Origin of the sequence: Phormidium tenue FACHB-1050, assembly GCF_014696925.1 — a bacterium.
Classification (GTDB): domain Bacteria; phylum Cyanobacteriota; class Cyanobacteriia; order Pseudanabaenales; family Pseudanabaenaceae; genus Pseudanabaena.
Window position 1 is genome coordinate 57,672 of record NZ_JACJQY010000011.1, and the last position, 57,671, is coordinate 115,342.

A 57,671-nucleotide genomic window follows, 5' to 3' on the forward strand; every position below is an offset into this window, starting at 1 on the left:
TACAAAGTTTAGGTAGTCTTCGGATTGGAGAGAATATACCTGAATTACTAGGCAGTGACCTTACTCTATGTACTGAGATTTTGAATGGGTTGAAAGCGGCTGTCGTGACTTGTGAAACTCAGCAAGACTATGTAAGTCGGGATCTGCTAGCCAAACTGATAGAAGATACTGAAGAGCAGATTGATTGGCTAGAGTCTCAAGTTTGGTTAATTGAAAACTCAGGCTTACCCAACTTCTTACAGTCGATGGTTTAGTTTTTTGAGAATAGATAACAAATGTAATCTATTAGATCCGCTAGGTTCCTTTAAACAATATTAAGTGAGAAAATAATGAAAGGCAGTGATAAGGTTTTACAGCAGTTGTCAAAGTTGTTGAGTGGTGAGTTGGCTGCTCGGGATCAATATTTCACACACTCACGCATGTATGCTGATTGGGGATTGAATAAGTTGTATGAACGTATTAACCATGAAATGGCGGATGAAACCCAACATGCAACTTGGTTGATTGAGAGAATTCTATTTCTGGAAGGTACACCCGATCTGTCTCAGCAAGATGGGTTAAATATTGGCAAAACTGTTCCTGAAATGCTGAAGAATGATTTGGACTTTGAATATAAAGTAATTGTTGATCTCAAAGAGGCGATCGCGGTTTGTGAGGTTGAGCAAGATTACCAAAGCCGCGATATTTTACTCAAAATACTTGTAGATACAGAGCAGGATCATGCTTATTGGTTGGAAAAACAGCTTAAGCTCATTGATCAGATTGGCTTACCTAACTATTTACAATCACAAGTTTAGTACTTACTCCCTTATCCCTAATTAGTGGTGCGAAGCGCCGCACCACTAATTAGGGATAAGCTACAAAATTTTAAAAGCCAAAACAGTAAAAGCCTCGCTTCGCGAGGCTTTTACTGTTTTGGCTCCTAGAGAGGGTTCGCGCCGCCTCACACATCTCCTAACAAGAATGGCGATCGCCTAATACCAAAGCACAAAATGGCGTAGCCATTTTGTATTTTGGTATTAGGCGATCGCCATTTCAAAAGCTTGACAAACTGAAGGAATCGAAAACTTAGCTTGGGCTTGGATATAGGCTGTCTCGACTATTCTCTGAGTAGCTCCAAGATCGCTAAAAATTTCTTGCATAGCATCAGCGAGTAATTGCGGATCATTTGGTGGAATCAGTAAACCTGTGACTCCATTTTCGATAATTTCGCTAGTGCCACCGCCAATGGTAGCGATCGCAGGACGTTTTGATAATTGAGCCTCCACAATGACTCTGCCAAAGGGTTCGGGAGCCGTCGAGCAATGGGCGATCGCATCGCAAGCTTTCATTAAAGCGGGAATGTCTTGCCGAAATCCTAGCCAATGGACGCGACCTTTGAGGCTTTCCTGCGTTGCTATATTCTTGAGCTTTTCTGTATATTCGGCTTCTCCAAAGAGAGCTTCACCGACTAACAACACATGCACATCAGGGAGTTTACTAGCGGCTTCTAGCAAAATATGTTGTCCTTTCCAATAGGACAGACGGCTAAACATACCAATCAAAGGGCGATCGCAAGGAAGCCCTAGTTCTTCGCGCAAAGTTGCTTGATTATCATTAATTTGGTCAAATTTTTCACTATCAAATCCGTTATAAACCGTGCGTAGTAATTTGCGATTGCCTCCTGCGGCGAGAAAAGCTTCCCCTGTGGCTTGAGAGTTAACGATCACTCTGGTGGCAAACCAATTAGCTAATGTGACTGCGATCTTGCGATTTGTAGAGCTAAAAATATTTGCCGTCAAAATATCGTGCAAGTGCCACACGACGGGCGCACCACCAAATAATCGAGCGATCGCAGCTACCACAAATCCTTTTTGGTTATTGGCATGAATTAAATCAAAATCTTTGCTTTTTTTAGCAACTTGTTTCCCCAGTCTCCATAGATCCCCAATAGATTTGAGTGAAGCCAATCCACTTGATACTTTCACCTCAGCAAGCGATCGCGATGCTTGCAAAACCTCAACCTTTACGCCTAAATCTTCGAGTCGATTTTTTAAGATACCGTCAGTGAGCAATACTACTTGACTAGTCTCACGATAAGCATGGGCAAAGTCTAGTAAACAAAGCTCTCCCCCACCTAAGACTGCGGTATAGCTCACAAACAAAATTTTTTTTATATTCATGTCTGGTAGTGTAATCAACTTTGAGTAATTCTTTGCGGTGAGGTCTGTAATTTACTTGTCAGTAATTTGCTTGTTTTTGGTCACATCAGCATTTAAAAAACCAATAAAAGAATCAAAATCAAGGTTTTTATTAGTTACAAATCCTGATTTCAAAATTTCATTTCTGGCTGTTCTAGCTTTTAGATCTTCGGGTTTAAAGTTTAGCCAACGGGTATAGCCATCGATCGCCTCAAACCAATATCCTGCTTCAGCATAAATCTTGGCGCGATCGCGAAGAGTCAATGCTCGATTCAAAGACTTTTGAATCGTGTCATTAGGTGGGGTATAAACAATCCAGCCGCTTGCCGTAACTTCCTTGGCACGTTTATCCTTTACAGTGATTTGCCAACGATAGGTTTTAGATGGTTGCAAAGCAGCAGCGATCGGTAATTTGAAGCTAGATAAACCGCTAGACATTTTTAGATCAGTTTGAAAAATCGTAATCGATTTATCTCCCTCTGAGGTGGTGAGGCTAAACTTCCCTACAAAGGTATTTTTCGTGGTTACTTTAGACGGATTGTTTTCGAGATTATCAATTTCTGATGCAGAAGCTTGAGCATTTTGATCGCGTAAATGCCAATAAAGCGTAGGTTGTGAAATCGCTGTCCTTGCCCCATCTTCAGGCGTAATCAAGATCAGTAACGGTAGTTGCTGCGCTCTCAATAGTTGCTGTTGACTATCGATAGGGGCTGATGAAGCGCCACCTCTAAGCGTTGTGGGGGGAGTGATAGGGACAGATCTATCAATGTCTAAGTCGCGATTGACAAGTCTTGTACCTCCACCTGTGCTTGCAGTTTTGGGTAGACCTAAGCCATAATTAGTGCCGCTAAATTGGGCTACTAGCCAAGTTTGCGCGATCGCATCTAATCGCAGTAAGTCGCTAGGTACTGCCACACTCGACAAAGAACAGATCAGGGTTGTAAAGATACTACTGAGATAAGTACGAAAAGTTAGCTTGTTAGTTACAGCGGTCAAAGAATTTCTTTGAGGAACAGATACTTTACATCTCATAAATTTCAGAGCTATGCGCGTAAAATGGCTAGTAAGTATTTGCTAAGTAATAGCAGTCATAGCATATGAGCATCACTTTATCTAAATCAACTCATGATGAGTGAACATTCACATTCACATCCAAACACTCGACTATTTCATTCAACTCAGAGATCGCTCGAACTAGCCGATCGCGCAAAGCATCGTCAAGCTTGGGATTTTGCAAAGCTACCTCTTGGATGGCGGCTAACCATTGTGCGATCGGGACATGGCTAACGGCGGCGCGTAGTCCCATATTGGTGAGGATCGCAAGATAAAAACCTTTGAAATCATCTGGGTAGCCGTAGTCATAGAAGCCGTCCCATAGCTCTAGTTTTTCGGGTGTGTAGGCTTCGTATTGTTCTAGTGTGATTGGGGTGCGATCTCTTTGGGGTTGGGGGAGGGGAGGTTGTGGCATGGGTGGTTTTAGAGTTTAAGAATGTAAGTTCATTGACAAGGTGTAGGTGTAACGCTTACAAGTTTTGCTATTTTTAAGTTGCTTCCCTCCTTAGCTAATTTAAATGTACTCAGCCTACAGTAATCAGATTTACTCTCACTTTCAATAAGTTTTCTATTTTGATAAAAAAGGTATGTACCTTTAACAAAAACATCCAGATAAAATCCTTTATCCTCTTCAGATATAAATTGGCGAATTATTCGAGTTTTTTGAGTACCAAATCTAAAATATGCGTTTCTACTTTTCAACCACTTAATTGACTGCTTACATTCTTCTTTTTCACATCCTTCTGTCTGCTTATACCTTTCACCAGTTATATATTTTTTTGCTTCTTCTAAGTTGTATGTTTGTCCGTAAAGACTATTAAGAAAATTAATATCAAAATAATTCGATATCAGTTCATTTACTTCTGATTCTTTAGGGATCTCTTGAAATTCATAAACTATATCCTGCTTGAAGAATCTAGATGATGGATTGTCAATATATTTGCTTAGATTGCTAATATCAACATACCTAATTAATAGTATGCCTTCAATGATAATTAGCAAGAAACCAATTTGAAGAAAAAATATTCTTAGCCTTTTTGGAAATGAAATAATTTCTAAGCTAATAATCTCTCCACCTAGCTTTAGGTTACAAAAACTTAGCAATACAAAAACAATTCCAACAGTTAGAAAAGGATATATATTCCATAATGATGTAAAGACTCCTATAAGCCAACTAAAAAAATTACCCATAAATTTTAAAAACTATAAATTTAGTTAAATATTCGGCTTAAACCACTCATAACAAACTAGTTGCACATCCTCCTTTTTGATAAGTTATTTCATATTCAGCCACTCCTCAAGTCATCTAAAAACTCAGAAGCAGGATCGACACCTGTAACTAATAGGTAATCTCTCGCACGGGTACAAGCTACATAGAGCAAATGCCTTTCAGTGTTGTAAACCTCCTCTAAATCAGATTCATCGCTGATATTTTCGACTCGCTCCTGTAGTGGTAAAACCTCGTCATCGCAAGCCATGACAACTACAGCCCGAAACTCTAAGCCTTTGGCTAGGTGCATGGTGCTAACTGCAATACGTCCCTCGGCAAAAGACAATCGATCGCTTAATTCAACAGGTTTTACACCAGCTTCCATAACTGCGGCGATTGCTCTTTCTATTTGAGGTTTGTCGCGAACGAATACACCGATTTCTTCGGGTTGAATACCATTGGCTAGATGATTGGCAATCCACTGAGCAACGTATTCACCTTCAGCATCATCGTCATCCAGAATTTTGATTTCTGGGGCTTTACCATTGAACACAGAAATGGTGTCTTTCCGTAGTTCTTGGTTCCCGTCCACATCAGCGATAGAACTAGGCAATAGGCGATCGGCGGCGGTGCGAATTTGGAATGAAGTACGGTAATTAATCGTGAGAGTTTGCGATCGCCCTCGGATATCAACACCTAAAGACTTCCACGAAAAAGGCTGTTGAAATATGCGTTGTCCCAAGTCACCTGTAAAAAATAGGCTATCGGGTCTTTGTGTGCCGATTGCTGCCAAGAAGCGAAGCTCGGCAATACCCATGTCTTGACATTCATCAACGATCGCAAACTGGAATGGGTAAACATTAGTTTGGGTAATCGACTTGGTTACAGCACAGAAAACTCCTGACCATGTAATTAGATTTTGCGATCGCAACCAATTCTTGACCTCTTGAAACACTTCCCAGAGTATTTCCCGTTGTTTGCTTCCTAGCCTAGTCTTTCTGCCTAAACGGGTCACATCTCGATAGTCTTCCCATGTGTCCAGTTGCCAAGCATCAACGACATCGTTCCATTCATCCCATAGCAATGACTCGGAAAACTTGCGGTTAGGGTTTTGAGTAGCGATTGCCACTAACTTAGCCCGCACTTTTAACGGATCGGCAATTTTGAGATTACCTAAAGGCTTGTAAAGCTCCCATGCAATATCTTGAATGGAACTAACTCTAATGCGATTAATCACCTTTGTATCGTTGCCAATTAACCTGTCTAGCTTGATTTGCAAAGCATTGGCTAGGGCTGGAGAAAAGGTGGTTAGTAATAGTTGGGCATTGGGATATTTACGGGCTAAGAATACGGCGCGATGTAAAGCAACAATAGTTTTACCCGTTCCTGCGGAACCAGATACACGGGCTGCACCGCTATAGTCTCGTCCGACTAGCGATCGCTGACTGGGATGCAAGAATACTGTCCACTTTTCCCAAGGATAATCAAGAGCTTGTTGCAATTCTTCGGCATTGCTCATGATACGGAATCGGCGCTGTGCGTCAGGATGATCGAAAGGATTGACCGCAGTTGTCGGAATAGTTGGTTTAGGTTTGCCGCCTGTGGCAATTTCTAGCAATGCTTCGGCGGCTTCTTGAGGCAAGTGATCGACCATATCGAAAAGTCGATCTTCATTGGCGGATTTGACATCAGAAATCCATTCTAGAGGTATGCCATAACTAAGCAAATCATCATCAGAGATATGGGCAAATAGTAGTTTTTTAGCGGTTGGTTTAGTGGATAGTGGAAAGTTTTTAGTGGTTAGATCCGATTTCTGGCTATCCACTGCCCACTTTTCACTAACCACTTCTTCATCCGTCTCGCGAACTTTGACAAGTTGGGCGGCTCCTGTTCTAGGGTGGTTTTCAATTTTGCGGCGATTTGCCCATGCATACGCCTTGTCATGATGATCGACATAGCAAAGCAGCAAACTGTTTTCGGTGCGATGTACGATCAAACGTAGGTCAAGATTGACACTGATCGAGCAGAAGTTTGGGTCTTTAGTGCGCTCGAGTTTGTGATAGCGCAAACTGGGGCTACTTGGATTTAGCTGCAAGTCAAAAGCAGTCATTTTGGCGATTTTTTGTTCTTGTCCAGTAAGCTTGCTAAGGCTATCGATGAAGGTGTCGGAGATACGAAATTCCATAGGTTTTATTCCAATAGTTCCATTACTTCCTTTAGAACTTCAGCTATGTATGGTTTTTTGCAAGCGATTACGTTATCAGGAAGATGCTTGTGATGTGGGAAGCTAGGCAGTTTAGGAAAGTGTGGTGTACTGTCATAACGAAAAATTAAATTATTTTGTGCATCTTGAAAGTGATAACGATAATCGATGTATTCGATTTGGTTATCTACAACAACAATAATTTCACTAACTGCCAGTAAATATTTGAAAGCAAAACGAACTTTCAAACGTAGATTAGCTCTTTCAGATGTTAAAGAACTGACTTTAAATTCTTCAACGTATATATTGGCGGAGTTGCGTAGGAGTTGATCAATTTCATCGAAATAGTCTTGAAGGATTTTAGGCGACATTTTTGAGCCTGCTCTCTAAATCATGATGGATCGCTAAATAATGTTGGTAATTGCCTGACCATTCGATAAAATCTTCATCGTCTGAAGTTTCGCCTTGAGTATATTTAGCAAAAAATTCTTCTGAATCCATTTGATACTTGATTTCATAGATGTTTAACTGTTTTGCGATCGCCACTAAAGCATCTAAAGGTGATGTATATTCAACAATTTGTTTACGCATAATTTCGATACTCCTATATCAAATAGATGGGTTTTGTCTAAGTTTAACCAACACTAAACACTTTCATCACTTCATCGCCAAGATGGTTGATCACCTTAACCGCAATGCGTCCTGACTTTGGTTTAGCAAAGGGTCTAGATGTATCGCTGTAAAGACTTGACCATGCCTCTTCGTCAATCTCAGCTTTAAGCGTGGTCTTGAGTGACTTATACGGGTCACTAGCACCTAAGAAATAGGCATGACGGACAAAGAAGCTTTCTTCGTTGTAGTCGGTGTCGATGAACCAACAGGCGATTTCATCAGCGTTGCTAGACCTGACTTCACCAGACTGGGGATGAAAGACATCGACACCGTGAATCTTGACTTGTAACTTGCCATCGTCAAGGGAATTAATATCAATATCAGGCTCACCAAAGATGACAAATAGGTTGCCTGCACCTGTATTTTTGAGGTCATTTGCCATGTGCAGATCGGCGTTCATCCGCGCCTTCAATATAGGGATACGACCGAGCTTGTTAAATTCGGCTGAGTGAGCGTCATAGTTAAAGGCACAGGCAATTAGGACATCAAAGCCAATATCACCTGCTTCTCTAGCGGCGGCAACTAGATCGGGACGCGATACTGTGCCAAATTCAGAACCGATGAAAATACCTGCACGTTTTTCTTTGTCATTTTCGCCTTCGACATAACGACCTTCAGCACAGATATATTCACTGGGAAAGGGGACAAGAGATGTGAAATTGATTTTGTCTTCTTTGTGAGCTTGTTGGACACCAGAGGTTTTAAGGTTTTCCAGAATCACATTGACAAAATCAATTTCTTCATTGTCGCGATCGCGCTTTGCATCTGGATCGATGAGGTCATCATTTTCATCGACTGCTAATACTCTGTGAGGTGACAAACTTTCAACGGTGAATGGACCAGCTACCCGCACGGTGTTTTTATCTTCATAGGGTTTGTCATAGAGAAATTCTTGATCGGCTTTAGCCGCAATGGACGCATCAATTTCTTTTTGTCTGGCAATGCGATTTTTCCACCAGTCACCATGCAGTTGTTTGGCTTTGTCCGACCATTTTGCCTCAACCTCACGCGGTATTTCCCATTCTTCCCAAGATTTGCTTAGTTCTTGATTCAATGCTTCGCGCAATGGGTCGAGCTTAGTTTGGTGTGATTCCCAAATGGTATCGATTTCGGTATTGTTGGCAATGGATTTGAGCGTAATGTGGGGAACGCGATCGTATACAAAACCTAATCGGATATTGCCATGTGTAGGGCTGTCGGATGGCATGGTACGAGTAATTGCTGCTTCTTTTTGCTGACCTTCGGGACTGTCGGCTAAGAGGTAATAGGGGTAACGTGCGCCCATGATTCTTGCACGGGCTAGGGCTAGGGCTACGCGAGAGGTGTCAATAGTGATCCAGCGTCTTCCCCATTGTTCGGCAACATAGGCTGTAGTTCCTGAGCCACAGGTGGGATCTAGGACAAGATCGCCTGGGTCGGTGGTCATCATAATGCAACGCTGGATAAACTTTGTTGCCGTTTGAACTACATAGATTGACTCTGTAGCCGCAGGTTGATCTGTCCAAGTGTTATCAAATTGAGTAGTTGGCGCATCTCCAAAATATCTTTTGTAATATGGACTACCACTAAGAAGAAATAGCCTATCTGCTTTTTGAAGTCTTTCCATTCCATCTGTATTTGTCGCCCAACTTTTTCGCCCAAAAGGGGAACATTTATGTCCTTGCAAAGTAAATTGATAGGTACAACTAGGCGTAAATCCAGAAGAGGTAAGCTTTTGTCTTCGATAGATAAGTTTCTGATCTTGCCAAACTATAAATTCATCGTCAGATAGTCTCCGTCTGCCAATAGGAGATGGTATGTCCTCAACAAAGCGATATTCCTTATCACCTGATATATCTCTTTCTTTGAGTATCGATCTAAATTTTAAAGTTTCCTTTTGTTTTGAATACCATAAAATAAAGTCATACGCTTTCGGTAAAAGCTTTGCGCCAAGTGGGTTTGTTGATTTAAAATTTATATTTGAGATAAAGTTGTCGCTTCCGAAAATCTCATCTAATAGAGATCGCACTAGATGAACATTCTCATCCCCAATCTGAACAAAAATAGAACCACTTTCCGTTAATAAATCTCTCGCCACCGTCAAGCGATCGCGTAAATAAGTCAAATAAGAATGAATCCCATCGCGCCATGTATCCCGAAAAGCTTTTACTTGTTCAGGTTCGCGAGTAATCTGATCCAGCTTGCCATCCTTCACATCGCGGCTAGTCGTTGACCATTGAAAATTAGAATTGAACTTAATACCATAGGGCGGATCGAAATAGATACATTGAACCTTACCGCGCAAACCTTCACGCTCAGCTAGGCTTGCCATTACCTGTAGGCTATCCCCCAAAATCATGCGATTTGTCCAGTTCGCATCGTGCTTATAAAATTCCGTCGCTGTTGCATCCTTCGGCAAACCATTGAAATCAGCAAACAAATCTAACTGCGTATCTTGAGTTGCCTCCGATCGCTCCTGACTTTGGCGGCGCAAATCATCAACGATCGTCTTTGGATGCACCTTTTCTTGAATGTATAGCGGTGGAGCTGACACAACCAAATCTGACCAGTCCTGTTCATCCTTGCCGCGCCATACTAACTGCGGATCGAGATCGCGATTGCGGCGATCATAGGCAACACGGATCGGGCTTTTCTCATCCTCAGCCATTACTGACTGATGCTCGGCTGTGGGAATATTGCGGCGTTTCGATTCCTCATGTTTGATGGTTTCGACTTTTTTGGACTGGTTGCTGGGCTTGCGTGGAGGCATGGGGTTAATCTTTAAAAGTCAGAATAGATGGATATTGAGAAATTATGGAATCAACAGTAGCGATCACTAGATCATGCTGCATTGCTTGGCAGATGAGAATGCGATCAAACGGATCTCGGTGAATAGGTGGTAAGTCAATCAGCTTTGCTATGCTTCCTTCATCAATAGACAAACTCTCAATTTGATGGCGAATACGTTGATTGGGTAAATACTTTTCTGGAGATTCGGGTAAAGGTAGCTTGCCAAGCTGATATTTAACCGTTGCTTCCCAAATAGAGGCAACACTCAGATATACATCGTTATTAGGATCTCTAATGCGATCGCGTAAGCTTGGAGTTAGTTTGGCATCACCATTGATAAACCAAAGGAAAATATGAGTATCTAGCAATAACTTCATGATAATTACAATGGTTGCTCAAAATCTTGTAAAACATCATCTGGCAAAGGATCATCAAAGTTTTCAGGAACTCTGAACTCATCAGCGCATAGGGCATAGGGTCGAAGTTGTCTTTGACGAGGAATATCTTTTGCATCTGGCTCACTTCCAGCTAATTCCAGCAAGGTTTTTACCTCAACTTGAGCTTTGCTAAGTCCTTTTACAGACGATTTTGAGGTTAAGTCCTCAACTACAGTAATCAGAATTCGGGCAGATTTAAACTCAGGCTGTTCAGCTAACCACTTTACTTGTCCATCTTGAATTATGGCTTCATAGGTTTTGAGCATTGCTTTATCTCCTACATTAATTTGAGATTTTATTTGAGATTTAGTGAAAGCGATCACATGGCTTCGGTAGCGATCAAGCTGTTGGCTCGTCATGTCATTTTTCTTATGTGTTTATTCTCATATTTTTAAAGTATTAGAGTTTCAATCAGCTTATGAAAACCTGAGTCAATCTCAAAAACTTCGGTAAACTCCGCAAATTGCCAACGTCCAAACTTACCCAAATTATTTACCCCTGGAATCCAGTAAGTTTTCATTGTATTTGCCTTGTCCTTAGCATCTTCACCGCGAAACCCTTTAATCTCCACGATCAGATTTAATAAATCATCGCGCCCATCATCAATCTGCACAATGAAATCAGGGATATATTTGCGCTGTGTCGAGCCGTAGAGATAGGGAACCTCAAACCCCAAACCTTGATTTTTGACATAGCTGCGAACCCTAGGATGCGCCTCGACAACTCGACAAAACTCCGCTTCCCAGTTGCCATCGCACACGACCCAATTTACATGGCTTTTATTTGGGGCAGTCTTCCACAGGGTTTGCTTGGACGTATTAAAACGCACATGGGCAGTTGAGCCAATTGGATTATAAGCATCGAGAACTGCTTGAATTGGGCGATCGCCATTGTCTGGGACAGACTCGATCGCATCTTTAATCCGATTGCAAGCCATATCTGCAATTTCTAGATAAAGCACCTGTGCAGGAAAAGTGTTACCCGTACAGCGCAAATAGCCGCGATCGATCCACTGCTTGACAATGCGCTTGAGTTGACCAAATAAATGCAGTTTCGGTTCTTCATTAGCATCTCGATACTTGGTATAAAGTAAGCGTTTGGTGAGGTGAAACAAAATTGTTGATTGGCGCATCCCATCCAAATGTTTAAGGTTTAATTCCACACCTTCACCAATAATGCCTTGATTATTCGTAATCGAAGGACCGACCAAAATCGGATTGATTTCTAAGAGCGAATCTTCATTAAAAACAGCCGTTAGTTTTTCGTCGGGCAACTCCACACGATAGCCTTCGACACGGGGAAATTTAATTTCTAACTCATCGCGATCGGGTTTTACCGCTTCGACATGAACAGTATTTTTGGGTGGTTTAGACTTGGCAATCACAGGCTTTGCCGTAAAGTCAAAGGGTATCCCCAACACATCAGCATATTCCACATCAAATAAGCCCTCATCATTGAGTTCATAGGAATAGCGCCGCAAAGCCCGACCGATCACCTGCTCACAAAGTAACTGCGTACCAAAAGCACGCACCCCCAAAACATGGGTTACAGTGTTTGTATCCCATCCTTCCGTAAGCATCGAAACCGATACTACGCAACGAATTGACTCACCTAACTTGCCCTCTTTGCCGACAGTATTCATGACCTCTCGCAATAGGTCTTGATCGGTGACATTTTCCAACACAGCCGATCCCTCACGTTCCGCTAAATCACGACGAAAGCGATCAATTTCAGGGGCTGCCATTTCTCGAAAATTACCATCTAGGGCATCGCCAGACTCTAACTGCTCACTATCGATTAAGAGCGTGCGCGGTCTAGCTAAGCGATCGCAGTTGTCATCGTAATTACGGAATAGTTCAAAATGCCCATTGTATGGGGTGATGCTGCCATCTTCATTTTCACGCTCAAACCCCGAAATAAAGTCATAGACTAGCTTTGATGTCGATGTGTTATTACAAACCACGATAAAAACTGGCGGTACTCTTATTCCCGTTTCTTGCCATTGCTGATAAGTTTTTTCGTAATGCCCATAGAGTGCTTCGAGCGCCGTTTGCAACTCAGGCGGCAGTTTTTGCGGATCTAGCTTGCCAGCAGCGCCACGCCCTTTTTTTGGCATCTTTTTACGGATATGCTCCCATAGGTTACGGAGTTTGGGCATATCGTCAAGGGCATTGTCGGATATAGGCACACGCGGCAGTTTGACAATGCCACACTCGATCGCATCCATCAGCGAAAAGTCACTAACCGTCCAAGGGAATAACGTACCTTCGGCATAGCCAGATCCTCTTAGAAAGAATGGAGTAGCTGATAGGTCATAGACTTTATCGACACCGAGTTTGCGCTTGACTGTCTCTATACCAGAAATCCAAAGTCTCGCAGCCTCATTGTTTTTCTTGGCTTCATCCTTTTCATCACCTTTGAGATCGTCGATCTCATCGTTATCAGGTTTTTCACGATAGCAATGGTGAGCTTCATCATTGATAACTAAAACATTTTTCATACCCATCAAGTCGGGCATAACCCTTTGCAGCATCTGCCCTTCAGTTTCTAGGGTTTTCAGAGGTTCGCCATGCCCTTGCAACATCGCCTTACCCACCTTAGAAATCTCTAGTCTTTCTCGCAGTTTGAAGGCGTGGTAATTCGTAATTACGATCTTCGCCCGCGCAATATCCCCTAACATATCGCTAGGGACTAACTCACGGTTGCTGTAGTAGTTATCAGGATGGTTTGGTTGCAATATTTGCAAGCGATCTTTGATCGTAATACCAGGAGTAACGACTAGAAATCCGTGTGTAAATTTCTTACTTGAACGATGACGCGCAGCGTTGATCGTCTGCCATGCAATCAACATTGCCATTACTGTTGTTTTACCTGCCCCTGTCGCTAGTTTTAAAGCAACTCGCCATATTTCAGGATTTGCGTCTTTATTTGCAGTCGTAATTTGCTCAATGAAGTTTTGACCTTGCTTACTGAGGGGCGCAACTTCAGCTAACCAAATTGCAGTTTCTACTGCTTCTAGCTGACAAAAGAATGGTCTAACCCCATGAAAATCGTAATGTCGCCAATGTTGTAAAAGCCTTGCTGTTTCTGGGCTAACTTGCCATTTTTCAGGATTAACAATCTTGCGCCATTCACTGACTTTTTCGCGCACACTATTGATAAACAGAGATGTCGCATAGGTCTGGCTATTATTTGAAATATCCTGTTCAGCAAGTAGCTCGCCCTGATTGAACTTCCGTTTTCTTGGTTTAGGAATCGGACTAATGAACTCGGCAGGTCTTCGACTTTTAGTTAACTGGTTAGTTGGTTGCCCAGACTTATCCAGTTCCCAATGCTGTGCAGGAATCTCATACGGAGAATTGAGAATAGGTTTTTCAAAAAATTGATGCGACACTTAAAAACTCTCAACCAGAACTACTTTCTCTACCAAAACACATATCACTTGATAGACGATCGCCTTAAAAATACGCCCTTTGCAGAGCCTAAGATTTAGAAATACTGATATAAATCCTTGCCCCGATATCCTAAATCCTTGACAATTTGCCTTAACAAAGCGATCGCCATTGGCGACAAAATGACTATATCAGATATTTTTTAGCTTTTATATAACAAAAAAGCAATATTTACGAAGTTGTATCAAGGGATAGGTCACTGATTCTTGCAAAGAGCATAAGGCTTTGTCTCACAACCATTTTGATTTTTTCGCCTTCATTTACCCTTGTTCATAGGCAAAAGTCTTTAACAATAGACTGCAATCATCGATCGCCATACAAGAATGATGGAGATATTGCTATATTTATAGCGATCGCTTGATTAGAGAATAAATGTTTAAGTTTGCTCACAAACTTGCTGGCTTAGCAATTTATACAGGGCTATGTCTAGGAATCGCTAGTACCATAACGCCCATCACATCACCCGCTTTTGCTGAAGATAGCAGCCTTGGTATTGTCATGCGGCGCGGACATTTGCGGGTAGGCATCGATGCAGCGATCGGTGGTCCCTATATGTTTTGGAATGCCAAAACCCAATTTTATGATGGCTTTGAGCTAGAAATTATCCAAGAAATTGCCGCAAGACTAAATATTGAGCCACGTCCAATTAATATCCCTTGGGCAAACCAACCTGAAAATTTGGCTTCGCGGCAGGTCGATATTCTGCTCAGTGCAAGGGAAGAAGGAGCCTTAGAAACAGGCGACACCAAAGGCAAATTTATTGAAACTGTGCCTTATTATCGTAATACTCAACGTTTGCTGATCCGATCCGATGGGACACAAATCAAATCCTTGCGCGATATGATCGGCAAGCGCGTTGGGGTTGTCGCAAATAGTGGAGGCGCAGCGATCGCCGAAACCTATAATAAAAATAGAGGCAATGCCATTCGCCTGTTTTCATCACGGGATCTTGATCGTATGGTGATCCAACTACGCGATCGCCAACTTGATGCGATGATCCTTGATGAACCTGTGGCAGTATGGCAAGTACGCAACAATCCCAACTTTACAATTGTTGGGGAACCGTTAATTCCAATTCGTCTTGTCGCGATCGTCAACAAAGATGATGTCTCGCTCAAAAAAGCCATCGATAAGGCTTTAACAGAGATGCGTCAAGAGGGTAAACTCGAACAGATACTTAAGAGGTGGAACCTGTGGGAAAGCCAGAAAACTTTAAAATCAACAAAGGTCTTGCCAGTTACGGTATTAGCGATCATTACGCCATACTCGGTTTACCAATGACCACTGATGCCGCACAAATTCGCAAAAAATTTCTCAAACTAGCGAAGATTTTGCATCCTGATGTGTTTGGTAGAACTCCCGAAGAGAAAGACACTGCTACCAAATATTTCTCAAAGATGGTTAGCCCAGCATATCAACTGCTAAATAGCGATCGCGAACGTGGTGAATATTTAGCAACCTTGAGGATGTTTGCCCAAAACAAAAAACAAAAGGAAGAAGTACCAACCCTCAGTTCCGAACTTGCTCAAAAACTGTATCGGATTCCCCATGAAATCACCTACAAGCAATATGTAGAGCAAGTTTCACCTAAGCAATATGAAACTCTTGACTCGATCTTGGAATATACCGCTACGCTCAGCGAGTTAAATCTCGTATATTTATTTACCCAAACCAGTCTTACCTTCACTTCGGGAAGTAGTGCAGCATCGGCATCTGAGTTTCAGCCTACCAATGCAACTGCTAATGCTGAGGCAACTCCTGCGGCTAAACCTGCCCAGTCTCCTGCGTTGCGTAATCTAAATATGGCTGAGCTATTTATCAGTAAGAAACAATGGACTGATGCACTCAAGGAACTGATTAGCGCTGAAAAACTTGATCCTAATAACGCTAAGGTATATGCGCTCAAGGGCTTAGTGCAGATGAATCAAAATGCGGCAGCGATCGCTAAGGCAAGTTTTCAAAAAGCGCTCAAACTTGATCCCAAAGAACCAATGGCTCTCAAATACATTAATCAGGTGAATGCAGCTACAAAACCACCAGAAAAACCACCAGAGAAGAAAGGCGGGCTATTTGGCTGGGGCAAAAAATAGCTGACAAATTTCTCGCTAAAGGTAGTAGTTTTTATCATTTCAATTATAGCGAGGCAGCAAAGTTGGATTTCCGCAAATTAAAATACTACCGACACAATTCTCTGATTTTGGTTGTTAGCGGCGATCGCCAACTTTTAGAGGCGATCGCCGAATATCTAACCACTGAAAAATATAATTTCATCACAGAAACCAGTGGCGAGAAAGCATGGGAAATAATTCTAGAAAAGAAACCCGCATTTGTCATTGCTGATTGGACAATCCCAGATGTTTCAGGTTTAGCCCTTTGTCATCGCGTCAAGGCAAATCTTGAACATCCCGAATTGCAGACAATTTACTTTGTCTTGATCGTCGAAGCTGCCAATGCTCAACAACGTCAAATTGCTTTAGATACTGGTGTCGATGAATTTCTCAATAATCCTGTCGATCATTCTGAACTAAAGACAAGATTACGTACAGGACTCCGCCTTACAGCTTTGACCCAATCTTTAACTTGGACAAATCAAAGATTGCTAGCTCAAAATGACTTATTAGATGCTCTTAGTCTGTCTGATCCTTTAACCAAAGTCTTAAGCGAGAAAGCCTTTGCGGGGATCATACCCAAGATAATGTCTCAATTTAGGGGATTTGGTACTTACAAAAGTTATAGCTTTCTGAGCGTGTTGCTCATTGATATTGATCACTTTACTCCCATCGTCCATTCCTACGGAGAGAAAATTGGGGATGAGGCTATCAAAGCGATCGCAGGACGATTAAGTCATAGTTGCACGGCAAATAGTTTGATTTATCGGCATGGGTTAGATGAGTTTGCCTGTGTTACTCCTCACCATGATACAGAGAGTGCCATCCAGCTTTCTCTAAATCTTCTTTCGAGTATTCGTAGTCATCCGATCGCAGTTTCTTCGGGCTTATTATTTCCACTGACAATTAGTATTGGTGGGGTAGTAGCAGCCCTAGAAAATCAGAATCAACAGATAAACGATATCAATTTTGATGAACTAGTTGCCTTAGCCTCACGCTCATTACTTCAAGCCCAAAAATCTGGTGGCGATCGCAACTATATCGAAATATCTGGCTAATATTTTATGCGTAGAACCAAACTTCAGTTCTTGACGACAGCTCTACTCACATTCTCTATCGTGCAGACTATCAATTTTGGGTTTATCGATCGCCTATCAAATCTATTAATCCAAAATCAGCAACAGGCTCAGGCAAGAAGTAGTGCAGGACGAAGTGGCGGCGGATCTTTTAAGCGTTCATCACCATCACCTTCTAAATCGCCGAGTAGATCCAAATCATCACCTTCACCCAAGGCATCTCCTCAATCAACCCCAAGTCGTTCATCTAGCCCTTCGCATACACAACCATCATCTGTATCGCCAAATCAGGATAATGAACGTAATTCCTTTACAAATCAACCTTCTTCCTATAGTAATAATCGCTCTTCATCTTCCTACTATTACAATTCTAAAGATATTGCATTAATAGTTACATTGCTAGTTTGGCTAGTTGTCCTGATCGTTGTCTTTGTAACTATTTATTGGATTTTGTGGAAGTTGATGCTCCCTTCGCAAGCGCAATTAAAAAGTGAATTTCTAAATAAAAATCTGTTGACGATCACCAAATTGCAAGTGGCTCTCCTTGCTCAAGCCCGTGAGATTCAGTCTCGTTTAACTGAATTAAGTCTTGGTGTCGATACAAGTACCCCAGAGGGTTTGCTGTCACTTATGCAAGACTCGGCGATCGCCGTAATGCGTACTCCCGAAAACTGGACACATGTTGCGGTAACCTCTCAATCATTGCCGCGTGAGCAGGCTGAGACCTTATTTAATCAGCTTGTGGTGGAGGAACGTGCCAAATTTAGCCAAGAGACATTAGTAAATGTGAATGGACGTGTTGCGCTCCATCCAGAGGTTGTTGCATCTCCAGACAAAGACCCATCGGCATATATTGTGGTCACTCTTCTTATTGCTACAGAGCATGATCAGCCTCTGCTTGGTCAGAAGATCACAAGCGTGACAGAGTTACACAAGGCTCTCGATCAAATCACTGCGATCGCAGCTAGTCAGCTTTTAGTATTTGAGTTGATGTGGACTCCTCAAGCTGCGACAGATAGCCTTACCTATGATGAGCTACTGACGGAATATAGCAACATGATTCAGATTTAAATTTTTTAGATTTAAATTTTTTAGAATAGATGTATGCGGCGTTACGCGCCGCATACATCTATAGCAATTACCCATTAATCTAAGAGATTTTTTGAAAGTGTTATAGCTGTCGCCATTCTTGTTAGGACATAAAACCCAAATAGTGTGAGGCGGCGCGAAGCGCCGCCTCACACTATTTGGGTTTTAATACAGGTGGCTATAGCTATACAAAGTAGAGGCAATTCATGAATTGCCTCTACTTTAGTCTTTATGACGTGAAGCCTTGATTTGATCGATAAAAAATTCTTCGAGAGTTTGGCGGGCTAGCTCGATCGCGATCGCCTTTGCCCCAATACTCGCAATATAAGTCAAAAATTCTGGTAGATCCTTCGCTAATTGACCATGCCAAGTATCATTCTGAAAAATTAAATGCTCTAACCAAGGTTTCAGCTCTTCCTCGGAGCCACCGCGCCCACTGACCTGATAGGACTGCTCTGTACCCAGCAACTCATTTAAAGTTCCCATCGCCACTAGCTCACCCTTGTTGAGGATGCCAATGCGATCGCAGATTAACTCCACATCAGACAAAATATGGCTATTAAAAAATACAGTTTTACCCTGATTTTTGAGCATCAAAATAATTTCGCGAACCTGATAACGACCAACAGGGTCAAGCCCAGACATTGGCTCATCGAGAAACACAATTTCGGGATCATTGATCAGAGCTTGGGCGACCCCAATTCTCTGCACCATACCTTTAGAATATTGGCGCAATTGCTTTTTCCTTGCTACAGACTGTGATAGTCCTACGAGATCAAGTAAATCAGCAATACGTTGACGACGTAGAGACGGCTCAACCCCAAACAGGCTACCAATAAAATCAAGCAGCTCCCAGCCTGTCAAATAATCATAATAGTAAGCATTTTCAGGTAAATAGCCGATGGATTGCTTAGCGGCGCGATCGCCGAGGGGATATCCTAAAATTTCACCAGTCCCCGATGTGGGCTTGACAATCCCCAATAAAATCTTTAACAACGTGGTTTTACCTGCCCCATTAGGACCAAGTACACCAAAGGTTTCGCCTTGACGAATGGTTAATGAAAAATCCTGTAAAGAACTAATTTTTTGATTTAACCAAAAGCCAGTACGATAAGTTTTGCTCAAGCCGTCCGCGACAATAGCGTTGCTTTGAATAATCTGTTTCTGGGATTCATTAGTCAATACTTCTACCATAGCTACCGATCTAAAGCTGCAAAGTTCATGCTTTGAAACACTATTTTAACGTCAGTTCGGGCTAATTTAAAAATGGGGATAATCTTGATGTTTACGACTTAAATTCAGATTTGTAACCCTAAATGATTTACAGCAACTGCCGAGCAAACGGGCCGCAAGAAAAAATTTAAAAGCGTTGCTTCACAACGCTTTTAAATTTTTTCTTGGTTTGGGTTTAAGCGCAAAGCACTGTAGGATTACTAAATAAGTAGATGTGCATAATTAATTACCAACCCAAACCCATAAGGTTGCGGGTTGGTAATTAATTATGCACAGGGATTTAAGCTAAATTTGAGAATAAAGATAGAAATCGTTACTTGACTAATAGAGATGTATTAATCGATAACCTATACAATGTAATGAAACAAGGCTAGATAGCGCCCCGCTATGAGTAATATTTTTTTGCTGCCACCAAACCTAGACAAGAAAGAGCGTTTTGCTGCTTCTTGGGAATATTTGCTAGAAAATATTCAAGATTTAGGTCAGGATTTTGTTGACTTTTTAACACAGCGATCGGGCAAGCCAAGTTCAACCTTTGTTAAAGCTGTTAGCTATCCTTTTTTTATGTCAGATATCCAACCTGACATAATTTTAGAATGTCAAGATTTTGATATTCTCTGCGATCATCGGTTGGAAAGTGAGTTAAACAAGCTTTCTCTAGACTCATTATTTGCTTTGGCTAAGGCTCAGACTAAACAGACTTACATAGCAGTAATTAGTAATAGTTATTGTCTAATCGAGCCTGAAATTTTATCTAGTAATTCAGCAAAGCAGCATTATCTAAAGCCCCATGATGAAGTTAATTCATCCATGCCATATTTTTGTTGGCAAGATGTATATGCTTTGGTAGCTCAAAGGCACGATCGCCTTGCCCATGAGTTTTCAGAATATATGCATTTCATGGATATGCAACCTTGGCAGCATAGTCAATGGGGTGAGCTATTTATTAATCCTGATGTGGCAAAAACTTTTAGTCAGCAATGGGCGAAAACAATCAATTATTTCCGAGAAATGAAGGTTGAAGCGAAACCAAGCGGCTATAGCGCCTTAGAGGTTATTTATCCTTTGCCTTGGTTGCAACTGCTTTATATCTATGCAGCACGATCTGTAAGTCATAGCGATCTCCATTCGGTGAGTCCCTATCTGGTTGCGACAATTTGGATTAAGGGGGATGCAAAAACTCAGATTCAGGCTTTTCATGGCATTTCTGATCGCTTTACGCTACCAGACAATAATCATATTATGGTGGAGATTAGAGCGAGTCTTGCCGATGGTCTATGGATGATCAAAACTGGTAGTCGCCCCAAACTAGCTGCGACTTATTACACATCGCTTGATCGTCTTGTTGCTTCAGATTCTAAGCAAATGCAACAAAATCTGCTGGCTTTTACTAATGCAGTCTTTACTCATGCTCAGAGCATAGAAAGCTAAAGGCTTTCATGCTTTTGAGCAATTGCTCAAAACAAAAGTGGCGGCGCTTTGCGCCGCCACTTTTGTAAGTTATAGCTGTCACCATTCTTGTTAGGACATAAAACCCAGATAGTGTGAGGCGGCGCGAAGCGCCGCCTCACACTATCTGGGTTTTGATTTGTCCTGATACAGGTGGCTATAGCTATAAAAATCAAACCCAGTAAGGATTTTCAAAGCACAAAACGACATTGTCGTTTTGTGCTTTGGCATTATTTAGAGCCTTGTGTAACTTCTACGTAGATATTTTCAAGGCGAACAGGCTGGCGCATAATTGAGTCAATTGTGATGCCTTCAAAACATTCCAAAATTTCTTTTAGTTCCATGACCTTAGGTAGCCAAAAAGCTAAATCCCGACCATAGTAACGATAGGCAAAACCTAACTCGATCGCCCTAGCGATCGCCAAATCTTCAGTGGGTGTACAAATGATCGCAATTTCTTTAGCAGGAACATGTTGACGCAGTTCTTCGAGACTTCCTTCCGCCAGTAAACTTCCTTGTTTGATAATGCCAATTCGCTGACAAAGGCGTTCGGCTTCGTCGAGCATATGCGTAGTCAATAAAATGGCGGTATCTTGACTTTTAAGTTTGCGAATCAATTCCCAAACTTCATAACGAGCTTCAATATCTAGTCCTGTGGTCGGCTCATCAAGCACCACTAATTGCGGCTGATGCACAAGGGCGATCGCCATGCTCAGACGACGTTGCATTCCACCACTAAGAGTATCAGCAATACTTTTAGCGCGATCGCCTAGCCCCACTAGCTCTAAGCAGTACTGAGCTTGCTTCCGACAAGCTTCATTACTCAGTCCATAGAGCTGACCAAAAAACCGTAAATTTTCTTCGCAGGTTAAGCTCTTATAAAAAATATTTTCCTGTGGGGCTACGCCAATCAGCGATCGAGTTGCTCCTGAAGCATGTAGCCCGTTCATCGTCACAAGTCCGCGATCGGCTTGGATCAAACCACACAAAATACTAATCGTAGTGGTTTTGCCAGCCCCGTTTGGACCGAGTAACCCATAGACTTCGCCTGCTTGAATAGCAAAACTTAAGTCCTGTAAAACTTGCTTCTTTCCATAAGATTTACAGATTTTGCGAACTTCTAGCACAGAATATCTATCTCTTTAAAGTAATGCTTAAAGTATAGCAATGTAAATTTTGCTTAAGACATAAAATCTCAAAGAGTAATGGCGGCACAAAGGGCCGCCATTACTCTTTGAGGTTAGTACTGCAATATGCTGTATTCACCCTGAGGCAATAGCAAGGTAGACTCTATTTGACTCTTAACTAGGGGACTGACATATTCAGCATTATTTAAGCACTCGATCAAAAGCTTATTTGCATCGTGATATGTCCGCAATATTTTAAGCTGATTGTCGCTGAACTGCCATTCTTGCGAACTTTTACGGTGCTGAACAATTAAGTTTCGTAATTTTTTTGACCAATCTAAACCCTTAGCTTGCCACCACTTGGCAAAAGCTTCTCGATTTTTAGAAGGATCGGGAAATTTTTGACGTAAAAACTGTAAGCCTCTTTGGAGATCAGGCTCAAGTATGCAAGCCAGTTCTAAAACAGGGTGATTAGCAAAATACAAAGCCAAGTCCAGATTGAGGGCCAGATTAATGGTGTAATCGATATCTAACTCTGTTTCCATCGTATTGTCATTGCCCAAGGCTTTAGTGCGAGCGCGTTCTAAAGACCGAGAATGAGCGATATCTAAGGCGCGGGCGCGATCTAGCGATCGCGTATTTTCTAAATCAATATCTAAATATAAAGCCCGAATCGTCACGGCTTTGTAAGGGGTTTGGATCTGAATTGACTGTTGATTAACCCATGTCAGAAATGACTGCAATTGAGGATCTTGACTTACCAATTCATCAATTTTACGTTTCATCGTCTTCAACATGCTATCGGCTTGCTGTGAAATACTTACAGTCATCACGATGACACCATGCCAACGGTTGAGGTATATGCGTTCGAGCAAATATTTTTGAGCAGCACTAGGCGTACTATTGGCAATTCGATAGGCGGCAAGATAATCGTGCAATGTTGTGTGGGTGAGTGAGTAAATCCCTTTCGCACATTCAACCAATAGGCTATGTTGCCACTTGAAAATCTCAAAAAGCTGATCGTAATTAATCGCCAACTTGGATAAGTTGTGACTAGCGGTCATACAAGCCTGAAAGTCGTCCTCAAGTTGATTGTTTTGCCATACATAACCATGGCGATCAAGTGACACGATCGCCACGTAGGAAAGTAAATCTAGTTTTTGAGAAGTTGATAATGTTTGATTGGAGAAAATAGGAAAGCATTTAGTCTGTTCCCACTTGGTCAATAGTAGATTTAAGATTTCTTGATAAAAGTTGGGTTTAAGATATTCACAACTGCTAAAGACAGTACAAAGATGCGTTAGAAATAGAGGATTACTGGCTATTTCTGCTAATGGTTTATTTGTGTTGAGTAGTTGTTGGAACTTTTCATTTTTCTTCGGTTTATCAGCGCAAGTAGTTTGAAACCATTTATTAGCAAATGTAGTGATTTGGGATTCTTCAAAAGGTGCAACTCCTACTGTCGAAAAAGACTCTAAAATATGACCATAGATCGGATTGCGGGTGGCAACTACTAGGCGATTCTTGGGATAGTGATCGCTAAGCCTCAGGATTTTTTGAGCAATTTCTGCACGATGTATTTCAGGTAGAGCATCTAACTCATCCCAAATCAATAACAAGTTTCCTTGATTTAATAATTGTTCTACTTTGTGATCTAAAAATTCCTCTGACAGTCCATAGTTAAGAAGTTGTTTCTTTAACCATAGAATCGGATCACCAATATCATGCAACGCAATCAGCGATCGTAAAGGTAAAAATACAGGCAAATATTTAGGCAAAATATTACCTGAGATACATGCTATTGCCCAATATTTAAGGAGTGTTGTCTTGCCAGATCCTAAACCACCAACCAACAAAATTTGTTTGGATTCTTCCAGAGCCTGATTTGCTGGAATTGTAGGCGGAAGGAGTTTTTTTAAATAAAAGCGATCATACTGTTCAGGAGATACATTTGCAAAAGCTTCTTCTAGATCAAGATATTGACTGCTTGGTAAAGTTGCAAAAACATTAGTCTCTGTATATAAATTATGTAAATAAAGTGGAGCATTTACATCAATCACTCTAAGGCGATCGCATTGACGAATCAAAGCAGAAGAGATACTTTGGCGAATGGTTTGCAATGATTTATCAAGTCCAAATTCTGCACTTGTGGGTAAGCTATCACTCGAACTTTGAGAGGTGTTCTCTATATCTAGATTATTTTTTGAATTGGCGATCGGTTCAGCATCATTAACTGCAACATCATTAATTGTAACGCTGCTATTATTGGTCGATACCTGAGGGGGCTGTAGATTTGATATATCTTCGTTTTCTATAGACTTTTCTGTTGTCAGTTCTGAGACAGAGTTTATAGAAATATTTAGCTTTTCACAAACTAAGTCATAAGTATTGCGATCAACTATTTCTCCATTCAAGAAGTTCTCGACTAGTTGCACAGCCAAACTAAGCTCATTTGCCAAATCTAAAGTTGTGTATCCTCTAAGGGCGAATTCTTCTTGTGCTTTGCTAAGGATATCTGAAGATGCTCTTAGCATTAAGGCTGCAACCATATTTTTAAACCCTATTTTGCCAAATTCATCAAAAACTTGATTTAATCAATTCTATTAGTTGTGGGCGCTTTATGCTTACAACATCATTACCTAATTGTCTAACTTATAGCGTTTTTCAAGCAAGCGAGGTACAAAGGTTTGTTTCCCCGCCTTTGGCGGGGAAACAAACCCATACGTCACTAGACTGATAGACGCTATATTATCTAATACGAGAAGTATATTCCTGTGAGTTTTTTAACATTAGCGATTGATGTGGGTGGAAGTAGTATCAAAGCGATCATCTTGCAAGATGATGGCACTCCAATTTCAAAGCGATCGCTTATTCATACTCCCCATCCAGCTACTCCCGATGTCATCGTGGCGACATTAATCGACTTGATCACCCAACAGGGGGAATACGATCGTCTTTCCATTGGATTTCCGAGTGTAGTCGAGCATGGGGTGACAAGGGGGGCGATTAATTTACATGCTGATTGGGATGGATTTCCTTTGGAGGAAGTACTACACAGCCAGTTGGGGAAGCCGATCAGGATTGCTAATGATGCAGATGTACAGGGATGCGGAGCGATCGCGGGTAAGGGTATAGAATTAGTCATTACTCTAGGTACTGGGTTTGGTTCATCACTATTTCTCAATGGTAAGCTGTTGCCCAATCTGGAACTAGGTCAGCATGTTTTTGTTGATAATGAAACCTATGAAGATCGTTTAGGACAGGTGGCTTTGGAGCAAATTGGTGTGGAACAATGGAATATGCGATTGCTAGAGGCGATTGCCTCTCTTTATAAGTTATTTAATTATAACCATCTCTATATTGGCGGCGGCAATTCTCGCTTAATCTACGTTAATTTGCCTACAAATGTGATGATCGTCTCCAATGATTTAGGGCTTATCGGCGGACTTGCTCTATGGAAATCTGGTTATAGCAAAGCAAATTTTGCGTAGGACATAAAACCCAAGAATTGAGGGACGGCGCGAAGCGCCGTCCCTGTAATAGCTAACTCTTTTTTGGCTGTACAATTTTTAGATTTCAGCAGGATTGATTCCCATCGCCTTTAAATAATTTGCTAATTTTTCCTTTTGTTGACGCTCTTGATCAGCGATCACTTCCGCCTGTTGTTGAGCTAAAGTTGCTTGATTAGCGATTTCCCGTTGTTGATCAGCGATCGCCTCAGCCTGTAAAGCCCGTTCATCACCAGTCAGTAACAAATTTCCCGACTCATCCCACCAGCGCAGCCACGATACATCATTCTCTAATTTCAGCCCAAGTTCCACACCCATTGGCGTGATCGCAAAATGTTCGCGATCATTAGGATGCATTTTGACATAGCGCCCATCAACTAAGTGATAAACCTCAAGATTGTCTCTCCATGCATCAAAAATGGCATAAAAGGGAATACGAATTGCTTGCTCGTAAACCCAGAATTTTCCTGCCTTTTCCTTTTCGCTGGGCGGTGTTGCATCTCTCTCTTCGGTTCCATTACCTGACACAAATTCAATGGCAATTAAGGGAGCGACAAATTCTTTCCATAGCACATAGGAACGGCGATATTCTCCATCAACAAGTGGCGATACATTGGGGACATAAAACCAGTCGGGGGCTTCGGCTCCTTTTTCAGGCGGTTCTATTAGTCGCCAGTAAATGCCACTATCTTGACCAATGCAGTAGCGTCCATTGGGATGTAATTTTTCTAAGACTGGGGCGATCGAGCTAGTTATAGCTGTCGCCATTCTTGTTAGGATATAAAACCCAAGAATCGAGTGGCGGCGCTTCGCGCCGCCACTCGATTCTTGGGTTTTGATTTGTCCTAATACACTTGACTACAGCTATAAAACAATACTTTGTGGGTGTTCCTGAAAATTTTTCACAAAGGTTCCGTATGATTCTGGCAGTTGCTTATGATCGGGAAGACTGATTGGTGTGGAGGTAAGATTTGGCGGTTGGGAAGCGGTGTTTTTGTTCGGTGCTTGGGTGGTTTGCATAGTAACTCTGGGAGATACGTTAATTCGATAAAAAAGCGAGTCGCACCGCGACTCGCTTTTTGGTTAAGACTTTAGCCCCAGCCAAATATGCTACTAACATCTAAAACAAAATTAGGTAGTACTTCTTCCCCTAAGAGTATTTTGGGATTGTCCAAAATTTCAACGGGTTGTCCTTGACGATAGATAGCAACACGCTTGTGTTTCGGATCGATTAACCATCCTAAAAGGCAGCCATTGTCCATATATTCTTCCATCTTAGCTAGTCCTTGTTTCCATGAATCGCTAGGAGACAAAAGCTCAATCAGAAATTCAGGACAGAGGGGCAAAAAACCTTTGCGTTTCTCAGGAGTAAGCGATTCCCATTTTGCGAGAGATATCCATGCAGCATCAGGAGAGCGATCGCTACCCTTCGGCAAACTAAACCCCGTTGAAGAATCAAAGGTTTTGCCTTGTTTGAATGAGTGGTTCCATATATATAGTTCACCATTGAGATCAGAATTAAAACTACCAGTTTCACCACCCGTTGGGGACATAACGATCAATTCTCCTTTAGCTGTACGCTCAAGTTTCATTTCAGGGTTTGCTGCACAGAGCTTGATGAACTCTTCGCGAGTCAGAGAGATGACTGGACTAAGATCGATGGTTTGAAAGTTCATGATTTTTGCTCCTTCTCTAATACCAAAAGACAAAATAGCTACGCCATTTTGTCTTTTCAAAACTCTTATACCAATTCACAAAAGTGTGACAACACTTTTGTGAATTGATCTTATTCAGCAACAAGGCGCGAAACCGAAAGCGTGTCACATAGTTTGTTGATTTGACTGCAAACTCGATCAAATTGGTGGCGATCGCTAATATCAATACTTAAATCAATAATTGCTGCCTTACCTTTTTTGGTCTGTACATTTGCCCTTCGCACATTGATTTTGTTGTCGGAGAGGCGAGTCAAAATATCGCGCAATATCCCAACCCGATCAATCGCTTCTACCCGAATATCAATAGGATAGGTTTGAGTCTGATCATTTTCTTTCTGCTGATTCCAACCCACATGCAACAGGCGATCGCTAGGAATATTCGCTAAATTATGGCAATCATGGCGATGGATGGTAATACCACGATTGCTACCCAATGCAACAACTCCTGTAATTGGTTCTCCAGGCAGAGGCGCACAGCAACCTGCGATCGAGTAAACCATGCCCTCCAAACCTAAAATTGGTGATTTGGAGCTATTGCTATGGGTAGGTTCATGACGAGCTTCATACTTTTGAGGATTTAAGTCACGATCATGGTGCTGATGTTCACGCAGTTTATTAACTACGGTATTGACTGAAGTTTCACCATAGCCAATACCTGCCAGCAGATCCTCAACGTTGTGATAGTTACATCGTTCCGCAAGCTTCTGCATCTGATCGGATTTAAGCAATGTCTCTAAACCATTTTTACCAAGTTCACGTTCTAAGGCACTGCGTCCTAAGGCAAGATTTTCATCACGGCGCGATCGCTTAAACCATTGACGAATCCGACTTTTTGCCGAACTTGTCGCCACAAAATTAATCCAATCGGTACTGGGATGGGCATTGTTCTGGGTGAGAATTGTGACAATATCTCCATGCTTGAGTGGACGATGCAAAGAAACCATCACATTGTTTACCAATGCACCTGAGCAGTGATTACCGACTTCCGTATGCACACGATAAGCAAAATCTACAGGTGTTGCGCCACGAGGTAAACAGTACACATCTCCTTTGGGGCTAAATACATAAACTTCACTATCAAATAAATCTTCCTTGACGCTATCAAGATATTCTTGAGGATCTTTCAGTTCACGCTGCCATTCCACCAACTGACGCAACCAAGTGAATTTCTGATCATCGCCCTTGAGTGGCTTGCTAGTCGAATTACTTTCTTTGTATTTCCAATGGGCTGCAATCCCGTAATCAGCAATGTGATGCATCTCCCATGTGCGAATCTGGACTTCCACAGGTTGTCCTTTTGGCCCAATCACCGCCGTGTGCAACGATTGATAACGATTGGGCTTAGGTAAGCCAATGTAGTCTTTAAAGCGACCAGGAATCGGACAAAAATGATCGTGGACAACGGCAAGAACGCGGTAGCATTCCTCCTTAGTATTAACGATTACCCTTACAGCTTGAATGTCATAAATCTCGTTATATTGCTTCTTTTGGCGTTCCATCTTGCGATAAATGCCATACAGATGCTTAGGTCTACCACTAATATCAAAATCATCAATACCCATCAATTCCAGTCTTTCAGCTAATACCCGCGTCACTTCTACCAATTGTTCATGGCGACTCTCATGGGTATCAGCAACGAGAGACTCCATTATTTGATATTGTTCTGGCTCAATATACTTAAAAGCAATATCTTCGAGTTCCCATTTAATTTGACCTAAACCCAAACGGTTTGCTAAAGGTGCAAAAATCTCTCTCGTTTCTCTAGAGATCAGAACTTGCTTCTCAGGTCGCAGATGTTGCAGCGTTCGCATATTGTGCAGGCGATCGGCAAGCTTGACGATAATCACGCGAATATCTTGAGCCATCGCCAGAAACATGCGGCGAAAATTTTCGGCTTGACTTTCAGTCTTACTCTCAAAACTCAGTTTCGATAACTTGGTTACCCCTTCCACCAATTGACGAACTTCTTTACCAAACATTTCTTCGATCTGTTCGCAGGATACATCGGTATCCTCAACAACATCATGCAAAAATCCTGCGGCGATCATCACATCACTGCCCCCTAAATCCTTCAGGATGGCGGCAACTGCGATCGGATGCAATATGTATGGTTCCCCTGATGCGCGGCATTGCCCATCATGCAGTCGATAGGCAAAATCTAAAGCCCGACCAACAATATCTTCATCCTCTAAACTTTCACCTCTTTGCGATCTCTGCCAACTAATTCTCAGCCAGTCTGGAATCCATGCATCTACGATCTCATCACATTCTCGTAAGTTTTCACAATCTACTTCCCCATCTATCGGCTTACCTAGACGTTCTACTGGAGCTTCAGCTACTAATGTCATCGGAGTCATACGTTTAATTTCGCCTTAGCAAAGATAGTTGTTAAGATTCTCATAATCTTATTTTAAACTTATATGTCAAATATTCGGTTTTGTCTCTAGAAAAACAAATTTCGCCGTTTTTTTATGCATTATATAGCAAAGAAAGTTTTGCTTAGGACATAAAACCCAAGAATCGAGTGGCGGCACTTCGCGCCGCCACTCGATTCTTGGGTTTTGGTTTGTACTGGCTAACTCTTTTTTGCTATACAAATCAAAAGAGAGAAGGAGGCGCAAAGCGCCACCTTCTCTCTTTTGAGAAAGCCTAAAAAATCATGGGTTTACTAAAACGATCAATACGTTTGCACAAAGTCAAACGATGTGTGCCACCATCCCAATGCACATGCTCAAAAATTTTGCGTAATATATAAAAGCCCCGACCGCATTCTAAATCATGACAAGGTGTGGGATCATCTTTTGATCCACTAGAGGATTGCAAATCATTTCCCTGATCGGTGATCACCCACCAGTACATCTGCGAAACAATCGAAAATTTAACGGTGATTTGCTTGCACGGATCGAGAGAATTGCCGTGTTTGACGGCATTGACTAAAGCTTCTTGCAAACCTAATCGCAACTCTGGCTGCCATTCTGACGGTACTTCGTCAAGCAACAGGTCTAATACTGGGGCAAGATAGAGGGTTGAAGTAAAACTGAGATTACTCCACTTTCGTCCAACTGAACGCACAGGGGTCACAATCACGGACTTTTAACTCCTCTGAAAGACTGCTGTAGCTTGCTTTTGGGCTTTGTGAATAGCAAAAATATTCACTAAACATGCAATGGAATTAATTAAATTCACGATCGCCATACAATAGATCTATCTATTATTCTAGCGAAAAAATCTTTCTTAAAATCTTTCCTAAGCAGTATGACTTTTACGCAACGACAAAATTCCCCTTTTAATCCCACTGAAAACACCCGCACCATGGGGAAGGGGATGCGAGCCGCTATTTTATTTTTGTTAAGCGTATTGGTGCTAATCGGGATTTTAGGTGGGCGACTTTTTTATTTGCAACTGATTGAGGGCGATCGCAACCAACAACTTGCGGAAAACAATCGGATCAGATTAATTGCCAAGCCTCCAGAAAGAGGGCGGCTTTTTGATCGCAAAGGTAATATTCTTGCCTCCAGTCGATTGGCGCATGTGGTTTATCTCTGGCCGATCGCTCAACCCAAGGACAAATGGGAGCCAATTATTAATCGCTTAGCTGGGTTAATCGGGGTTTCGGCGCAAACGATTACCGACAAGCTGGAGCAGGAAGGCTACAACTCGCCCAATCTAGTCAGAGTCTCCACCTCAATTAGCCCCAAACTGGTAACCGTACTTTCTGAGCATAGCCTCGAATTACCAGGAGTCAAAGTGGAGCCTGAAGCGGTGCGCTATTACCCCAATGGTGATGTCGCGGCGCATGTACTGGGCTACACAGGCGAACTAAATGCTGAAGAATTACCCAAATTACGCGAAAAAGGTTACCGTCCTGGAGATGTAATCGGCAAAGCTGGCGTGGAATATGCCTTTGAGAACCAGCTACGGGGAGAGTGGGGCGGTCAGCAGGTAGAAGTCGATGCTTTTGGAAAGGTACTGCGAGTTTTAGGACAAAAGCCACCGAAGGCAGGCAACGCTGTCAAAATGACGATTGACCTAGATCTAGAAAAAGCCGTTGAAAAGATTTTAGGTGATCAGCAAGGCGGGATTATTGCCATGAATCCTAATAACGGCGAAATACTTGCTATGGTTAGCCATCCAGCCTTTGACCCTAACCTGTTTTCGGGCAAGATTTCCGAGGCAACATGGAAACGCTTGCAAGAAAAAGACCATCCTTTTGTCAATCGAGTCTTACAGGTATATCCGCCCGCTAGTACTTTTAAAGTCGTAACTATGACAGCAGGTTTGGAAACCAATAAATTTGGGATCAATGATGTGCTGGCGACCTACCCTTATCTTGATTTAGGCGGCTTTCAATTCTGGGATCACAACAAGGCAGGATTTGGCACGATTGGATTTTCTGAGGCGATGGCTTATAGCAGCAATACTTTCTTCGGACAAGTAGGTATGCGGGTGGGTGAAAAAGATCTTGCCCTATGGTCACATAAATATGGTTATGGCGAATATTCAGGAATCGAAATCAAGGAGGAAGAAACTAAAGGTACTGTGCCTGATGAAGAGTGGAAGAAGCGCGTCATCGGTGAACCTTGGTATGTTGGCAATACTCTAAATATGTCAATTGGACAGGGTGATGTCCAAGCTAATCTTGTCCAAGTCTCAATGATGACGGCTATTGTTGCTAATGGTGGGTTTAAGATTAGACCTCATTTGCTCTTAGAAGATAATGATGCAAGGGAGTGGCGGCAGTCCCTGAATATATCGCCTACAAATCTGGCGGCTTTGCAAAAGTCTTTGAGATCTGTATTTGAGTATGGTACAGCCGCGCCTCTAAATTCGGCGGAAATTGCCATGGCTGGTAAGTCTGGTACGGCTCAAGATCCACCCCGTCCAAACCATGCATGGTTTACAGCCTATGCACCCTATGAAAAGCCAGAAATTGTGGTGACCGTTTTTGGGGAAAATGCAGGTGGTGGTGGTGGTAGTGCGATCGCTGCTCCTTTAGCAGTACAGACGATTGAAGCTTATATGCAAATCAAAAATAAGCCCAACTCACCCAATAACCCACCAGTTCCAGTAATTAACAATTAAAAAAAGAAAGAATAACAACGTCGCAAGCCGACGTTGTTATTCTTTCTTTTTTATTGGAATATACTTTCATCGCGGAGCGACGGGGTATTTACCCTCTTGATTGAATCAAAAAAAGCGGTGCTAAGCACCGCTTTTTTTGATTAGATTTTCTTCAACCAGCTAAACATAGCTCGGAGATCTTTACCGACTGACTCGATTTGATGCTCGGCTTCTTGACGACGCATTGCGGTGAATCCAGGTTTGCCAGCTTGATTTTCAAGAACAAACTCACGGGCAAATTGACCAGATTGAATTTCCGAAAGAATTTTCTTCATTTCGATCTTAGTCTGCTCAGTAACAACACGAGGACCACGGGTGTAATCACCATATTCAGCCGTATTCGAGATGCTATAGCGCATATTCGACATACCACCTTCAACTACCAAGTCCACGATCAGCTTCACTTCATGCAAGCACTCGAAGTAAGCGAGTTCGGGTTGATAGCCAGCTTCAACAAGGGTTTCAAAGCCAGCCTTGATGAGAGCGCATAGACCACCGCAGAGTACCGCTTGTTCGCCGAATAGATCGGTTTCAGTTTCTTCTCGGAAAGTAGTTTCGAGAACGCCGCCGCGTGTGCCGCCAATACCTTTGGCATAAGCCATCGCGCGATCGCGTGCATGTCCAGTAGCATCTTGATAGACTGCGAATAAAGCAGGAACGCCTTGACCTTGAGTATAGGTGCGACGTACCAAGTGTCCAGGACCTTTAGGCGCGACCATGATCACATCAACATCCGCAGGAGGAACAACTTGCGCGAAGTGAATATTAAAACCATGGGCGAAAGCTAGAGTATCTCCAGCTTTAAGATTTGGAGCAATTTCGGTAGCATAAATTGCTTTTTGAGTTTCGTCAGGCAATAAAATCATAATTAGGTCAGCAGCAGCCGATGCGTCTGCAACAGTCTTGACGGTCAGCCCTTCAGATTCTGCTTTTTGCCATGAGGGACTGCCTTGATATAACCCCACGATGACATCCACGCCGCTTTCTTTTAGGTTAAGGGCATGGGCGTGACCCTGAGAACCGTAGCCGATAATTGCAACTGTCTTACCTGCTAGAAATTCAAGATTTGCGTCCGTGTCGTAGTACATCCGAGCCATAGTGTGGTTATCTCCGAGACAAAAGATGGGGTGATTAGTTTTTTAGATGTAGTTTGGAAGATTTATTGTCAATTGCCTTCAAACACTTTTTCTAGTCTAACAAAAATCGTGGCAACTCTTAAATATATTTACAGCATTTACAGAGCGATCAAATCACAAGAGATTTTTTGAAAGTGTTGCGAAGCAACACTTTCAAAAAATCTCTTGGTTTGGGCTTGAGAGCAAAGCGTCGTAAGCGCAGCAAATATATCGCAGCAAATATATTTAAGTGCGCCGCCGCGATCGCGGACGGTTGCGATCGGCTTTATCACGTTCGTAATTTATGAGTCGGCCGTAATATTCATGTTTGGCGAGATTTAGCGATAGAAAAACATGCTCTCTAGCATTACCAAAACCTTTGCGATTGAAGAAATTAATGGCGGGAGTATTAGCGGGATCGGTATCAACTAGCATCAGGCGCACATTATCTTCAATCATGCGCTCAATGATTTTATCGACTAGGCGATCGGCTACTCCACGCCTTTGGCAATTGGGATTGACTCCCAGCCAAGTAATATAGCCATATTTCCATGAAGCCTTATTGATGATCGTGCCGAGAATAAACCCTGCGAGTTGTTCATCAATTTCCGCCACTAAGCAATACTCTGAGTCGGTGTTATACATGCCAATTACTTCCCACTCATCCCATGTCCGATAGAGGTAAGGATAGAGATCACTAGTAAATAGCTGTTCGCCTAAGTGAAAAATTGGCGCAATATCATCGATATTCATCTCGCGAATATCCACACTATTTGGATCAAGGCGATCGCTATCTGTTTCAGTAGCTTTATCTGGAAAATCGTTCATACAGTTTATTGAGGATTTCAGTAGTATAGAAATATTTTTGAAAGCCTCACTTCGCGCCGCTTTCAAAAATATTTCTGGGTTTTAAGTCAGCGCTTTGTGCTGAAATTTAAATCTTGTTAGTTTTTTAAATTTTCCCACTGTAAATAAGTGGCTGGATTGTAAACATAATGAAAAGATTGCGCTGGTGCACAATGATTGATCTTAATAGCAATTCCTAACTCAAAATGTAAATGTCTGATATCACTCCGTCCTGAATTTCCCATTTTGCCAAGTTCTTGACCACGAGTAACTTTCTGCCCAACTTTCACTTGGGTACTGTCAGGATAAAGATGAGCATAGCGGGTGAACAGTCCATTCGGATGCTGAATCACAATATGGTTTCCCCAATCGCCGCCACAGTCTCGCTGCAAACGGTTGGGCGCAAATGCATCTGATTGTGGACAATCACGACGAATATATACAACTTTGCCATCGGCAGCCGATCGCACTGGTACTTGGGTGACTAACTGGTTACTATGAATAAAATCAAGCCCTTCATGCTCCGCAAGCTGATAGTCCTTACCTATAAATTGATGGGTTTCGGTAAATTCTGCGGGTAAAGCCCAAGCTAAGGTTAAGTCGCGATCGCTGCGAACTGTGGCAACACGCTGTGTCGGCGCATATTCTTCGTGATGCTTATCTGAGTTTGAATTTAAGCTTTGATAAGAATATTCATGGGCGCAAACTTGAGCAAATACGGGAGACACATCAACATAGAGAAAAGAAATTAAAAAAACTGCTAATCTGAAACGCAAATATATGTTCATGCTTAGTCATCAAACAAGTTGGACATTCTGCATTTTTTTACTTCCAGTCAAGAATTAGTGTTGCGGTGCTTTGGGCCACAACACTAATTCTTGACTAGGGGGAGTATCTTAAAAATGTCGTATAGTCATATATCTGAGATGGATTAAGGGCGATCGCTTAGTTTTGTTATCCGTATAAAGGTAGCAACGATTAAGAAAATTTACTATAAATCTAGTAAAACCTTTTAAAAGCCATCTTTAGGTTTGCCTACACATGATCATAAGTATTAAAATAAGTTACAGCTATCAAAAAATTGTTAACTAGTTCAGCAATCTTGGGTTTTTCAATTACATGAGTAAAGTTTACGATTGGTTTAATGATCGCCTTGAAGTCGGGGCGCTCGCTGAGGACGTTACTAGTAAGTACGTTCCCCCTCACGTTAATATCTTTTACTGCTTAGGCGGCATCACCCTCACCTGCTTCCTAATTCAGTTCGCGACAGGCTTCGCGATGACCTTTTATTACAAGCCATCAGTTACTGAAGCATTTGAATCAGTTCGCTACATCATGACCGACGTTAACTTCGGTTGGTTGATCCGCTCAGTTCACCGTTGGTCAGCTAGCATGATGGTCTTGATGATGATCTTGCATGTTTTCCGCGTGTATCTAACTGGCGGTTTCAAAAAGCCTCGCGAATTGACTTGGATCACTGGTGTCATCCTTGCTGTGATCACCGTTACCTTCGGTGTAACTGGATACTCCCTACCTTGGGATCAAGTTGGATACTGGGCAGTTAAGATTGTATCTGGTGTACCTGATGCAATTCCTGTTGTGGGTGGAACCTTGGTTGAGCTATTGCGTGGCGGACAAAGTGTTGGTCAAGCAACTCTTACCCGTTTCTACAGCTTGCATACCTTTGTATTGCCTTGGTTGATTGCAGTATTCATGCTCGCTCACTTCTTGATGATCCGTAAGCAAGGTATTTCTGGTCCTTTGTAAGGTTTCTTATCCTAGAAACTCGTATAGGATTTTCCTATTAGATAATTTTAGAAAACCATAACGCAATAAATAAAGCAATAACATGGCAAAGACTGAAAAGCTCCCTGATTTAAATGATCCAATTTTGCGTGCAAAGTTGGAAAAGAACATGGGTCACAACTACTATGGCGAACCAGCTTGGCCAAATGACCTGTTGTACATGTTCCCTGTTGTGATCACTGGCACGATCGCTTTGATTACTGGTTTGGCAGTGCTTGACCCCACGATGGTCGGCGAACCTGCTAATCCTTTCGCAACCCCTTTGGAAATTTTGCCAGAGTGGTTCTTGTATCCTGCATTCCAAATTTTGCGGATTGTTCCTAACAAGCTTTTGGGCGTACTGCTCCAAAGTTTGATTCCTGTTGGCTTGATTCTCATTCCTTTCATTGAGAATGTAAACAAGTTCCAAAATCCTTTCCGTCGTCCTGTAGCAATGGCTGTATTCCTATTTGGTACTGCTGTTACTCTTTGGTTGGGGATTGGTTCCACCATGCCTATCGATAAGTCTCTGACTTTAGGCTTGTTCTAAATACTTCAAAATAAAAAATGTTGCGAGTAATGCTTGCTCCATTTTTTATCAACCCAAAAAAGATAAAGGCAGTGCTTCGCACTGCCTTTATCTTTTTTGGGTTGATTTACGACTAGCCAATGCTGAGCGATCACCCATTTTATAGCTGTCGCCATTCTTGTTAGGACATAAAACCCCAATAGTGTGAGGCGGCGCGAAGCGCCGCCTCACACTATTGGGGTTTTGATTTGTCCTGATACAGGTGGCTATAGCTATAGAATCTCGTTGAGCATGAATTGAATTTTGGCACTACAAATATCTGACGCTCAAACTAAATATCGCCTAATGATTATTTCTATCTATTCTTGTCGCGCCATTACAGAAATAATGCTAGAGGCAGGCTGTTGAAAAACAAGAAGTAAAAGGTTTCACAGATCGTAAAACGAGTCATGTTTGATTGGTTTCTACTAATTATAGAGGCAAGTAAAGAACAATACCCTTCCATTCCATTTGTTTGCTACACTCTACTAGCAATAGCAACTCATCGATCGCCTGTCTAACCAGCATTCGGTCATTAACGATAAATATTCCTGCCATTGCCTTCCCGCTATGCAACCTCTCATAGGCAAAATCTGGCATAGTGGCGCGATCATGAGTCAAGAGAATGCGATTATTAATCGTTGCCCATTCTAAAATCACTGGATCATCTAATTTCTGCAACCCCACATCCTGAACTCTACACAAATCAAGTTGAGGTTGACGAAGAAACAATCCTCGTACTATGTCACCATTAAAGTTCTCATCGCTTAACAAGCTTAACATGGGGTTTATGTTGCTTGTTCAGACTGCTTTTTGCTCAACAAACGAGAACGAATGAAACTTAAATCAGGCTGAATATGAGACAAACGTTGCTGAACAGATTCTGCTAGTTTCTCTCTTTGATTTAAGTAATCTTCCACGGTATCTTGATGTCTTAGATAATAACCAATAGTGCTATAGACATCAGATAGAGATAGAGTTGAATATCTTTGGACAATAGACTCAGGCGAAGCCCCATCTTGGAAAGCCCGAATTACAATCTCTAACAATACTCTTGACTTGCCTACTCGAATCGCCCCCATTTCGTCACTAACGAGTGGAAGTGTGTCACGCTCTAAGACAATATTCATACTTAGCACTTTAACTTATTACCTAACGATAATACTTCATCTATAGCAATGTAAGTTTTGCTTAGGACATCAAACCCAAAAGATGAGTGGCGGCGCTTCGTGCCGCCACTCATCTTTTGGGTGCCGAAGCCTTAATGAGTTTGATTTGATTTTGCGGTAAGGGTATATGCGGCATAATATATATTTGGATCGGCAATTCAAGAACTTATTTCGCAATATCAAATCATTGCCTACAAACTAACTTGTGCCACTAGATATAAATCGTTTGCAACAAGCCTTAAGTATCGAGGCTGAAAAAGGCTTTTCCAATTTACAGGGAAAGCAATCTTTGTTTGCAGATTTTTTGAATGTGAGCTTAAAAGAAATCCCTGAAGACTGGGAAATGAGCGATCGCCTCCAAGCGCAAACCCTTGCTAAACAATATGCTCAATATAGTGATTTGTCCCTATCACGCAGACAACATCTAGTTGCCGAAACCCGTCGCTTGCTCTACGAAGTACGTCGCCGTGAAATCGCAGAAACTAACGCTGCACCCAAGATTAAGAAACCCAAGACTGAGGCGATCGCTGCTACAGAACCCAAAGCCACCAAAAAAATATTGCCTGATACCGAGTTGAAAAACCTTGAAGGTATTGGCTCATTTATGGCGACAAAGTTTAAGCTTCTCGATTTACATACGGTGCGCGATGTTCTCAGTTACTATCCTCGCGATCATATTGACTATGCTCGTCAGATTCCCATTCGTGAACTTAAAGATGGAGATACAGTTACCGTAATCGGCACAATTAAGAAATTCGGCTGTTTTACTAGTCCCAAAAATCCCAATCTCACGATTGTGGAAATTATTTTACGTGACCATACAGGGCAGATAAAGCTTAGCCGCTTCTGGACTGGCAAACGTTACTCCAATCGAGGTTGGCAAGAATCACAGAAAAAACTTTATCCTCAAGGCTGTACAGTTGCGGCTTCGGGGGTGGTCAAACAGAGCAAATATGGTTTGACGTTAGAGAATTATGAAGTGGAAGTTCTTGAACATACTCAAGATACAATCCAGTCTAAAACTGTCGGGCGCGTCGTGCCAGTTTATCCACTTACGGAAGGTATCACACCCGAAGCCATTCGCCGACTTGTGGCGCAATGCTTACCCGCCGTATCACAGATTGCCGATCCGATGCCCGATCGCTTTCTCAATGATTACAAAATGATGCCTCTGGCTCAGGCGATCGCCCAAGTGCATTATCCAGATACCAGCGAAACCTTAGAACAAGCCGTAATTCGACTCACCTTCGATAAATATTTCTACCGTCGCCTTGTTTCTCTCTATCGTCGTCATCAACAAAAAGCAATTCATTTTGTGCCTCAGAGCCAAGCGATCGCTCAACTGGAAAAGATTCTTCCCTTTGAGTTAACCAATGCTCAAAAGCGTGTGGTTGCTGAAATTCGCGCTGATCTGCAAGGTCAAACACCGATGAACCGTTTAGTGCAAGGCGATGTTGGCTCAGGGAAAACGATTGTGGCAGTATATGCATTGTTAACAGCGATCGAGGCTGGCTATCAAACTGCACTTATGGCTCCGACGGAAGTTCTCACCGAGCAGCATTACCGCAAGATTGTGGAATGGTTTATGCAGCTAAATCTACCAGTAGAAATTTTGACTGGTTCCACGAAAACTGCAAAACGTCGTGAAACTTTACGGCAATTGGAAACGGGTGAGTTGCCTTTAGTCATTGGAACCCATGCTCTAATTCAGGATGGTGTAAACTTTGCGCGGTTGGGGCTAGCGGTAATCGACGAACAACATCGTTTTGGTAGAGATCAGCGATCGCGGCTTTTGCAAAAAGGCAATGACCCCCATGTGTTGATCATGACTGCTACGCCAATTCCCCGAACTCTCTATCTCACTAATTCTGAAATTGAAGTTAGTATCATCGATGAGCTTCCCCCTGGGCGGAAACCGATTCAAACTGTCTTACTGAAACCCTCACAACGCAAAGATGCTTACGATTTAATCCGTCGTGAAATAGCTCAAGATCGTCAGGCTTATATTGTCTTTCCTCTAGTGGAAGAGTCTGAGAAAATGGAAGATATTAAGGCAGCAACCCAAGAACGTGAGCATCTCCAAAATGTAGTTTTTCCTAACTTCCAAATTGGCTTACTGCATGGTCAAATGTCTTCGGCAGAAAAAGATGAAGCGATAAATACTTTCCGTAGAGGTGAAACCCAAATTTTGGTAGCGACTACGGTGATTGAAGTCGGTGTAGATATTCCCAATGCTTCGGTGATGCTCATCGAACATGCTGATCGCTTTGGGCTTGCTCAACTTCACCAATTACGGGGCAGAGTCGGACGTGGCGCGGCGCAGTCCTATTGTTTATTACTAAGCGGCTCTAAGTCGCAGACATCGCAGGAGCGTTTACAAGTTCTTGAGCAGTCACAGGATGGATTTTTTATTGCTGAGCGTGATTTCCAGATGCGCGGTAAAGGTAAAGATGAGGGAACAGAACAATCTGGACATGCAGGTTTCTCGATTGAGGATCGGTTACCTGATGAGGCTGCGCGTCAAGAGATTTTCCAAATAGCCCGTGAAGCGGCGGAAAGAATTATCAAGAAAGATGCCACATTGGAGCATTTTCCTGCGTTGAAAGCAGAATTTGAAATGCATTATCAACGCTTGCAAGGCGGGGCAATTTTCACATAAAAGGTTTATGCTGTAGCGTCTTCCCAAAGTTGTGATACTGGGAATGTTTGTCCTGCTGCGGCAAGCCTTACAGATTCTTGTAAATCGGCTAATATTTGTTCTTTGGGTTCTTGTTCGTCAATTAAAGCTAATCCACTGACATTATCAGTGTTTAAGGAATGGAGAAGTTGTTGCCAAAGTTCTAATGGGACAAGCATATTGGTTGTTTTGCCTTCTGAATTGGTTTAGCTTTTTGAGCAGTTCTTCAGATGTGCTGTTTTCTTGGGCAATAATTTCTGCTAAGTAGGTTTCTATTTCTCGATCTAGGTTGATTGACAGCATTTTTTTTGATTATTAGCTTTAGTTAATTATAATCTGAAAATTACAGGCTGAAAATTTTTGATACACAATAATGCTAATTTAGGAACAAGTAGTTTCGTTATCTTTCCAAAGTAAAAAATCTATGGCTAAACACTTCCTATTTATTTTGGCTTTTTTCTACTTGTTTACGTCATCATTGGAAGCACAAAACATTCCAAAACCTCTGCTAAATGCTCTTAAAGAGTATGTTAAAGAAGATGTTATAAGGACTGGGGCTTATGGCGGTAGAGGTCGTAATTTCCCAGAATTTAGGTATGTATTGACTGACCTTAATAGCGATGGCAATTCTGACGCAATTGTCTTATTAAGAGATAAGTCTTGGTGTGGTATGGCTGGCTGTCCCATGCTCATCTATAAAGGTGAGAATGGTGGCTTTACTTTTATTTCCGAAAGTGGGATTACGCGAGCGCCAATACGAGTTTTGCCTGAAAAAAATTACGGTTGGAAAACATTGGTGGTTAATGTAAAACAGAAAGGTGATGTTTTATTACGGTTTGACGGAACTGAATATCCTTCAGATTCATACAATGGAATAAAAGCTACACAATCTCAGATTAATTCTACTCAAGTTTTACTTGATCGGAATTAAGTTGGCGAACTAAATAAGCATCTTTTCAAGAATAGAGCGAAATTAGCCAATTCAAAAACAAGCATAATTGTTTTTCCTGAATTATACATCAGGGTATATCTCGGAATTCAGTTCTGCCATTAAATTTTACTAATTCAGATAGAAGATTATAGTTCTTATCTGGATATTTAAGATAGAAAATGTTTGCAATTTGCCAACTATCACCGTTTTTTGCAATTACTATTTTGAGTGGGTTAGAAACCACTTGGGATCTAAGGTTAGTTCTAAGAGTAAGATACACTTCAGCAACTTCATTTTTGACTTTAACTGAATCGACTTTAAATGAGTTGCTACTGACTTGAGCAAAAGAAAACAGATCATAATTGAGAGTTACACTTCTACGTTGAACAGGTAAGTTACTGATGCGAATCGCTCTATCTAAATATCTATATAGATTTGAAGTGAAAGAATTTCTTTTCTGGTAAAGCAAATCACGATGAGAATATTGATTATTAATATACCAATTGTAAAAATCAGCGGCTACTACTTCAGCAGGATGTTTACCAGAAGATTTAGAGGTCAACCCAGTGCTGAAACTCTTCGCATCTCGTAGAGTTACAGTTGATTTCTGTCCTGATGCAGTCGCATTAAACAAATCAACTGCTCGTGCATAAGTGTTTACCCCACTGCCACCTACCCTGATTGCTTTAACATTAACAAGCTTACCAAGTCCCAAACCAAGATAATCAATTGCTATTTCAATTCCAATGTTACCCAAGTCAGTTCCAATATCGAAAATAGCTCCCACAAAAGGATTCTTTGAAGGATCGTTTTCAATAGTAACAGAATACTTCAGTATCTGTTGAAGGAATATAGCCAGCTTCTCTTTGTCAATAAAATCAAGACTAAAAAGAGCATTAGTAGTTGGTTCACTCTTAAATATATTAATAGCCGCTTTAGAGTCTCTTGAAAAGATAGCGTCTTTGATAAACCCGATAACAACTTCTTTTCGTGAATTAGACTTTGTATACTCTGAATCCCCCTTGACAAGTTGAGCTACTTCAATAGCTAACATTATAGTGTTGTATCTCAACGCATAAGAGCTTGATTTTGAAACTTTTATAGAACCACCAGCAGGAATCTTAATGCTAATGTTCTGCTCTTGTAAGTTTTTTCTGTTATCACCAAGTGGATATCTACTAAATAGCGAAGCAGGAACTTTAAACAATTCAGCACCAGATTGAAGAAAACCTGTCGGTGGTCTATTCCCATCAATAATTTTTATGTCTTGCAAACGCTGACTAGAATCATAAACTTCAATCAATCCATCCGCAGAACCTCGGTTAAAAACTCTAAGATTTAGATTGATAGATCTATCTGAATTTCTTGTTACTTCAAATTTATCAAATAAGATTCCAGAATTAGCTTCTGAACTAGTACAGTAATCAGGCGATCTTTCCCCTAAGACAGTTTTTAAACTATTAGTACAGCCCAAATTAGTCGATTTCAGTTCGTCAGTATTTAAGTCTTGAGCTTCAACTTTTGATATAAGGGAAAATGGATTAACAGCAAATAACAATGCAAATATTGCAATGTTTATGAAACTTAATGAATTCATACTTTTGTAAGTTAGAAATTGTATGTTTATTTGCCCGTAAAACTTATTATAACTAACCAAAACTGAGTGAATCTATAAATTACTCAAATGCAGTTACATATCACTCTGAATATACCACTATTTCCCAAATTTAAGTTTGACAATCTTCTAGTAATTGCAATTTCTTTGCTTTGTAATACAGTACACAGGCTTGGTTTATACTTTCCAATCCTCAAGTTGCAACCCATCCACACGCTCAAACTCCCTTGTATTATGTGTCACCAGAGTTAGATTATTTGCCAAAGCGATCGCCGCAATCTGCAAATCATACGCACCAATAGGAGTTCCTGCACTAGCTAGTTGCGCCCGAATTTGACCAAACAAAAGCGCCGACTCATCCCCAAACGGAAGCGACACAAATCGCTCTAAAAACTCTTGCTGGTGTTCCAAAGTTTTAGTTGGGTTATTGCTTCGCATTGCACCATAAAACAACTCAGACTTCACCACAGAACATACAGCCATATCCTCAATCGGAGTAGAAATTAAGCGATCGCGCACTGCATTCGACCGACCATTCAAATACACCACACAAACATTCGTGTCCAGTAAATAAAGCATTTCTAGTCAAAAGCTCCCACCAATTCATCATCAAGACTCTCTGAAATACCAGCATCATCAAGAATAATCAGATCGTCTGCACAAATACCATACAGATTTTCTAGCGATCGCCTAGCAGGAATTAACGAATAATCATCTTTAACTTGGCGATCGCCCATCTTAAAAGCCAGAAATTCAATAAAATTTAAAGCCTCTTGCTGCTTCTCAATTGGCAACTGCTGCATCGTACTCACCGCTCTTTCTAAAATCGTCATGATTTGAATCCTCTCAAATGAGCAAAATCTTGAGACATTTATTATTTTAAATTAGCATGACGATTAAATTAGGGGTGATTAGTTAGGCGATTGCCTACAATAGCCCTATTAGCCAGTTATAAATTTTGAATAACCATCAAGCTTATGACCAAAGCAGAACTTCGTCATCAAATTGATGAATACATCGGTAGCCTATCCCCCGAACGGCTGAGACTAGCCTAGATAAATCAAGCGATCGCAATTTACAAAAAATATACGATCGCAATTCGTGACTAGAATAGAAATTTTATAGAGAAACGGTTTTTTGAGTGAGATAGCGATCGCACAATACTAGAGCCACCATCGCCTCCACCATTGGCACTGCGCGAGGCAATACGCATGGATCGTGACGACCACGACCTGTGAGCGTAGTGTCTTCACCAGCCACTGATACAGTTTTTTGTTCTAGTAAAATTGTCGCTGTCGGCTTGAAAGCAACCCGCAGAATGATATTTTCACCATTGGAAATACCGCCTTGAATACCGCCAGAATTATTAGTGCGGGTGCGAAGGCGCTCTCCATCCATATAGAACTCATCGTTATGCTCACGCCCAGTTAAGTGAACTCCATCAAATCCTGAACCAATCTCAAATCCCTTACTGGCTGGCAAAGACATCACTGCTTTGGCAAGATCCGCTTCCAATTTATCAAATACAGGATCGCCTAAACCTACAGGTACATTTCTCGCCACACATTCGACAATACCGCCAACAGAATTACCATCACGACGGATTTTGTCGATGAAGTCAATCATCTTTTCCGCCATAACTGGATCAGGACAGCGCAAAATATTACTTTCCACCTGTTCCATCGTGACTGTATTTGGATCAATATCAGATGCAATCATGTCCTTAACTTGTCTGACATAGGCGATGATTTCTACACCTGCGGCCTGTTTGAGAATTTTTTTGGCGATCGCCCCTGCGGCGACCCGTCCGATTGTTTCCCTTGCGGAAGATCTACCGCCACCTTGCCAATTGCGAATGCCATATTTTGCTTGATAGGTAGCATCAGCATGGGAAGGGCGGAATTTTTCAGCCATTTCCGAATAGTCTTGACTACGAGCATCTTTGTTCTGCACCAAAATCATGATCGGTGTGCCAAGGGTTTTGCCTTCAAATACTCCTGACAAAATCTGAGCGCGATCGTCTTCGCGGCGAGGAGTAACGATTTTGCTTTGTCCTGGTTTACGGCGATCGAGGTCTATTTGAATATCAGCTTCACTAAGCTCAAGCTGTGGTGGACATCCATCGACGATCGCGCCCACGCCTCCGCCGTGAGATTCCCCAAATGTTGTGACGCGAAACAATTGTCCGAATGTACTACCCATGTTTAAATATTGAATTCTAAAAAATATGTAAATATCAAAGTTTGATCTTTACATATTTTATAGTACCTAATCTTATATAGCGTTTATCAGTCTAGTGAAGTACGGGTTTGTTTCCCCGCCTTCGGCAGGGAAACAAACCTTTGTACCTCGCTTACTTGAAAAACGCTATAAAACAGAAGCAGTCAGAAGCAGTACCCAGAGTTATTACTATTGTTTTCTAAAAAATATGTAGTAAACGCATATTTTTTACGTTTTGTTTAACAAATATAGCTATAGCCATCTGTATCAGGACAAATTAAAACCCAAATAGTGTGAGGCGGCGCTTTGCGCCGCCTCACACTATTTGGGTTTTATGTCCTAACAAGAATGGCGACAGCTATAGTAAAAATTGCTGATTAAAAAATTCTTTACGGCTGAGATACTCTATGGTACTTTAGCTTCTAAACTATCTTCAATAATCTATTTATAGCTCTCGCCAACCATGTTAGGAAGAAATAAAAACTTCAAAGAGAGTTGCGAAGCGAAGCGTCGCAACTCTCTTTGAGGTTTTATGTCCTGATACATTTGGCGACAGCTATGTGACTTTCAATAAGATTGCTGCACAAATATTTTATTTGATGTTAAATGCTCTATATAGATAGAATTAACTTTAATAGTTTTCAATTAAAGAATTTCTCAATAATTTTCAATTTTAAGAGCTGTAAATAGTTCGCGCTTCAATTTTCTAACAGTAGTTAAAATTAGCTTCAATCTGGTATGAGTTAAATGAAAAATAGATTTTGTCTAATTTTGGTCGCGATCGCATCCTTAAGTATCGCTAATTCGACTCAAGCTCAGATTGCAGTTGATGGCAGTACTGCGACTCAAGTAAATGGCAATGCGATCGCCCCCACAGGTGCAGGTACAGTTAACGGTGGCAATCTTTATCATAGCTTTAGCGAATTTAACGTACCGCAGTCAGGCGTAATCTTTAATACTGGCAATTCTACATTAAATGGGGCTGACGTTCGTAACATTATCAATCGTGTTACAGGCGATAATCCCTCAGCAATTTTAGGAACAATTGAAAGCCGTCAAGCTTTCCCCAATGCCAATCTTTACTTAATGAATCCCAATGGGATCGTATTTGGACAAAATGCCCGTTTAGATATTGGTGGTTCCTTTCATGCGACTACAGGTACAGGCTTAGGCTTTGATAGCGGAACCTTTAACGTTGACAAGAATTCTCTCAGCTTTCCTAGTGGTGATCCGAAAACAATTCGCTTTGCTGTCTCTCAACCTGCTGGAATTATTAATCAAGGTAACTTAGCCGTAGATACTGGCAAAACCATCACCTTCACTGGTGGTAGCATCATCAATACAGGCACATTGACAGCCCCTAGTGGCAATATAGCCTTAACCTCTGTGGCTGGTAATAGCCTAGTTGAGTTGCGATCGCCCGACGCGGTTTTAGGATTGCAAGTGACAGGTAATGCTATTCCTGTGAATTGGAATGGCAAGATTACGGAGTTACCTAGACTAGCAGGGCTACTTACAGGTCAGATACCTGAAGCTAATCAGGTAGTTGTAAAAGCTGATGGCTCTCTGGCTCTAGTCTCAAGTCCTGCGCCTACGGATGTTGCGGTGACTAATGGGATGGCGATCGTATCTGGGAGAGTTGATGTATCTTCTCCCGATTCAAAGGCTGGTAATATTGGGATTTTTGGTGAAAAAGTAGGATTGGTGAATGCTCAGATTGATGCATCTGGATTGTTTGGGGGTGGCAAAGTTCTAATTGGTGGAGATTTTCAGGGTAATGGTATAGCGCCAAATGCGTTGAGAACTTTTGTAGATCGCAATTCTACAATTGATGTGAGTGCGCTCTTAAGTGGAAATGGTGGCACTGCGATCGTCTGGGCAGATCAAACCACTAGATTTCTAGGTTCAATTCTTGCAAAGGGTGGAACTCAGACAGGTGATGGCGGCTTTGTGGAAGTATCAGGTAAACAGAACCTTGATTATCGCGGTAACGTGAACACCTTTGCTCCTAATGGAAAAACAGGAATTCTATTACTTGATCCGACTGATATTAATATTGTTAATACTGCGGGTACATTTTTTAACTTGACTCAGGTAGATGAGTTTAGCGATCCCGATGTTGGCACAAACGAAATAAATGTAATCATCATTAATTCCGCATTAGCGAATGTCATATTACAAGCAACCAATGACATCAACTTTACTACTCCAGTAGCCATGACTGAGGTTGGTATAGGATTAACGGCTCAGGCAGGAAGAGATATCAATGTCAACGATAATATCTCCACAATTGCTGGGGCAATTAACTTTACCGCAGGTCGAGATATTGTCGGAGTGGGAGCGCTTAGCACAGATGCTTTTGTTGGCAACAGTGGCAATGTTAATCTCACGGCAGGTCGAGATGTCAGACTAAATAGCATTAATGCAGTCTCTACTACCACTGGAAATGGCGGTAGTGTAGCGATCCAAGCAGGTGGAAATATTCAAACGACAGGAACCTTCACTGCATTTGGCAACACATACAGCATTGCTACAAACTCTGGTGGTCTAGTTGGCAATGCTGGTAATATTTCCTTAACAAGTACCAGTGGTGCGATCGATGTTAGCTCTGGGCGAGTTCATGCAGTTGCTACCATCGGAAATGGTGGCAACATTACGTTGCAAGCAGTAGGCAATATTAGGACTGGATTTGGAGCTTTTCCACTAGCTGCTGTAGGTTCCTTTATTGATGTAGGTGGTAATGGTACGGCTGGCACGATTTCATTTACGAGTTCAAGTGGCGCGATCGATACTAGTTTGGGAGATATAAATGCAGGGAATTCCAATATTGGTAATTCTGGAAATGTTTTTCTGCGAGCAGCTAATAATATAACTACTGCTAATATATTTGCTTCTTCTGGTGATGGTGTAGGAAATGGAGGACAAATTACGCTCATTAGTCAATTAGGAACTATTGATACTAGAGCAGGAGAACTCACTGTCGCCACTCAGACTGGCAATGCAGGGGCTATAAATCTTCAAGCCCTGGGCAATATTACAACTAGCAATCTTACTTCAAGAGCTTTCATACTTGGTAATGCTGGTCAAATCTCAGTTACTAGTTCAAGTGGTGCGATTAACACTACTATAGGTGATATTGATGCTAGTTCTATTAATGGGAATGGCGGTAATATTACTTTTGTAGCTCGCAATAGTATTACAACTACTAATCTCAATGCCAGCAGTGATCTTGGTAGTGGTGGCAATATTAGCCTCGATCCCATTGGCGATATTATTTTTAATTCGGCAAATACTGCGGGATCGATTCAGGGTGGGAATTTTTTCGCAGCCTCAACTGGAGGCAATATCAGAGTGCTGGGATTTGTGACTAGTCCGTTTACAGCCTGTGCAGGAGCCAGCATTTGTACAGCCAGTAATAGCGGTAATTCAGGTGGTTCAATATTTCTGAGACATGGTGGACTTAATCCATTTGTGATTGGCAATTCTAGTATTAATGGAACCGCAGGTATCGTCACTACTGGATCTTCCACTCTAGCCCTTAGTAGGATTATTCCTGTTGGCACAAGTATTTTTGCACAGGGCAACATATCGATCGCTCCATCAGGGGAAACGACCTTCACGCCACCCAAGATTTTAGTTGGGGTCACTACCATTGATGCAGAGACACAAAAGTTGCTTGAAATCAAGGATGTAATGAAAAAAGAAGTCGATCGCTTCTTAAAAGAAGGAAACTTAGAAAAAGCATTTCAAGCGATCGAGAAAGCCTATGTCTCTGAGCTAGGAATCTTCTTAGGAGAAAGTCTTAAACCACCAGCAATAAGTATTAGTGAAGCTCAAGATCTGCTTAGCGATGTCTCAAGACGTTCAGGCAGTGCTTCTGTACTGATTTATCCGATCATGCTAAATGATCGCATTGAAATTTTGGTGATCCCACCCAAAGAAATGGGCAAGCCTTTTCATCGCTACACGAACTATGCCAACGAAGAGGAAATTATTACAGTTTTGACGGATTATCGAGCCAGTCTTCGGGACACAAGTTCACTGGACTATTTAGAGCAAGCTCAAAAACTCTATGACTGGGTAATGCGTCCAATTGATGCTCAATTACAGGCTCTCAAGATTGAAACGGTTGTCTTTGTGATGGACTCTGGTTTACGAGTGATTCCTCCTGCCGCCCTTCATGATGGCAAACAGTTCTTAGTGGAGCGCTATGCTTCAGCAAATATTCCTTCCTTACGGGTAACGAGGCTCGAAGAACGCGATCGCCAAAACACTCGTGTTCTAGCAATGGGGCTGACCGAGGCAAGAGAAGGATTGAGTGCATTACCAGCAGTAGAAGTTGAAATTAGAACTATTGGTACGCAGGTGTTGGCTGGAACTACATTTTTAGATCGCGATTTTACAGTCAGCAACCTGCAAGCGCAACGGGGTAAGACGAAATATGGAATTCTCCATTTAGGAACTCATGGTCAATTTTTAGAAGATCGAGCTAAGGATTCCTATATTCAATTCTGGGATGGTAAGCTGCGATCGCATCAAATTCCTAGCCTCAGGTTTGATCAACCTGTAATCGATATGTTGACCTTGAGTGCCTGTGAAACTGCCGTGGGCAACAATCTAGGTATTAGTGGATTAGCAGTAGAGTCTGGTGCGCGAAGTATCCTTGCTTCTCTTTGGGCAGTTTCCGATGTGGGGACAGCACCTTTGATGATTAGCTTTTATAAAGCTTTCCCCAATGCGCTTAGTAAGGCTACGGCTTTAAGACAGGCTCAACTCGACCTGTTAAAAGGCAAAGTCAAGATTGTGAACAATCAAATTTTAGGAGTTGATGGCTTAGCAGCGATCGCCTTGCCCAAGGGTACTGAAAATGTTGATGTCAAACATCCTTTCTTTTGGTCATCTTTTATTTTGGTGGGCAATTGGTTGTAAGTTAGGGCTTTGCAAAACTGTTTTTTGTGGCGATACCATGCTACAAAAAACAGGTGTTTAACAAGATTTGGGCAAATTGTTAATTTGAGGTGTGAAGGTGAATCAAAATTTAAAAGGTATAGCAAAAAAAGAGTTAGCTAGTACAAACCAAAACCCCAGAATCGAGTGGCGGCGCTTCGTGCCGCCACTCGATTCTGGGGTTTTATGTCCTAAGCAAAACTTGCTTAGCTATAGCATCAAGTCTAGTAGCAAGGGGCTAATTGTATTGATACCCAGCTTACTCATGAGTTGGATTAGCTTACCTAGCTACGCTCAAGTCCCCTCCATATCTTCGCCATTAACCCGTCCGCCAGAATCTCTAGAACCAAAGTTACCAGCTAAACCAACAAGTCCTATTCTCGCTCCTTCTCCATCATCACCTTCCACAAGTCCGCCAGACGAACCTTTGCCAACATCGCCAAATGAAGTCTTGATTCCTGTTAAACGGATTGAGATCGTGGGAAGTTCAATTCTCACATCAGTAGAAATTGCCACACTAGTAGCACCATTAGAAAATAGATCAGTTACGCTTAGGCAGTTACAAGAAGTTGCGGATAAAATCAGTCAAATTTATCAAGATCGTAATTACATTACTTCTCGTGCTGTTCTTGCGCCGCAAGATATTAAAGATGGTGTGGTCACAATTCAGGTGCGAGAGGGATCTTTAGAACGCATTGATGTCAAACGTTCGGGAGATGTTGCTGGTCGATTAAATGATGAATATATCCGCGATCGCATCCAGATTGCAGGATCAACACCTCTCAATTTTGCTCAATTGGAAGATACGCTGCAATTACTCAGATCTGATCCCTTAATTGGTGACATTAGAGCTAATTTGACTACTGGCAGTCAACCAAATCAAAGCATTTTGCAGCTCACATTAAGTGAAGCTAAATCTTTTAGTATTCGTCCATTTTTTGATAACTATGGTAATACTTCCACAGGAATCTATCGATTTGGCGTAAATCTGCAAGAGCTTAACCTTACAGGTAACGGCGACTCAATTCTGGTTGGGTATACCCGTGCTGGTAGCTCCGATGTTTATCAACTTAATTATCAATATCCGATTAATCCTCAAGGTGGAACCCTAGGATTTAACTTTTCCGCAGGTCAAAACCCGATCACTGAGCCACCTTTTAATAGCTTAAATATTCTCACAGATTCCCAAACCTATGAGCTAGCTTACCGTCAACCTTTAATGCGATCGCCCCGTGAAGAGTTTGCGCTTGGCGTTAGTTTAGCTTTTGAGAATAGCGGCTCCTATTTTGACAATCGGTCATTTAATTTTCAAAATTTTAAGTTTGATGATGGGCGATCGCAGTCAAGAGTTTTGCGATTCACCCAAGATTATTTTAGCCGCGATCCAGTTGGGTCTTGGGTGTTAAGTTCAACTTTTAATATGGGGTTGAATCTTCTGGGCGCAACGATTCGCAATGATAATTCGCCAGATGGGAGATTCTTGTATTGGGGCGGTCAAGTGTTGAGAGTGCAACGACTGGGTGAAGATAAAGACACCTTGGCATTTTTGCGTCTAAATATGCAGTTTTCAGGCAATCAATTACTATCTCTTAATCGTTTTAGTATTGGTGGACCTCAGTCTATTCGTGGCTATCGACAAGGTCAACTTACAGGTGATAGCGGACTACAAGCTTCTGTAGAGGTGCAATTTCCGATAGTACGTAATGAAGAAGGGATATCGCTTATCAAGCTATTACCTTTTGTCGAAGGTGGCACAATTTGGAACTCGTCAGGGCTCAACTCCACCACGCAATCATTATTTGGAATTGGCTTAGGTGCGACCTATCAACCAATTCGCAACTTATTACTGCGTCTTGATTATGGAATTCCTTTGGTAAATGTCTCTAATTCTGGTAATAACTTACAAGATTCGGGCTTATATTTCTCTGTAAATGCAAGTTTCTAGAAGAAAGACTACGAAAAGCGCGACCTTTGCTTTGTGTTTTGGTATTATCGCGATAAAACTAATCATGTCAAGCTCCGAACCAACTTTAATTGTTGTAATGACCACAATGCCTGAGGTCAATCAAGCTCATAATATTGCCAAAATATTGGTTGAAGAAAAACTTGCTGCTTGTGTACAGGTGATGCCTAGCATGACTTCTACTTACATATGGCAAGGTGAACTATGTCAAGAATCTGAGCATTTAGTCTTGATCAAAACTCTGCAAGTCAATTATGAAGCATTATCTTCTAGACTGCGATCGCTACATCCTTACGAAACCCCAGAAGTTATTGCGCTACCTGCGATCGCCGTTGATCGGGATTATCTAAATTGGGTAATCACACAACCATAGATAGTTCATAATGCTTCGCACAGTGCATTATTGCAAACTACTATATGCTTTTTCTAAGGCTTGCATCAAATCCTGAATTTGAATCGGTTTGCTGACATAATCTTGCATTCCTGCCTCCAGACAAATCTCGCGATCGCCCTGTACGGCATTAGCTGTTATCGCAATAATCCAAGGCTTTTGCCTAAATTCTGCGACGATTCTTTTTGTGGCTGTCAATCCATCCATCTCTGGCATATGCACATCCATCAAAATTACATCATATTTTTGGCGGGATATTGACTCTAAAACTTCTAGTCCATTAGCTACCACATCAACCCGATATCCTAAGCGATTGAGAAACCGAGTCGCAACCTTTTGATTAACAATATTATCTTCCGCTAGTAAAATCTTTAGAGGGAAACTAGTAGCAAAGTTTTCATTGAAAAATGAAATATCCTTCAGTTTGGATTGGCTTTCAAGTAAGGGATGATAACTACTATTCTTCAGTAAAGCTTTATGTAGTTGCGATCGCTTAATGGGTTTTCTCAGACATACTGTGACGGGGTCAAGATTACATAGCTCACAACTGACATGATGGGAAAGCAAAATCATCGGCAGAGAACTTGATTGCATCCGTATTAATTGTCTGATACCACATTTGGCGCAATTGTCCTTAGTACTCTGAGCATTAGTAGTAGATATAGGGATGCTAGCGTCAACAATTGCCCAATCAAATTTTGGCTCACTTTGTAACCATGCGATCGCTTGCTCACTTGATTTTGTTACCATCACTTCCATTTGTAAGGCTTGAGCGAATATAGTTAAGTTCTCGCAGCTAACGTCATTATCTTCAAGAATTAACAGGCGCTTCCCTATAAAACTGGAATCCCAATCTGCATTCACTAGCTGGGTTGTGTCTGAACTTGTAGAAATCGAAAAAGCAAAGGTTGAACCAACTCCAACTTCGCTCTCCACTGACATCTCGCCACCCATTAGGAGTGTTAATTGATTAGCGATCGCTAGTCCTAGCCCCGTACCACCATATTGGCGAGTTGTCGATGAGTCCACTTGGCTGAAAGGCTTAAAGAGGCGAACATAGCGATCTTTAGGAATGCCAATACCAGTATCTGTAACTACAAATAGTAATTGGTAATTTTGATGTTGTGGATCAACTTCTTGTACCGATACTCTTAGCGTTACTGAGCCTTGGGTTGTAAATTTAACGGCATTGCTAAATAGATTGACTAATATTTGTCTGAGGCGGGTTATATCACTAACAATTCGTTCAGGTACATTAATATCTATGCAGTAGGCTAGCTCGATTTCTTTAGTAATTGCAGCCGAAGCCAAAAGATCAAGAGATTCTTCGATACAATCTCGTAGATTAAAGGGATGAATATCTAGTCTTAATTTGCCTGATTCAATTTTTGAGAAGTCGAGAATGTCATTAATAATTGTGAGTAAATTATCTCCACTTGACCTGATAATTTCTGTGAATTCCTGTTGATCAGCATTGAGTTCTGAATCTAACAGTAGACTTGACATGCCAATCACCGCATTCATCGGTGTGCGAATTTCATGACTCATGGTGGCGAGAAATTCACTCTTAGCACGGTTAGCAGTTTGGGCGGACTCCATTGCTTGTAGCATTTCCATCTTTGCTTGCTGGCGTTCTAGATGCATTGCCAAAGAAGAAGCTGAAACTCTTAATAGACTTACTTCCACAGGATCGCGTAAGCGATCGCAAAAATAATCATGGAAACTCAAAAAACCCCAGAATTTATCACTAACAACTATAGGCATCATTAAAATTGAGCGAAGATTTTTAGATTCCAAAATTGGTCTTTCTATTTCGCTAATTGTCGATAGGGACTCATTGATGATTTCACCTTTTGCAAGGTGTCCTATCCATTCCCACCTAACGAGCATTTGGATAAATCTAGCCTGTTCAAATTCCTGAGGACGACTAATATTTTGGGCATACCAAGCAGAGTGTAACTTGATATCAGGCTTGTCCGATGACTCTTGGTCATAGGTAAATAGCTTAATACTGGAGAAGTCAGACACATTACCTAGTAATCTCAGAATATCGACATATTCTTGATTCTTGATACTTTCGGAAAGCAAATGTCGTTGAATTTCAACTAGCATGGCTAGATAGCTTTCCCGCTTTTCGAGGGCGGCGATCGCTAATTTGCGATCAGTAATATCTTTATTTGTTCCAACTAGACGAACTGGTTCACCTTGTTCATTCCAGAGCGCTTTAGCTTGAGTTAAGATCCATTTATAACTGCCATCTTGGCAGCGCATCTGGTATTCAGTAATATAGTGAGGATTTCTATGGGCTAAGTAATCTTCCTGTGACTGCAATAGGTGATCGCGATCATCAGGATGAATCAGATCTAACCATTCGACTGGATGCTCATTATCAATATTGCTACCTATACCGAGCATTGTGCGCCAACGTTCAGAACGGAATACTACGCCTGTTTCCAGATTCCAATCCCAAATACCATCATCAGCAGCTTGGACAGCTAATTGCCAACGCTCTTCACTTTTAAGAAGTTCAGCAGTTCGTTCTTGGATGCGTAGTTCTAAACTTTGATTTGTCTGCTCAATTTCTTGAAACTTCTCTTTAAGTGCGATCGCCATAACTTGAAAGTTATAGCCGAGAGTATCAATTTCCTTCAGATTGCTAGTATCCCAAGTAAAATCATTGTCCGTTGATGGAGTTTGTTGCAGATCTGTAGTTAGTCTCATTAACTTGGCGATCGGCTTGGCAAAACTACGGCTTAGCCAATTTGCCACAATTGTGGCTGGCAAGATAATGGCAAGAATAATCAAAAGGATTTTAGTATGTAGCGCCTCAAGCGTGTCAATGTACGAAACTGGTGATAAACGTACAACTAGATTCCAAGGTATCTCATTATTAATCGATACTTCCTGTAGATAATAAGACTTGCGCCAGCGGGTCATCGCTGCTGCACCTTTGAGCTTTGGAAACCATTGAATCTGATCATTTCCAAAAGCGATAATATTACCCCCTTGGTGCAAGTCAAAAAATTGTCCCGATAGAAAATCTGGAGAAGTAGTAGCAATTATTTTTTTATGACGATCCAGTAAAAAAGCCTCTGTTTTCCATGTTTTCGCTTCCTCTGTTAAAAAATCTTGGATATGAGAAATGTCCAGAGCCGCAATAACGAGACCATTAAAGCGATTGTCTTTAAATATGGGAACAGCAACATCAATATGTGACTTAGATGTCATTTTATCAATGTGGATATCCCCAAAGGTAGTGCTGAAAGTAGATTTAACCTGCTGAAATACATCAGTCTTAGCCATAGTTTGACTAAGACTGTCTGTATTTGTATCGGAAGTACGAGAAAATGCTGTCAAGATTTTCCCTTCAACATCTGTTGTGTAAATAGACAGAAATGAAGGCGTAACTTTTCCTAATGCTGTAGTGGCAAACTGTAATCGGTCTAAGTTATTCTCCTCAGATCCAATAGAGGCTAGTTCTCGCAAAGTCTTTATATTACGCTGATGCCAAAATTTTAGATCCATGTTTAGGGATGACACACTAGACTGTAATTGCCTTGTAATATCTTGGTTAATATTTTGTAAAGAGTGATGCCCTGTCAAAATGGAGATCGTGAGAAGCGGGATAAATACAAAGGCTAACAATAGATGAAACAGCATTTGCTGGATGGTCTGTTGTTGGCGATCGCTTTTTCCTTGATGCAACCATTGTCCTATGGGTAAGTAGCTAATACATAGAGTGGCAATCAGAGCGTTAAAGGAGCCATTAATTACTTGCTTAAGGACAACTAGAACAACTGAACTAAATCCAAATTTGAGAAAGAAAAAATAAGAAATAAAACATAATGGTGTACCTAGACATAACCAGTAGGTTAGGACTAGCATAACCATGTTGCGCGATCGCTGACGCTTTTCCTGATAACGCAACCCTATACCTACCCATAGGCTTTCTAAAATCAATAGCACTGCGGCATAGGGCTGTCCCCATAGAAAATATGTATAAGAACTACCGACAATAGAAACCATGACCCCCATCGTGGTTCCATAGAAATAAGTAGCGATCAGGATAAAAATGCTACCAAACAAAAAGTCAACACCAAAAAATAAAGGTAGCCGACAATAATTCCCTAAATACCCCAGAGTTCCAAACAATAAAAATACAAACAAATATTTCAGGTTGAGTTTATGCTGAAATTTATTTTTAGATTTATCGTCAAAAAATTTATGTAGCAATCTTGCAATTGAAGAAGAAAAGTTCATTGAATAGTCATTACTCTGAGTCTATTTTAACTCACAAAGACAAAGGCTATTGTAAGAATATGGTTAGGGTTTGGGAGGATGCCAATACTCAATTAATCAAACCATATAAAACTTTGGAAAGTGTTACAAAACCCTACTTTCTAAGGTTTTATTTTTTATAAGTACCTATACAAAATCAATTGCCAAAACCCGTAAAGTTACAATCAGCAGGGTTACAACTTTATGGGTTTGCTTTATAATTGATTATTCTTAGCTACTTCTTAGTGCGAAGTATGGCAAAGGAAACAGCACAAAATATTCCAAAATCAAAAGACAAGAGGCGGCGCTTTGCGCCGCCTCTTGTCTTTTGATTTTGGAATAGCAAAATGGCAAATTATTAGAGTATTGAAGAAGTTTTACAAGTTTAGGAATTACACAAAAATGACTTGAGACCATCAATTCATGAGTAGTGGCAATTCATGAATTGCCACTACTCATGAATTGCCACTACATTTCGTTTTTTGTGTAAGTCTTAACTTTGGAAAACTTAACTCAACTTAAATTGTAGAGAATACACTTCTGCTTGGTTGCATAAATCCAGTACCAAATACTGGTGTGGGATCTAAACCTGTAATTAGACGAAAATGTGTGGGAGAGACATGGGGAGCGATTGGACTACTTTCCCAGCTTTTTAGCAGATCATGCGATCGCTTGAGAAACATAACCCCGCGCATCATCGGCGTAAATCGCCAACTCTCGATTAAAACTTCTACAAGCGCTAATTCAATTTGAGGCGGCGCAT

At 41.5% G+C, this 57,671-nt stretch carries 46 protein-coding genes and 1 pseudogene (2 of these 47 cut by a window edge); 16 read left to right on the forward strand and 31 right to left on the reverse strand.

From position 1 onward, the window contains the following. Together bfr (H6G05_RS09290) and bfr (H6G05_RS09295) are read left to right on the forward strand one after the other, a co-directional pair. Positions 1 to 254 carry the 3' portion of a bacterioferritin gene (gene bfr / locus H6G05_RS09290; RefSeq protein ID WP_190577910.1) on the forward strand. Its footprint begins 211 nt before the window's first position, so 254 of the gene's 465 nt are visible here — the last part of the coding sequence; the start codon falls outside the window, past its left edge; it ends in the stop codon at positions 252 to 254. 75 nt (positions 255 to 329) lie between these two features. Beyond that, the gene (bfr, locus tag H6G05_RS09295; RefSeq protein WP_190577911.1) at positions 330 to 797 is read left to right on the forward strand and encodes a bacterioferritin; all 468 of its coding nucleotides are present in this window, start codon (positions 330 to 332) and stop codon (positions 795 to 797) included. Positions 798 to 1,019: 222 nt separating this feature from the next. Here the strand turns inward: bfr (H6G05_RS09295) and H6G05_RS09300 are convergent, their stop codons facing one another. The 11 genes from H6G05_RS09300 to H6G05_RS09350 all read right to left on the reverse strand — a co-directional run bounded on the left by H6G05_RS09300 (position 1,020) and on the right by H6G05_RS09350 (position 13,918). Then, positions 1,020 to 2,162 carry a glycosyltransferase family 4 protein gene (locus H6G05_RS09300; RefSeq protein ID WP_190577912.1) on the reverse strand — a complete coding sequence of 381 codons (1,143 nt, stop codon included), beginning with the start codon at positions 2,160 to 2,162 and terminating at the stop codon, positions 1,020 to 1,022. Positions 2,163 to 2,213: 51 nt separating this feature from the next. Next, positions 2,214 to 3,212: a DUF928 domain-containing protein gene (locus H6G05_RS09305; protein WP_190577913.1), complete on the reverse strand. Its 999-nt coding sequence runs from the start codon at positions 3,210 to 3,212 to the stop codon at positions 2,214 to 2,216. Between the two features lie 91 nt (positions 3,213 to 3,303). After that, a complete protein-coding gene (locus tag H6G05_RS09310) occupies positions 3,304 to 3,648 on the reverse strand; it encodes a hypothetical protein (protein ID WP_190577914.1) in 345 nt (114 codons plus the stop codon). Between the two features lie 29 nt (positions 3,649 to 3,677). Next, complete coding sequence (locus H6G05_RS09315) at positions 3,678 to 4,424, reverse strand: IMS domain-containing protein (protein WP_190577915.1); 747 nt, start codon at positions 4,422 to 4,424, stop codon at positions 3,678 to 3,680. A gap of 95 nt (positions 4,425 to 4,519) precedes the next feature. Beyond that, positions 4,520 to 6,628 (reverse strand): 3'-5' exonuclease, encoded by a 2,109-nt coding sequence (locus H6G05_RS09320; protein ID WP_190577916.1) that lies wholly within the window; start codon positions 6,626 to 6,628, stop codon positions 4,520 to 4,522. Positions 6,629 to 6,633: 5 nt separating this feature from the next. After that, positions 6,634 to 7,017 carry a toxin TumE gene (tumE, locus tag H6G05_RS09325; RefSeq protein WP_190577917.1) on the reverse strand — a complete coding sequence of 128 codons (384 nt, stop codon included), beginning with the start codon at positions 7,015 to 7,017 and terminating at the stop codon, positions 6,634 to 6,636. Next, entirely contained in the window at positions 7,007 to 7,237 is a 231-nt protein-coding gene (gene tumA, locus H6G05_RS09330) for an antitoxin TumA (protein WP_190577918.1), read from the reverse strand. The genes tumE and tumA overlap by 11 nt, the downstream gene beginning before the upstream one ends. Before the next feature lie 43 nt (positions 7,238 to 7,280). Beyond that, positions 7,281 to 10,067 (reverse strand): site-specific DNA-methyltransferase, encoded by a 2,787-nt coding sequence (locus tag H6G05_RS09335; protein WP_190577919.1) that lies wholly within the window; start codon positions 10,065 to 10,067, stop codon positions 7,281 to 7,283. A gap of 4 nt (positions 10,068 to 10,071) precedes the next feature. Continuing rightward, a complete protein-coding gene (locus H6G05_RS09340) occupies positions 10,072 to 10,464 on the reverse strand; it encodes a type II toxin-antitoxin system VapC family toxin (protein ID WP_190577920.1) in 393 nt (130 codons plus the stop codon). 5 nt (positions 10,465 to 10,469) lie between these two features. Then, on the reverse strand, positions 10,470 to 10,883 hold the full coding sequence (locus tag H6G05_RS24995; protein ID WP_199310413.1) for a hypothetical protein: 414 nt from the start codon (positions 10,881 to 10,883) through the stop codon (positions 10,470 to 10,472). Between the two features lie 32 nt (positions 10,884 to 10,915). Further along, positions 10,916 to 13,918, reverse strand: coding sequence for a BPTD_3080 family restriction endonuclease (locus H6G05_RS09350; protein ID WP_190577921.1), 3,003 nt, complete (start codon positions 13,916 to 13,918; stop codon positions 10,916 to 10,918). Between the two features lie 430 nt (positions 13,919 to 14,348). Between H6G05_RS09350 and H6G05_RS09355 the strand changes: the two genes are divergently transcribed. From H6G05_RS09355 to H6G05_RS09370, 4 genes are all read left to right on the forward strand, one after another. Next, positions 14,349 to 15,257, forward strand: a complete 909-nt coding sequence (locus H6G05_RS09355; RefSeq protein WP_190577922.1) for a substrate-binding periplasmic protein — start codon at positions 14,349 to 14,351, stop codon at positions 15,255 to 15,257. Then, the gene (locus tag H6G05_RS09360; RefSeq protein WP_190577923.1) at positions 15,254 to 16,066 is read left to right on the forward strand and encodes a J domain-containing protein; all 813 of its coding nucleotides are present in this window, start codon (positions 15,254 to 15,256) and stop codon (positions 16,064 to 16,066) included. Before H6G05_RS09355 ends, H6G05_RS09360 begins: the two co-directional genes overlap by 4 nt. A 62-nt stretch (positions 16,067 to 16,128) precedes the next feature. Continuing rightward, positions 16,129 to 17,142, forward strand: a complete 1,014-nt coding sequence (locus tag H6G05_RS09365) for a GGDEF domain-containing response regulator (protein WP_190577924.1) — start codon at positions 16,129 to 16,131, stop codon at positions 17,140 to 17,142. 6 nt (positions 17,143 to 17,148) lie between these two features. Next, positions 17,149 to 18,231 (forward strand): DUF1517 domain-containing protein, encoded by a 1,083-nt coding sequence (locus H6G05_RS09370; RefSeq protein ID WP_190577925.1) that lies wholly within the window; start codon positions 17,149 to 17,151, stop codon positions 18,229 to 18,231. Between the two features lie 240 nt (positions 18,232 to 18,471). Here the strand turns inward: H6G05_RS09370 and H6G05_RS09375 are convergent, their stop codons facing one another. Beyond that, a complete protein-coding gene (locus tag H6G05_RS09375; protein WP_190577926.1) occupies positions 18,472 to 19,443 on the reverse strand; it encodes an ABC transporter ATP-binding protein in 972 nt (323 codons plus the stop codon). A gap of 426 nt (positions 19,444 to 19,869) precedes the next feature. Between H6G05_RS09375 and H6G05_RS09380 the strand changes: the two genes are divergently transcribed. Then, the gene (locus H6G05_RS09380; RefSeq protein WP_190577927.1) at positions 19,870 to 20,913 is read left to right on the forward strand and encodes a hypothetical protein; all 1,044 of its coding nucleotides are present in this window, start codon (positions 19,870 to 19,872) and stop codon (positions 20,911 to 20,913) included. 248 nt (positions 20,914 to 21,161) lie between these two features. On the opposite strand, the gene H6G05_RS09385 is transcribed toward H6G05_RS09380, so the two are convergent. Further along, a complete protein-coding gene (locus H6G05_RS09385) occupies positions 21,162 to 22,058 on the reverse strand; it encodes an ABC transporter ATP-binding protein (RefSeq protein ID WP_190577928.1) in 897 nt (298 codons plus the stop codon). A gap of 113 nt (positions 22,059 to 22,171) precedes the next feature. Further along, positions 22,172 to 24,607 (reverse strand): NACHT domain-containing protein, encoded by a 2,436-nt coding sequence (locus H6G05_RS09390; RefSeq protein WP_190577929.1) that lies wholly within the window; start codon positions 24,605 to 24,607, stop codon positions 22,172 to 22,174. A gap of 225 nt (positions 24,608 to 24,832) precedes the next feature. On the opposite strand from H6G05_RS09390, the gene H6G05_RS09395 reads away from it, so the two are divergent. Continuing rightward, positions 24,833 to 25,549: an ROK family protein gene (locus H6G05_RS09395; protein ID WP_190577930.1), complete on the forward strand. Its 717-nt coding sequence runs from the start codon at positions 24,833 to 24,835 to the stop codon at positions 25,547 to 25,549. Between the two features lie 78 nt (positions 25,550 to 25,627). On the opposite strand, the gene H6G05_RS09400 is transcribed toward H6G05_RS09395, so the two are convergent. From H6G05_RS09400 to H6G05_RS09415, 5 genes and pseudogenes are all read right to left on the reverse strand, one after another. Further along, positions 25,628 to 26,335: a Uma2 family endonuclease gene (locus H6G05_RS09400; protein ID WP_190577931.1), complete on the reverse strand. Its 708-nt coding sequence runs from the start codon at positions 26,333 to 26,335 to the stop codon at positions 25,628 to 25,630. Between the two features lie 99 nt (positions 26,336 to 26,434). After that, positions 26,435 to 26,521, reverse strand: a pseudogene (locus H6G05_RS26115) (Uma2 family endonuclease); the annotation flags it as partial. A 137-nt stretch (positions 26,522 to 26,658) separates the two neighbouring features. Then, positions 26,659 to 27,243, reverse strand: coding sequence for a Uma2 family endonuclease (locus H6G05_RS09405; RefSeq protein WP_190577932.1), 585 nt, complete (start codon positions 27,241 to 27,243; stop codon positions 26,659 to 26,661). A 110-nt stretch (positions 27,244 to 27,353) separates the two neighbouring features. Beyond that, positions 27,354 to 29,630 (reverse strand): RelA/SpoT family protein, encoded by a 2,277-nt coding sequence (locus H6G05_RS09410; RefSeq protein WP_408962470.1) that lies wholly within the window; start codon positions 29,628 to 29,630, stop codon positions 27,354 to 27,356. Positions 29,631 to 29,931: 301 nt separating this feature from the next. Further along, entirely contained in the window at positions 29,932 to 30,369 is a 438-nt protein-coding gene (locus H6G05_RS09415; protein ID WP_190577934.1) for an ATP-binding protein, read from the reverse strand. 168 nt (positions 30,370 to 30,537) lie between these two features. On the opposite strand from H6G05_RS09415, the gene mrdA reads away from it, so the two are divergent. Further along, positions 30,538 to 32,364, forward strand: a complete 1,827-nt coding sequence (gene mrdA, locus H6G05_RS09420; RefSeq protein ID WP_190577935.1) for a penicillin-binding protein 2 — start codon at positions 30,538 to 30,540, stop codon at positions 32,362 to 32,364. 140 nt (positions 32,365 to 32,504) lie between these two features. Here the strand turns inward: mrdA and ilvC are convergent, their stop codons facing one another. From ilvC to H6G05_RS09435, 3 genes are all read right to left on the reverse strand, one after another. Further along, positions 32,505 to 33,500, reverse strand: coding sequence for a ketol-acid reductoisomerase (gene ilvC, locus H6G05_RS09425; protein WP_094528532.1), 996 nt, complete (start codon positions 33,498 to 33,500; stop codon positions 32,505 to 32,507). Positions 33,501 to 33,764: 264 nt separating this feature from the next. Next, on the reverse strand, positions 33,765 to 34,346 hold the full coding sequence (locus H6G05_RS09430) for a GNAT family N-acetyltransferase (RefSeq protein WP_190577936.1): 582 nt from the start codon (positions 34,344 to 34,346) through the stop codon (positions 33,765 to 33,767). 116 nt (positions 34,347 to 34,462) lie between these two features. Further along, positions 34,463 to 35,152, reverse strand: a complete 690-nt coding sequence (locus H6G05_RS09435) for a M23 family metallopeptidase (protein ID WP_190577937.1) — start codon at positions 35,150 to 35,152, stop codon at positions 34,463 to 34,465. Positions 35,153 to 35,483: 331 nt separating this feature from the next. On the opposite strand from H6G05_RS09435, the gene petB reads away from it, so the two are divergent. Further along, entirely contained in the window at positions 35,484 to 36,131 is a 648-nt protein-coding gene (gene petB, locus H6G05_RS09440; protein WP_094528535.1) for a cytochrome b6, read from the forward strand. A gap of 82 nt (positions 36,132 to 36,213) precedes the next feature. Beyond that, a complete protein-coding gene (gene petD, locus H6G05_RS09445; RefSeq protein WP_094528536.1) occupies positions 36,214 to 36,699 on the forward strand; it encodes a cytochrome b6-f complex subunit IV in 486 nt (161 codons plus the stop codon). 450 nt (positions 36,700 to 37,149) lie between these two features. Here petD and H6G05_RS09450 read toward each other — a convergent pair whose 3' ends face one another. Then, positions 37,150 to 37,500 (reverse strand): DUF5615 family PIN-like protein, encoded by a 351-nt coding sequence (locus tag H6G05_RS09450; RefSeq protein ID WP_190577938.1) that lies wholly within the window; start codon positions 37,498 to 37,500, stop codon positions 37,150 to 37,152. A gap of 5 nt (positions 37,501 to 37,505) precedes the next feature. Next, positions 37,506 to 37,847, reverse strand: coding sequence for a DUF433 domain-containing protein (locus H6G05_RS09455; RefSeq protein ID WP_190577939.1), 342 nt, complete (start codon positions 37,845 to 37,847; stop codon positions 37,506 to 37,508). 244 nt (positions 37,848 to 38,091) lie between these two features. Here H6G05_RS09455 and recG point away from each other — a divergent pair, with 244 nt between their 5' ends. After that, positions 38,092 to 40,545, forward strand: a complete 2,454-nt coding sequence (gene recG / locus H6G05_RS09460; protein ID WP_190577940.1) for an ATP-dependent DNA helicase RecG — start codon at positions 38,092 to 38,094, stop codon at positions 40,543 to 40,545. 5 nt (positions 40,546 to 40,550) lie between these two features. Here recG and H6G05_RS09465 read toward each other — a convergent pair whose 3' ends face one another. Beyond that, a complete protein-coding gene (locus H6G05_RS09465) occupies positions 40,551 to 40,742 on the reverse strand; it encodes a hypothetical protein (RefSeq protein WP_199310415.1) in 192 nt (63 codons plus the stop codon). Positions 40,743 to 40,987: 245 nt separating this feature from the next. On the opposite strand from H6G05_RS09465, the gene H6G05_RS09470 reads away from it, so the two are divergent. Next, on the forward strand, positions 40,988 to 41,494 hold the full coding sequence (locus H6G05_RS09470; RefSeq protein ID WP_190577941.1) for a hypothetical protein: 507 nt from the start codon (positions 40,988 to 40,990) through the stop codon (positions 41,492 to 41,494). A gap of 88 nt (positions 41,495 to 41,582) precedes the next feature. Here the strand turns inward: H6G05_RS09470 and H6G05_RS09475 are convergent, their stop codons facing one another. The 4 genes from H6G05_RS09475 to aroC form a co-directional block, all read right to left on the reverse strand. Continuing rightward, positions 41,583 to 43,091, reverse strand: coding sequence for a DUF3828 domain-containing protein (locus H6G05_RS09475; RefSeq protein ID WP_190577942.1), 1,509 nt, complete (start codon positions 43,089 to 43,091; stop codon positions 41,583 to 41,585). Between the two features lie 195 nt (positions 43,092 to 43,286). Next, the gene (gene vapC / locus H6G05_RS09480; RefSeq protein WP_190577943.1) at positions 43,287 to 43,688 is read right to left on the reverse strand and encodes a type II toxin-antitoxin system tRNA(fMet)-specific endonuclease VapC; all 402 of its coding nucleotides are present in this window, start codon (positions 43,686 to 43,688) and stop codon (positions 43,287 to 43,289) included. Between the two features lie 2 nt (positions 43,689 to 43,690). Then, positions 43,691 to 43,942, reverse strand: a complete 252-nt coding sequence (locus H6G05_RS09485) for a hypothetical protein (RefSeq protein ID WP_190577955.1) — start codon at positions 43,940 to 43,942, stop codon at positions 43,691 to 43,693. Between the two features lie 286 nt (positions 43,943 to 44,228). Beyond that, positions 44,229 to 45,311 (reverse strand): chorismate synthase, encoded by a 1,083-nt coding sequence (gene aroC / locus H6G05_RS09490; RefSeq protein WP_190577944.1) that lies wholly within the window; start codon positions 45,309 to 45,311, stop codon positions 44,229 to 44,231. A 765-nt stretch (positions 45,312 to 46,076) separates the two neighbouring features. Here aroC and H6G05_RS09495 point away from each other — a divergent pair. The 3 genes from H6G05_RS09495 (at position 46,077) to cutA (ending at position 52,612) form a co-directional block, all read left to right on the forward strand. Further along, on the forward strand, positions 46,077 to 50,258 hold the full coding sequence (locus tag H6G05_RS09495; RefSeq protein ID WP_190577945.1) for a CHAT domain-containing protein: 4,182 nt from the start codon (positions 46,077 to 46,079) through the stop codon (positions 50,256 to 50,258). A gap of 97 nt (positions 50,259 to 50,355) precedes the next feature. After that, positions 50,356 to 52,221, forward strand: a complete 1,866-nt coding sequence (locus H6G05_RS09500) for a ShlB/FhaC/HecB family hemolysin secretion/activation protein (protein ID WP_322096345.1) — start codon at positions 50,356 to 50,358, stop codon at positions 52,219 to 52,221. Positions 52,222 to 52,285: 64 nt separating this feature from the next. Next, positions 52,286 to 52,612, forward strand: a complete 327-nt coding sequence (cutA, locus tag H6G05_RS09505) for a divalent-cation tolerance protein CutA (RefSeq protein WP_190577946.1) — start codon at positions 52,286 to 52,288, stop codon at positions 52,610 to 52,612. 27 nt (positions 52,613 to 52,639) lie between these two features. Here cutA and H6G05_RS09510 read toward each other — a convergent pair whose 3' ends face one another. Then, on the reverse strand, positions 52,640 to 56,890 hold the full coding sequence (locus tag H6G05_RS09510) for a response regulator (protein WP_190577947.1): 4,251 nt from the start codon (positions 56,888 to 56,890) through the stop codon (positions 52,640 to 52,642). A gap of 536 nt (positions 56,891 to 57,426) precedes the next feature. Beyond that, positions 57,427 to 57,671, reverse strand: partial view of a hypothetical protein gene (locus H6G05_RS09515; RefSeq protein ID WP_190577948.1) — the 3' portion only. It continues 118 nt past the right edge of the window; the window shows 245 of its 363 coding nt (coding positions 119–363); its start codon lies off the right edge, out of view — the gene reads right to left on this strand; it ends in the stop codon at positions 57,427 to 57,429.

Bases quoted from the DNA above. Each gene is read 5' to 3' on its own strand.
- H6G05_RS09335 (WP_190577919.1), bottom strand. From the start codon at position 10,067: ATGCCTCCACGCAAGCCCAGCAACCAGTCCAAAAAAGTCGAAACCATC.
- H6G05_RS09370 (WP_190577925.1), top strand. From the start codon at position 17,149: ATGCGTAGAACCAAACTTCAGTTCTTGACGACAGCTCTACTCACATTC.
- H6G05_RS09310 (WP_190577914.1), bottom strand. From the start codon at position 3,648: ATGCCACAACCTCCCCTCCCCCAACCCCAAAGAGATCGCACCCCAATC.
- H6G05_RS09435 (WP_190577937.1), bottom strand. From the start codon at position 35,152: ATGAACATATATTTGCGTTTCAGATTAGCAGTTTTTTTAATTTCTTTT.
- H6G05_RS09495 (WP_190577945.1), top strand. From the start codon at position 46,077: ATGAAAAATAGATTTTGTCTAATTTTGGTCGCGATCGCATCCTTAAGT.
- aroC (WP_190577944.1), bottom strand. From the start codon at position 45,311: ATGGGTAGTACATTCGGACAATTGTTTCGCGTCACAACATTTGGGGAA.
- H6G05_RS09485 (WP_190577955.1), bottom strand. From the start codon at position 43,942: ATGACGATTTTAGAAAGAGCGGTGAGTACGATGCAGCAGTTGCCAATT.
- H6G05_RS09355 (WP_190577922.1), top strand. From the start codon at position 14,349: ATGTTTAAGTTTGCTCACAAACTTGCTGGCTTAGCAATTTATACAGGG.
- H6G05_RS09475 (WP_190577942.1), bottom strand. From the start codon at position 43,091: ATGAATTCATTAAGTTTCATAAACATTGCAATATTTGCATTGTTATTT.
- tumE (WP_190577917.1), bottom strand. From the start codon at position 7,017: ATGTCGCCTAAAATCCTTCAAGACTATTTCGATGAAATTGATCAACTC.
- H6G05_RS09450 (WP_190577938.1), bottom strand. From the start codon at position 37,500: ATGTTAAGCTTGTTAAGCGATGAGAACTTTAATGGTGACATAGTACGA.
- H6G05_RS09400 (WP_190577931.1), bottom strand. From the start codon at position 26,335: ATGGCGACAGCTATAACTAGCTCGATCGCCCCAGTCTTAGAAAAATTA.
- ilvC (WP_094528532.1), bottom strand. From the start codon at position 33,500: ATGGCTCGGATGTACTACGACACGGACGCAAATCTTGAATTTCTAGCA.
- H6G05_RS09390 (WP_190577929.1), bottom strand. From the start codon at position 24,607: ATGGTTGCAGCCTTAATGCTAAGAGCATCTTCAGATATCCTTAGCAAA.
- H6G05_RS09380 (WP_190577927.1), top strand. From the start codon at position 19,870: ATGAGTAATATTTTTTTGCTGCCACCAAACCTAGACAAGAAAGAGCGT.
- H6G05_RS09305 (WP_190577913.1), bottom strand. From the start codon at position 3,212: ATGAGATGTAAAGTATCTGTTCCTCAAAGAAATTCTTTGACCGCTGTA.
- bfr (WP_190577911.1), top strand. From the start codon at position 330: ATGAAAGGCAGTGATAAGGTTTTACAGCAGTTGTCAAAGTTGTTGAGT.
- H6G05_RS09455 (WP_190577939.1), bottom strand. From the start codon at position 37,847: ATGAATATTGTCTTAGAGCGTGACACACTTCCACTCGTTAGTGACGAA.
- H6G05_RS09340 (WP_190577920.1), bottom strand. From the start codon at position 10,464: ATGAAGTTATTGCTAGATACTCATATTTTCCTTTGGTTTATCAATGGT.
- tumA (WP_190577918.1), bottom strand. From the start codon at position 7,237: ATGCGTAAACAAATTGTTGAATATACATCACCTTTAGATGCTTTAGTG.
- H6G05_RS09410 (WP_408962470.1), bottom strand. From the start codon at position 29,630: ATGACATTAGTAGCTGAAGCTCCAGTAGAACGTCTAGGTAAGCCGATA.
- vapC (WP_190577943.1), bottom strand. From the start codon at position 43,688: ATGCTTTATTTACTGGACACGAATGTTTGTGTGGTGTATTTGAATGGT.
- cutA (WP_190577946.1), top strand. From the start codon at position 52,286: ATGTCAAGCTCCGAACCAACTTTAATTGTTGTAATGACCACAATGCCT.
- H6G05_RS24995 (WP_199310413.1), bottom strand. From the start codon at position 10,883: ATGACGAGCCAACAGCTTGATCGCTACCGAAGCCATGTGATCGCTTTC.
- H6G05_RS09510 (WP_190577947.1), bottom strand. From the start codon at position 56,890: ATGAACTTTTCTTCTTCAATTGCAAGATTGCTACATAAATTTTTTGAC.
- H6G05_RS09375 (WP_190577926.1), bottom strand. From the start codon at position 19,443: ATGGTAGAAGTATTGACTAATGAATCCCAGAAACAGATTATTCAAAGC.
- petD (WP_094528536.1), top strand. From the start codon at position 36,214: ATGGCAAAGACTGAAAAGCTCCCTGATTTAAATGATCCAATTTTGCGT.
- H6G05_RS09300 (WP_190577912.1), bottom strand. From the start codon at position 2,162: ATGAATATAAAAAAAATTTTGTTTGTGAGCTATACCGCAGTCTTAGGT.
- H6G05_RS09430 (WP_190577936.1), bottom strand. From the start codon at position 34,346: ATGAACGATTTTCCAGATAAAGCTACTGAAACAGATAGCGATCGCCTT.
- H6G05_RS09360 (WP_190577923.1), top strand. From the start codon at position 15,254: ATGACCACTGATGCCGCACAAATTCGCAAAAAATTTCTCAAACTAGCG.
- mrdA (WP_190577935.1), top strand. From the start codon at position 30,538: ATGACTTTTACGCAACGACAAAATTCCCCTTTTAATCCCACTGAAAAC.
- H6G05_RS09470 (WP_190577941.1), top strand. From the start codon at position 40,988: ATGGCTAAACACTTCCTATTTATTTTGGCTTTTTTCTACTTGTTTACG.
- H6G05_RS09405 (WP_190577932.1), bottom strand. From the start codon at position 27,243: ATGAACTTTCAAACCATCGATCTTAGTCCAGTCATCTCTCTGACTCGC.
- H6G05_RS09320 (WP_190577916.1), bottom strand. From the start codon at position 6,628: ATGGAATTTCGTATCTCCGACACCTTCATCGATAGCCTTAGCAAGCTT.
- H6G05_RS09315 (WP_190577915.1), bottom strand. From the start codon at position 4,424: ATGGGTAATTTTTTTAGTTGGCTTATAGGAGTCTTTACATCATTATGG.
- petB (WP_094528535.1), top strand. From the start codon at position 35,484: ATGAGTAAAGTTTACGATTGGTTTAATGATCGCCTTGAAGTCGGGGCG.
- H6G05_RS09465 (WP_199310415.1), bottom strand. From the start codon at position 40,742: ATGCTTGTCCCATTAGAACTTTGGCAACAACTTCTCCATTCCTTAAAC.